Origin of the sequence: Paenibacillus sediminis (assembly GCF_017873765.1) — a bacterium.
Taxonomy (GTDB): domain Bacteria; phylum Bacillota; class Bacilli; order Paenibacillales; family Paenibacillaceae; genus Paenibacillus_AG; species Paenibacillus_AG sediminis.
The window spans coordinates 57,672-115,342 of the sequence record NZ_JAGGKP010000006.1; the positions used below are offsets into that span (position 1 = coordinate 57,672).

Annotated in this window: 51 protein-coding genes and 3 pseudogenes (2 of these 54 cut by a window edge); 8 read left to right on the top strand and 46 right to left on the bottom strand. The window is 42.8% G+C overall.

The window, feature by feature from the left end:
• The 18 genes from J2Z20_RS12330 to J2Z20_RS12415 form a co-directional block, all read right to left on the bottom strand.
• Nucleotides 1–797 carry the 5' portion of an acyclic terpene utilization AtuA family protein gene (locus J2Z20_RS12330; RefSeq protein ID WP_209850500.1) on the bottom strand. 568 nt of this gene lie to the left of the window's left edge, so the window shows 797 of its 1,365 coding nt (coding positions 1–797); the start codon lies at nucleotides 795–797; its stop codon lies off the left edge, out of view.
• A gap of 16 nt (nucleotides 798–813) precedes the next feature.
• Nucleotides 814–4,098 (bottom strand): fused isobutyryl-CoA mutase/GTPase IcmF, encoded by a 3,285-nt coding sequence (gene icmF, locus J2Z20_RS12335; protein ID WP_209850502.1) that lies wholly within the window; start codon nucleotides 4,096–4,098, stop codon nucleotides 814–816.
• Between the two features lie 28 nt (nucleotides 4,099–4,126).
• Entirely contained in the window at nucleotides 4,127–5,263 is a 1,137-nt protein-coding gene (locus J2Z20_RS12340; RefSeq protein ID WP_280921763.1) for an acyl-CoA dehydrogenase, read from the bottom strand.
• Nucleotides 5,264–5,290: 27 nt separating this feature from the next.
• Nucleotides 5,291–6,142, bottom strand: a complete 852-nt coding sequence (locus tag J2Z20_RS12345; protein WP_209850506.1) for a 3-hydroxybutyryl-CoA dehydrogenase — start codon at nucleotides 6,140–6,142, stop codon at nucleotides 5,291–5,293.
• A 50-nt stretch (nucleotides 6,143–6,192) separates the two neighbouring features.
• A complete protein-coding gene (locus tag J2Z20_RS12350; RefSeq protein ID WP_209850508.1) occupies nucleotides 6,193–7,374 on the bottom strand; it encodes an acetyl-CoA C-acetyltransferase in 1,182 nt (393 codons plus the stop codon).
• Nucleotides 7,375–7,402: 28 nt separating this feature from the next.
• Entirely contained in the window at nucleotides 7,403–8,698 is a 1,296-nt protein-coding gene (locus tag J2Z20_RS12355; RefSeq protein WP_209850509.1) for a dihydrolipoamide acetyltransferase family protein, read from the bottom strand.
• A gap of 36 nt (nucleotides 8,699–8,734) precedes the next feature.
• Entirely contained in the window at nucleotides 8,735–9,721 is a 987-nt protein-coding gene (locus tag J2Z20_RS12360) for an alpha-ketoacid dehydrogenase subunit beta (RefSeq protein ID WP_209850511.1), read from the bottom strand.
• A gap of 12 nt (nucleotides 9,722–9,733) precedes the next feature.
• On the bottom strand, nucleotides 9,734–10,735 hold the full coding sequence (locus J2Z20_RS12365; RefSeq protein WP_209850513.1) for a thiamine pyrophosphate-dependent dehydrogenase E1 component subunit alpha: 1,002 nt from the start codon (nucleotides 10,733–10,735) through the stop codon (nucleotides 9,734–9,736).
• A gap of 28 nt (nucleotides 10,736–10,763) precedes the next feature.
• Nucleotides 10,764–12,188, bottom strand: a complete 1,425-nt coding sequence (gene lpdA, locus J2Z20_RS12370; protein WP_209850516.1) for a dihydrolipoyl dehydrogenase — start codon at nucleotides 12,186–12,188, stop codon at nucleotides 10,764–10,766.
• A gap of 329 nt (nucleotides 12,189–12,517) precedes the next feature.
• The gene (locus J2Z20_RS12375; protein ID WP_209850519.1) at nucleotides 12,518–13,423 is read right to left on the bottom strand and encodes a LysR family transcriptional regulator; all 906 of its coding nucleotides are present in this window, start codon (nucleotides 13,421–13,423) and stop codon (nucleotides 12,518–12,520) included.
• A gap of 76 nt (nucleotides 13,424–13,499) precedes the next feature.
• Nucleotides 13,500–14,549, bottom strand: coding sequence for a Leu/Phe/Val dehydrogenase (locus J2Z20_RS12380; RefSeq protein ID WP_209850522.1), 1,050 nt, complete (start codon nucleotides 14,547–14,549; stop codon nucleotides 13,500–13,502).
• 160 nt (nucleotides 14,550–14,709) lie between these two features.
• Entirely contained in the window at nucleotides 14,710–15,486 is a 777-nt protein-coding gene (locus tag J2Z20_RS12385; protein ID WP_209850525.1) for a Cof-type HAD-IIB family hydrolase, read from the bottom strand.
• A gap of 47 nt (nucleotides 15,487–15,533) precedes the next feature.
• Complete coding sequence (locus J2Z20_RS12390; RefSeq protein WP_209850528.1) at nucleotides 15,534–16,181, bottom strand: deoxynucleoside kinase; 648 nt, start codon at nucleotides 16,179–16,181, stop codon at nucleotides 15,534–15,536.
• A complete protein-coding gene (locus J2Z20_RS12395) occupies nucleotides 16,178–16,801 on the bottom strand; it encodes a deoxynucleoside kinase (protein ID WP_209850542.1) in 624 nt (207 codons plus the stop codon). Before J2Z20_RS12395 ends, J2Z20_RS12390 begins: the two co-directional genes overlap by 4 nt.
• A 386-nt stretch (nucleotides 16,802–17,187) precedes the next feature.
• The gene (locus J2Z20_RS18255) at nucleotides 17,188–18,144 is read right to left on the bottom strand and encodes a PDR/VanB family oxidoreductase (protein WP_209850544.1); all 957 of its coding nucleotides are present in this window, start codon (nucleotides 18,142–18,144) and stop codon (nucleotides 17,188–17,190) included.
• Nucleotides 18,145–18,160: 16 nt separating this feature from the next.
• Complete coding sequence (locus J2Z20_RS12405; protein ID WP_209850547.1) at nucleotides 18,161–18,961, bottom strand: hypothetical protein; 801 nt, start codon at nucleotides 18,959–18,961, stop codon at nucleotides 18,161–18,163.
• Between the two features lie 20 nt (nucleotides 18,962–18,981).
• The gene (locus J2Z20_RS12410) at nucleotides 18,982–19,968 is read right to left on the bottom strand and encodes a heme-dependent oxidative N-demethylase family protein (protein WP_209850550.1); all 987 of its coding nucleotides are present in this window, start codon (nucleotides 19,966–19,968) and stop codon (nucleotides 18,982–18,984) included.
• Between the two features lie 32 nt (nucleotides 19,969–20,000).
• Entirely contained in the window at nucleotides 20,001–21,638 is a 1,638-nt protein-coding gene (locus J2Z20_RS12415; RefSeq protein WP_209850553.1) for an amino acid permease, read from the bottom strand.
• Nucleotides 21,639–22,163: 525 nt separating this feature from the next.
• Between J2Z20_RS12415 and J2Z20_RS12420 the strand changes: the two genes are divergently transcribed.
• The 6 genes from J2Z20_RS12420 (at nucleotide 22,164) to J2Z20_RS12445 (ending at nucleotide 28,098) form a co-directional block, all read left to right on the top strand.
• Nucleotides 22,164–23,606: an ethanolamine ammonia-lyase reactivating factor EutA gene (locus tag J2Z20_RS12420; RefSeq protein WP_209850556.1), complete on the top strand. Its 1,443-nt coding sequence runs from the start codon at nucleotides 22,164–22,166 to the stop codon at nucleotides 23,604–23,606.
• A gap of 19 nt (nucleotides 23,607–23,625) precedes the next feature.
• Complete coding sequence (locus tag J2Z20_RS12425) at nucleotides 23,626–24,996, top strand: ethanolamine ammonia-lyase subunit EutB (RefSeq protein ID WP_209850559.1); 1,371 nt, start codon at nucleotides 23,626–23,628, stop codon at nucleotides 24,994–24,996.
• A gap of 20 nt (nucleotides 24,997–25,016) precedes the next feature.
• Nucleotides 25,017–25,730 carry an ethanolamine ammonia-lyase subunit EutC gene (gene eutC / locus J2Z20_RS12430; protein WP_209850561.1) on the top strand — a complete coding sequence of 238 codons (714 nt, stop codon included), beginning with the start codon at nucleotides 25,017–25,019 and terminating at the stop codon, nucleotides 25,728–25,730.
• 227 nt (nucleotides 25,731–25,957) lie between these two features.
• Nucleotides 25,958–26,548, top strand: coding sequence for a DUF1989 domain-containing protein (locus J2Z20_RS12435; RefSeq protein ID WP_209850564.1), 591 nt, complete (start codon nucleotides 25,958–25,960; stop codon nucleotides 26,546–26,548).
• A gap of 74 nt (nucleotides 26,549–26,622) precedes the next feature.
• The gene (locus tag J2Z20_RS12440) at nucleotides 26,623–27,249 is read left to right on the top strand and encodes a LysE family translocator (RefSeq protein ID WP_209850568.1); all 627 of its coding nucleotides are present in this window, start codon (nucleotides 26,623–26,625) and stop codon (nucleotides 27,247–27,249) included.
• 75 nt (nucleotides 27,250–27,324) lie between these two features.
• Nucleotides 27,325–28,098, top strand: coding sequence for a YqcI/YcgG family protein (locus J2Z20_RS12445; protein WP_209850571.1), 774 nt, complete (start codon nucleotides 27,325–27,327; stop codon nucleotides 28,096–28,098).
• A gap of 59 nt (nucleotides 28,099–28,157) precedes the next feature.
• On the opposite strand, the gene J2Z20_RS12450 is transcribed toward J2Z20_RS12445, so the two are convergent.
• From J2Z20_RS12450 to J2Z20_RS12520, 15 genes and pseudogenes are all read right to left on the bottom strand, one after another.
• Entirely contained in the window at nucleotides 28,158–28,793 is a 636-nt protein-coding gene (locus J2Z20_RS12450) for a spore coat protein (RefSeq protein WP_209850573.1), read from the bottom strand.
• 93 nt (nucleotides 28,794–28,886) lie between these two features.
• Entirely contained in the window at nucleotides 28,887–30,632 is a 1,746-nt protein-coding gene (locus J2Z20_RS12455) for an S-layer homology domain-containing protein (protein ID WP_209850576.1), read from the bottom strand.
• A gap of 111 nt (nucleotides 30,633–30,743) precedes the next feature.
• Nucleotides 30,744–31,469, bottom strand: coding sequence for a 7-carboxy-7-deazaguanine synthase QueE (queE, locus tag J2Z20_RS12460; protein WP_209850579.1), 726 nt, complete (start codon nucleotides 31,467–31,469; stop codon nucleotides 30,744–30,746).
• The gene (locus J2Z20_RS12465) at nucleotides 31,470–31,907 is read right to left on the bottom strand and encodes a 6-pyruvoyl trahydropterin synthase family protein (RefSeq protein WP_209850582.1); all 438 of its coding nucleotides are present in this window, start codon (nucleotides 31,905–31,907) and stop codon (nucleotides 31,470–31,472) included.
• 12 nt (nucleotides 31,908–31,919) lie between these two features.
• A complete protein-coding gene (queC, locus tag J2Z20_RS12470; protein ID WP_209850585.1) occupies nucleotides 31,920–32,567 on the bottom strand; it encodes a 7-cyano-7-deazaguanine synthase QueC in 648 nt (215 codons plus the stop codon).
• Between the two features lie 217 nt (nucleotides 32,568–32,784).
• The gene (locus J2Z20_RS12475; RefSeq protein ID WP_209850589.1) at nucleotides 32,785–33,618 is read right to left on the bottom strand and encodes a carbohydrate ABC transporter permease; all 834 of its coding nucleotides are present in this window, start codon (nucleotides 33,616–33,618) and stop codon (nucleotides 32,785–32,787) included.
• Between the two features lie 22 nt (nucleotides 33,619–33,640).
• Nucleotides 33,641–34,528, bottom strand: a complete 888-nt coding sequence (locus J2Z20_RS12480; protein ID WP_209850592.1) for a carbohydrate ABC transporter permease — start codon at nucleotides 34,526–34,528, stop codon at nucleotides 33,641–33,643.
• A 92-nt stretch (nucleotides 34,529–34,620) separates the two neighbouring features.
• Nucleotides 34,621–36,000 carry an ABC transporter substrate-binding protein gene (locus J2Z20_RS12485; protein WP_209850595.1) on the bottom strand — a complete coding sequence of 460 codons (1,380 nt, stop codon included), beginning with the start codon at nucleotides 35,998–36,000 and terminating at the stop codon, nucleotides 34,621–34,623.
• A gap of 439 nt (nucleotides 36,001–36,439) precedes the next feature.
• A complete protein-coding gene (locus J2Z20_RS12490) occupies nucleotides 36,440–36,865 on the bottom strand; it encodes a hypothetical protein (protein ID WP_209850598.1) in 426 nt (141 codons plus the stop codon).
• Between the two features lie 753 nt (nucleotides 36,866–37,618).
• Nucleotides 37,619–38,098, bottom strand: a pseudogene (locus J2Z20_RS12495) (DNA/RNA helicase domain-containing protein); the annotation flags it as partial.
• Nucleotides 38,099–38,193: 95 nt separating this feature from the next.
• Nucleotides 38,194–39,147, bottom strand: coding sequence for an NAD(P)H-dependent flavin oxidoreductase (locus J2Z20_RS12500; RefSeq protein WP_209850601.1), 954 nt, complete (start codon nucleotides 39,145–39,147; stop codon nucleotides 38,194–38,196).
• Between the two features lie 29 nt (nucleotides 39,148–39,176).
• On the bottom strand, nucleotides 39,177–39,929 hold the full coding sequence (locus J2Z20_RS12505) for an energy-coupling factor transporter transmembrane component T family protein (RefSeq protein WP_209850603.1): 753 nt from the start codon (nucleotides 39,927–39,929) through the stop codon (nucleotides 39,177–39,179).
• Nucleotides 39,913–40,716 carry an ATP-binding cassette domain-containing protein gene (locus J2Z20_RS12510; RefSeq protein ID WP_209850607.1) on the bottom strand — a complete coding sequence of 268 codons (804 nt, stop codon included), beginning with the start codon at nucleotides 40,714–40,716 and terminating at the stop codon, nucleotides 39,913–39,915. The genes J2Z20_RS12505 and J2Z20_RS12510 overlap by 17 nt, the downstream gene beginning before the upstream one ends.
• The gene (locus J2Z20_RS12515; protein WP_209850610.1) at nucleotides 40,701–41,456 is read right to left on the bottom strand and encodes an energy-coupling factor ABC transporter ATP-binding protein; all 756 of its coding nucleotides are present in this window, start codon (nucleotides 41,454–41,456) and stop codon (nucleotides 40,701–40,703) included. The genes J2Z20_RS12510 and J2Z20_RS12515 overlap by 16 nt, the downstream gene beginning before the upstream one ends.
• Before the next feature lie 126 nt (nucleotides 41,457–41,582).
• Nucleotides 41,583–42,146: a biotin transporter BioY gene (locus J2Z20_RS12520; protein WP_209850613.1), complete on the bottom strand. Its 564-nt coding sequence runs from the start codon at nucleotides 42,144–42,146 to the stop codon at nucleotides 41,583–41,585.
• A gap of 151 nt (nucleotides 42,147–42,297) precedes the next feature.
• Between J2Z20_RS12520 and J2Z20_RS12525 the strand changes: the two genes are divergently transcribed.
• Nucleotides 42,298–42,720, top strand: coding sequence for a DUF1284 domain-containing protein (locus J2Z20_RS12525; protein ID WP_209850617.1), 423 nt, complete (start codon nucleotides 42,298–42,300; stop codon nucleotides 42,718–42,720).
• A 16-nt stretch (nucleotides 42,721–42,736) separates the two neighbouring features.
• On the opposite strand, the gene J2Z20_RS12530 is transcribed toward J2Z20_RS12525, so the two are convergent.
• Nucleotides 42,737–43,864, bottom strand: a complete 1,128-nt coding sequence (locus tag J2Z20_RS12530) for an NAD(P)/FAD-dependent oxidoreductase (protein WP_209850620.1) — start codon at nucleotides 43,862–43,864, stop codon at nucleotides 42,737–42,739.
• Nucleotides 43,865–44,134: 270 nt separating this feature from the next.
• Here J2Z20_RS12530 and J2Z20_RS12535 point away from each other — a divergent pair, with 270 nt between their 5' ends.
• A complete protein-coding gene (locus tag J2Z20_RS12535; RefSeq protein WP_209850623.1) occupies nucleotides 44,135–44,866 on the top strand; it encodes a nuclease-related domain-containing protein in 732 nt (243 codons plus the stop codon).
• 184 nt (nucleotides 44,867–45,050) lie between these two features.
• Here J2Z20_RS12535 and J2Z20_RS12540 read toward each other — a convergent pair whose 3' ends face one another.
• From J2Z20_RS12540 to J2Z20_RS12595, 12 genes and pseudogenes are all read right to left on the bottom strand, one after another.
• A complete protein-coding gene (locus J2Z20_RS12540; RefSeq protein WP_209850626.1) occupies nucleotides 45,051–45,278 on the bottom strand; it encodes an IS3 family transposase in 228 nt (75 codons plus the stop codon).
• Nucleotides 45,279–46,310: 1,032 nt separating this feature from the next.
• A pseudogene (locus J2Z20_RS12545) lies at nucleotides 46,311–46,772 on the bottom strand (hypothetical protein); the annotation flags it as partial.
• Between the two features lie 41 nt (nucleotides 46,773–46,813).
• A pseudogene (locus tag J2Z20_RS12550) lies at nucleotides 46,814–47,433 on the bottom strand (transposase); the annotation flags it as partial.
• A gap of 91 nt (nucleotides 47,434–47,524) precedes the next feature.
• Nucleotides 47,525–47,695: a hypothetical protein gene (locus tag J2Z20_RS12555; protein ID WP_209850635.1), complete on the bottom strand. Its 171-nt coding sequence runs from the start codon at nucleotides 47,693–47,695 to the stop codon at nucleotides 47,525–47,527.
• 229 nt (nucleotides 47,696–47,924) lie between these two features.
• Nucleotides 47,925–48,485, bottom strand: a complete 561-nt coding sequence (locus J2Z20_RS12560; RefSeq protein ID WP_209850638.1) for a hypothetical protein — start codon at nucleotides 48,483–48,485, stop codon at nucleotides 47,925–47,927.
• A 1-nt stretch (nucleotide 48,486) separates the two neighbouring features.
• Nucleotides 48,487–49,854 carry an RHS repeat domain-containing protein gene (locus tag J2Z20_RS12565; protein ID WP_209850641.1) on the bottom strand — a complete coding sequence of 456 codons (1,368 nt, stop codon included), beginning with the start codon at nucleotides 49,852–49,854 and terminating at the stop codon, nucleotides 48,487–48,489.
• A gap of 574 nt (nucleotides 49,855–50,428) precedes the next feature.
• Complete coding sequence (locus tag J2Z20_RS12570) at nucleotides 50,429–51,697, bottom strand: serine hydrolase domain-containing protein (RefSeq protein ID WP_209850644.1); 1,269 nt, start codon at nucleotides 51,695–51,697, stop codon at nucleotides 50,429–50,431.
• A gap of 770 nt (nucleotides 51,698–52,467) precedes the next feature.
• Nucleotides 52,468–53,025, bottom strand: coding sequence for a DUF4256 domain-containing protein (locus J2Z20_RS12575; protein ID WP_209850830.1), 558 nt, complete (start codon nucleotides 53,023–53,025; stop codon nucleotides 52,468–52,470).
• A gap of 873 nt (nucleotides 53,026–53,898) precedes the next feature.
• Nucleotides 53,899–55,242 carry a DUF445 domain-containing protein gene (locus tag J2Z20_RS12580; protein WP_209850646.1) on the bottom strand — a complete coding sequence of 448 codons (1,344 nt, stop codon included), beginning with the start codon at nucleotides 55,240–55,242 and terminating at the stop codon, nucleotides 53,899–53,901.
• A gap of 6 nt (nucleotides 55,243–55,248) precedes the next feature.
• Nucleotides 55,249–56,517, bottom strand: a complete 1,269-nt coding sequence (locus J2Z20_RS12585; protein ID WP_209850648.1) for a DUF445 domain-containing protein — start codon at nucleotides 56,515–56,517, stop codon at nucleotides 55,249–55,251.
• Between the two features lie 296 nt (nucleotides 56,518–56,813).
• Entirely contained in the window at nucleotides 56,814–57,041 is a 228-nt protein-coding gene (locus J2Z20_RS12590; protein ID WP_209850650.1) for a hypothetical protein, read from the bottom strand.
• A gap of 567 nt (nucleotides 57,042–57,608) precedes the next feature.
• On the bottom strand, nucleotides 57,609–57,671 hold the final stretch of the coding sequence (locus J2Z20_RS12595; RefSeq protein WP_209850652.1) for a hypothetical protein. It continues 606 nt past the right edge of the window; 63 of the gene's 669 nt are visible here — the last part of the coding sequence; its start codon lies beyond the right edge, outside the window; it ends in the stop codon at nucleotides 57,609–57,611.

The window sequence follows — 57,671 nt, forward strand, 5'->3', positions numbered from 1 at the left end:
TGTTCCTTAACCGTGTCGATGGACACAAGACCTCCGGTTCCTTCGGTCTTCGTCAGCACGAACTCCCCATCCTCACTTACTTCTGCTACCGGAAACCCGATCTGATCTAAATCTTCAATCGACTGCCAATCTCCGCTGAAATTGCCTCCCGTCGATTGTCCAGAGCACTCCATTAAATGACCCATGAGTATCCCTTGCGCGAGCCGGTCCCACTCATCCTGTTCCCAGCCAAATTCATAAATAAGAGGAGCTAGGAACAGAGCAGAATCGGTGACTCGTCCTGTAATCACGATGTCAGCTCCTTCGCGCAGCGCTTCCACGATGGGACCACTGCCTAAATATGCATTGGCAAATAAGATCCGATCTTGAATCGATTCAATATCCCTTCCATCTTCCATATGAGCCAGCCATATCCCATCTTGTCGCCATTCCTCTAAACGATCCAGAACATCGTCACCTGTAACTACAGCTACTTTAAGACCCTCGATGCCAAGTTCACGAACGATACGCAGTACCTCCTGCTGAGCTCCAAGTGGATTCATTCCCCCGGCATTCGTCAGAAGCTTAATACCCTTCTCTTTGATGACAGGAAGCAGCTCCCGTATCGTTACGCTAATATCTGCTGTGTATCCCTTACTCGGGTCTTTCTTACGGTCTTTTTGCAAAATAGCCAGCGTGAGCTCAGCAAGACAATCGAAACAGATATACTGTATATTCCCTTTCTGCGCTGTTTCGATTGCAGGTAAAATGGAATCACCATAGAATCCTTGCCCTGCTCCAATCCGTATCTTTTTCATGTTATCCCCCTTAGACCTACATATTTCGGCGGTACTGTCCTCCCACTTCGTATAAAGCCGTCGTAATCTGTCCAAGGGAAGCCACTTTAACGGTCTCCATTAGCTCTTCGAAAATGTTGCCGTCCTGTAAAGCAACCTGTTTCAGCCTAGCAAGGGCAGCCCCGCATTCATCCTGATGCTTCGACCAAAATGCTTGAACATTCGTAATCTGAGTCTGCTTCTCTTCCTCCGTCGATCTTGCCAGCTCAATTTCGTATGCATTCTCGTTCGCATTCGGATTGATGAATGTGTTCACCCCGATAATAGGCAATTCTCCAGAGTGCTTCTTATGCTCATAGTAGAGCGATTCCTCTTGAATTTTTCCGCGTTGGTAGCCCGTCTCCATCGCTCCCAGCACGCCCCCGCGATCGTGAATGCGCTGGAATTCAGCTAATACACTTTCCTCAACCAGGTCGGTCAGCTCATCGATCATGAAGGAGCCTTGAAGCGGATTTTCGTTCTTGGCGAGGCCGAGTTCCTTGTTAATAATCATTTGAATAGCCATGGCTCTACGGACGGAATTTTCTGTCGGAGTCGTAATCGCTTCATCAAAAGCGTTCGTGTGTAAGGAGTTGCAGTTGTCATAAATCGCGATTAATGCCTGCAATGTTGTGCGGATATCGTTGAAGTCCATCTCCTGCGCATGCAAGGAGCGGCCCGAGGTTTGGATATGGTACTTCAGCTTCTGGCTTCGTTCATTTCCGCCGTACTTGTTCTTGATGACGGTAGACCAAATGCGACGTGCCACTCGGCCCATGACGGTATATTCAGGATCTAGACCGTTACTGAAGAAAAAGGAAAGATTGGGTGCAAAATCATCAATATGCATCCCGCGGCTTAAATAGTATTCAACGAACGTAAATCCATTCGCTAAGGTAAAGGCTAATTGGGAGATGGGATTAGCTCCCGCTTCGGCGATATGATAGCCGCTGATGCTGACAGAATAATAGTTGCGAACCTTGTGATCGATAAAATACTGCTGAATATCCCCCATCATTTTCAAGGCGAATTCAGTCGAGAAAATACACGTATTCTGCCCTTGATCCTCCTTGAGAATATCGGCTTGAACCGTGCCGCGCACCGTTTGCAGCGTATAGCATTTGATTTGCTCATATTCGCCCTGATCTAGCTGCCGTCCGCTCTTCTCGATGAACTTCAGGGTCTGCTGATCGATAGCCGTATTCATGAACATGGCTAACATGATCGGCGCAGGACCATTGATGGTCATCGATACACTGGTAGATGGATGGCACAGGTCAAAGCCCGCATACAGCTTCTTCATGTCATCGAGCGAACACACACTTACACCGCTGTTCCCGATTTTCCCATAAATGTCTGGGCGCTCATCCGGGTCATGACCATATAATGTGACACTGTCAAAGGCAGTAGACAGTCGCTTAGCATCATCATTTTGGGACAAGTAATGGAACCTTCGATTCGTTCGATCTGGCGTGCCCTCTCCGGCAAATTGACGTCTCGGCTCTTCATTCGTCCGCTTGAACGGGAACACACCCGCCGTATATGGGAAGGTACCTGGTAAATTCTCTTTCAGCAGCCAGCGTAAAATTTCCCCATCATCCTCAAATGCCGGCACGCTGACACGCGGAATTTTATTGCCAGAGAGCGACTCCGTATACAGTTCAGTAATCATTTCCTTATCACGAACTTTCGTAATGAGCTGATCCTGTTTATATGCTTCGCGGAGCTTTGGCCATGCTTCCAGCATTTTGCGGCAGTCAGGATGCAGCTTGGCTTCATAGCAGGCGGACATTTCGTCTAGCTTAGCAGTAAAATGGTCAGCCTCCTCCTTAGACATGATTGTTCCATCATCCGATAAAATAAGCTGCTTGGTTCCACTTAATTGCGATAGCGTGCGAGCAATCGCCGCTTGTTCTAAGGTAAACTTCTTGTACTCGCGAACAGTCTGTACGATTTCTCCCAAATATCCAGTTCTGCTCGGCGGGATGATCAGGTCTTTCTTCGTCACATTCTGTATGGCCCCATCATAAGAAGTCGGCCAGCTGCCCCCTGTTTTCTGCTCCACCATCTTCATCAAATTGGCGAACAATACATTCGTTCCCGGATCATTAAACTGACTGGCGATCGTCCCGAATACCGGCAATTCCTCATCTGGAACATCGAACAACTGACGGCTGCGTCTAAATTGCTTGCGTACATCGCGCAGCGCATCTTCAGATCCACGGCGGTCGAATTTATTGATTACGATGACGTCCGCGAAATCGATCATATCGATTTTCTCGAGCTGCGTCGCTGCGCCAAATTCACTGGTCATCACGTACATCGCGATATCGCACAGCTCAACAATTTTAGAATCACCCTGACCGATGCCGCTCGTTTCGATAATGGCCAAGTCATAACCGGCCGCTTTAACGATATCGACAGCATCCTTCGTGGCATAGCTCAGCTCCGTCTTCGATCCCCGCGTGGCTAAGCTGCGCATATAGACACGAGGATTGTGAATCGCATTCATTCGGATGCGGTCTCCTAGCAAAGCTCCTCCTGTCTTCATCTTAGAAGGATCGATAGAAATAATAGCAATGAAGCGGTCTGGAAATTGATTGAGATAACGCCGAACTAATTCGTCAGTTAATGAGCTTTTACCCGATCCGCCCGTTCCTGTGATCCCTATGACAGGGATTACTGCCGCTCCCGCTTCTGCTTGCAGCTGCTTCAATAGAGCTGAAATAGGGTCACCCGAGCCAGCCTCAACCACACTTTCTTCCACAAGGGTAATCAGCTGCGAAATAACACCCCAATTTTTGCTCTGAATGACTGCCAATGCATCTTCCATCCGCTGCTTTGGCGTCTCGAAATCCGATTCCCGAATCATATGGTTGATCATCCCTTGAAGTCCCAGCTCGCGTCCATCATCTGGTGAGAAGATCTTGGCAATACCGTATTCATGTAATTCCTTAATTTCAGAGGGAATAATGACGCCTCCGCCGCCGGCGAAGATCTTAATGTGAACCGCTCCCTGTTGCTGAAGCAAATCATACATGTACTTTAAATACTCGACATGGCCGCCTTGATATGTGCTAATGGCGATTCCCTGCACATCCTCTTGAATAGCCGCATTTACAATCTCATCGACAGACCTGTTATGTCCAAGATGTATAACTTCTACGCCAGATGCCTGAAGCATGCGCCTCATCATATTGATCGATACATCATGACCATCGAACAGAGCGGCCGCCGTAACAAAACGTACTTTACAAACTGGACGATAACTTTTCGTCTCCAACATTCATCCCGCCTTTTACAATCGAATACTAATCCTTTAGCAAATGGTTCGAGATCACTAATCTTTGAATTTCATTTGTTCCTTCATAGATTTGCGTCGCTTTCGCATCACGAAACAGCCTCTCTACTGGATATTCTCTTGAGTAGCCGTAGCCGCCATGGATCTGAACTGCCTCAGTGGCTGCATGCATGGCCGTATCGGTACTATAAAGTTTAGCTATAGAAGCTTCTTTCGTGCATTTGATTCCTCTCATTCGCAAATCAGCAGCTTGATAGACAAGAAGCCTTGCCGCTTCCACTTGTGTGGCCATATCGGCCAATTTGAATGCGATCGCCTGATTCGCCGAAATGGGTCTACCGAATTGCTGACGAACCTTCGCATATTGAATGGAATGCTCTAGTGCCGCTTCAGAAATGCCCAGCGCCTGGGCAGCAATTCCGATACGCCCTACGTCAAGGTTGCCAAGAGCAATCTTGAACCCTTCTCCTTCAGCACCAAGTAAATTGTATGCGGGCACTTCAGCATTTTCGAAGATTAACTGCGTTGTGCCAGAGCCATGGAGCCCCATCTTCTTTTCCTTTTTACCTATAGTAAATCCAGGGGTGTCCTTATCTACAATAAAAGCGGAGATCCCTCTTCTTCCTTGGGCTATGTCCGTTACAGCGAACGTAATAAACACATCTGCGTATTCTCCGCTCGTGATAAACATTTTCGAGCCGTTCAGAATGTAGTGATCTCCTCGTCTCACGGCAGATGTACTAATACTGCCTGAATCCGAGCCGGAGTTAGGTTCAGTAAGCGCAAACGCGCCAATGTACTCGCCAGAAGTTAGCTTGGGGATATACTTTTTCTTCTGCTCATCGCTGCCGAAATAAAGGATTGGGTTCGTTCCGAGCGAGGTATGCACTGACAAAATCACGCCAACAGCAGCACTTACTTTAGAAATTTCATGAATCGCGATGATATAAGATATAAAATCGCTGCCTGCCCCTCCCCATTCCTCTGCAATTGGAATACCCATGAGCCCATTCGCACCCATTTTCCGGATGATATCAACAGGGTATTCGTCATTCTCCTCCATCTTTTCAATAAAAGGCGCAATCTCCCGCTCAGCAAAGTCACGTACCATTCTGCGAATCATTTGTTGTTCCTCTGTGAAGTGCAGACTCACCGCGGTTCCTCCTCTCAGCCTTTATTCATAGATGTAGAAGCCGCGTCCGGATTTTCGTCCGAGCCAGCCTGCTTTGACATATTTGCGAAGCAAAGGGCAAGGGCGGTACTTGGAATCACCGAGTCCGTCATGGAGCACTTCCATAATGTAAAGGCATGTGTCGAGACCAATAAAATCCGCCAGCGTTAAAGGCCCCATCGGGTGATTCATCCCGAGCTTCATCACTTCATCCACCGCTTCCGGAGCCGCGACTCCTTCATAAATGCAATAAATGGCCTCATTGATCATCGGCATCAAGACGCGATTCGATACGAAGCCTGGAAAGTCATTGACCTCTACCGGCGTCTTGCCCATTCGTTTCGACAGGTCTTCCACCGCCTTATATGTCTCAGCAGTAGTAGCCAATCCCCTGATGACCTCGATCAACTGCATCACTGGCACGGGATTCATAAAATGCATGCCAATCACTTTGTCAGGTCGCTTCGTGACAGCGGCGATCTCTGTAATTGGCAAAGAGGAAGTGTTGCTCGCCAAGATCGCATGAGGAGGAGTGATCTCATCTAATTTCCTAAACACATCCGATTTCATTTCGATATTTTCGATGACTGCCTCCAAGGCAAAATCGACATCTCTGGCATTCGTCAAATCAGTAGACAAAGTAATCCGGCTGATGATCTCATCCATTTGCTCTTTACTTTTGCGGCCCTTTTCCACGTCGCGAGACAGATTTTTCTTGATGGCTGTGAACCCTTTTTCTACAAATTCAGGTTTAATGTCATTTAGAATAACGTGCAATCCGGCTCCTGCCGCTACCTGAGCTATTCCGCTCCCCATTTGTCCTGCTCCGACAACGATTACCCTTTCAATAGTCACGATTTCCCCTCCCTTTTTGACAATACTCGTCTATGGTTCATATGAATTTGTTAGTTTACTTTAACTAAAATGGCATCCCCTTGCGCAGCCCCGCTGCATATTGCAGCAATTCCGAGTCCACCGCCGCGGCGGCGAAGTTCGTAAATAAGGGTCATCAATATACGAGCGCCGCTCGCTCCGATCGGGTGACCGAGAGCAATAGCCCCGCCGTTGACATTGACCTTTTCGGGATTCCAGCCAATGATTTTGCCGCTCGTCAGCGTGACCGCTGCAAATGCTTCGTTGATTTCGAATAAATCAATATCCTTTATAGAATAGCCCGTTTTCTTGAGTAGCTTTTGGATCGCTAGGCCTGGAGTGACGGCAAGATAAGGAGCTTCCATTCCGACTGAGCAATGTCCGATAACGGCAGCCAGCGGTTCTTTCCCGAGTTCACGTGCCTTATTGTCAGACATGAGCAAGAGTGCGCCTGACCCATCATTTACACCGGGTGCATTCCCTGCTGTAACGGTCCCATTCTGAGTGAAAACAGGAGGCAATTTAGCAAGAGCTGCTAAGCTCGAATCCTTCCTTGGGGCTTCGTCAGTCTCCACAACAACGGGGTCCCCTTTACGCTGCGGGATCATGACGGGTACGATTTCTTCCTTAAATTTACCTTCCTCTGTCGCTCGAATTGCTCTCTCATGACTTCGCAAAGCCCACGTATCCTGATCGGCACGGGAGATTTCATATTCGGCCGCAATGGTGCTGCCATGAACCGCCATATGAACATTCTCGAAGGCACAAGTCAGACCGTCGTGCACCATGAGGTCCTTCATGACGGCATCGCCCATTCGATTACCCCATCTAGCCGAGGGCATAGCGTAAGGGGCATTGCTCATACTTTCCATGCCGCCTGCTACGATCATTTCAGCGTCTCCTGCTCGGATAATTTGGTCAGCCAATGTAACAGCCCTGAGTCCTGAAGCGCATACTTTATTAATCGTCTCTGTTGTGACCTCCCACGGCAGACCTGCGAGGCGTGCAGCTTGGCGAGACGGAATCTGTCCGGCACCCGCTTGCACGACCATTCCCATGATGACTTCGTCTATTTGGGATGAATCAACTCCCGCACGGGCAACCGCCTCACGAATGGCAATCCCTCCTAGCTCGGCTGCCTGCAATTCCTTTAAGGCCCCTCCGAATTTGCCAAAAGGAGTTCTTGCCGCGCTGACAATTATGGTATGAGTCATCATTTCAACCTCCTAATAACGAAGCATTTTAATAGATCCTAGTATCTGCGCCATAGCTCTCGATCTTTTGTTTAACGCTCTGCAGGAACCGACCGCACACAAGGCCGTCCAGAATCCGATGGTCTAAAGAAAGGCAAATATTCATCATATCCCGAATCGCAATCATGTTATGGATGACAACAGGCTGCTTCTGAATCGCTTCAACGCTTAGAATGGCTGCCTGCGGCTGATTAATAATCGGCGCGGAGAGAACAGAACCGAAAGAGCCGGTGTTATTGACCGTGAAGGTTCCTCCCGTCATATCATCCATCGTCAGCTTGCCTTCCCTGCTCTTCTTCGCTAAATAATCCACTGTCTTCGCCAGTCCTAGGATGTTCTTCTGGTCAGCGTCTTTAATGACTGGAACGAAGAGCGCATCATCTGTCGCTACAGCGATCGAGATGTGTATCGCCTTCTTCACGATGATGTGATCGCCTGCCCACTGGGAGTTCATCATCGGAAATTCCTTAATGGCCTCTACAACTGCTTTGATGAAAAAAGGCATATAAGTAAGGTTGATTCCTTCTCTTTTCTTAAAATCGTCCTTTATCTTATTCCGATATTGCACCAAATTCGTTACATCGCACGGGATCATCATCCATGCATGAGGAGCTTCATGTTTGCTTTGAACCATTCGGTTCGCAATGGTCTTCCGAACCGCAGACACTGGAATGATCTGGTCTTCCTGACTTACCTCGAATTGACTTGCCTTGAATGATTTTGCTGGAAGTTTAGGAGCGGTGTCATCCGATTGCGCTGGTATCCTTACCGAAGGCTCTGATACCCTTATCGAAGCCTCTGCTTCTTGCACACTCGCCGTCACAAACTGCCGTCTGCCTTCCACGATGTCCAAAATATCACTTCGGGTAATCCGCCCTCCGGCTCCCGTTCCTTGCACCATAGATAAATCAATGCTGTGGTCTTGTGCCAGCTTTAATACAGCAGGCGAAAACCGCTGCTTAGCTCCGTCAAGGACTGATGCTGAATCTGAGGCTGAGGGGACTGCTGCTTGAACCACCTGCTGAGCAGAGCTTGACAGCTCCTCTCCTTCAGACGCGATATAGCAAATCAAGCTTCCTACAGGAACCGTTTCGCCTTCTTGAACGATGATCTCTGTTATCGTTCCACTGAGCGTAGACGGCACTTCCGCAACTACTTTGTCTGTCGATATTTCACAGATGGGGTCGTACTTTTGTACTCGATCCCCCGCCTTAACCAGCCACTTGGAGAGAGTCCCTTCCGTTACGCTTTCCCCAAGCTGGGGCATGACCATTTGTTCAGCCATGTGTACCTCCTTACAGACTAATTAATATTGGGTTAATTAATATTCGGCTAATTCCTTCATCGCCTCATACACTTTGTCTGGGCTCAGCATGAAGAACTTTTCCATGATTCCGTTATAGGGAATCGCAGGCACGTCAGGGCCGCAAAGGCGTTTGATCGGTGCATCCAGCTCGAACAGACATTCCTCCGCGATAACCGCCGACACCTCAGCGCCAACGCCTCCCTCTTTATTGTCCTCATGTACAATGAGCACTTTGCCAGTCCTCCGTGCCGCTTCCACAATCGACTCTTTATCAAGTGGATAAAGTGTTCGCAAATCTAAAATATGAGCGCTGTACCCGTCCTCTTGCGCAAGCTTTTCAGCTGCTTGCAGAGCAAAATGCAGGGTCAGTCCATAACTGATGACCGTAATGTGTTTTCCTTGGCGTTTGACATCCGCTTTGCCGATCGGAACGACGTATTCTGTATCTGGCACTTCCCCTTTAATTAAGCGGTAGCAGCGCTTATGTTCGAAGAACAGAACAGGATCTTCATCGCGAATCGCTGAAATTAACAATCCTTTTACGTCATACGGAGTCGAAGGCGCAACCACTTTAAGGCCGGGAATATTGCAGAACATCGCTTCCACGCTTTGCGAATGATAGAGCGCGCCATGAATACCGCCGCCATAAGGGGCACGAATGACGAGCGGGCAGTTCCAATCTCCATTTGAGCGGTAGCGCATTTTGGCGGCTTCACTGACAATCTGGTTCACCGCAGGCATAATAAAATCTGCAAACTGAATCTCCGCTACGGGTCTGAACCCATAAGCCGCAGCCCCTACAGCAACACCCGCAATCGCCGACTCCGCAAGCGGTGTATCGAGCACGCGCGCTTCCCCAAACTGTTCATAAAGCCCTTGCGTCGCCTTAAATACCCCGCCTTTGAAGCCTACATCTTCTCCGAGTACAAATACTTTAGAATCCCGTGACATTTCCTCACGGAGAGCTGAATTCACCGCATCAATATATGAAATAACCGCCATTATATTTCCTCCTTATTCCGCATACACGTGCTTTAGCAGATCTTCCGGCGCTGCAGACGGAGCGTTCTCCGCATAGACCATCGCCTCATCCACTTCCTTGGCGATCCAGTCACGAATCTCCTTATCCGCCAATTCATCCAGAACTCCGGCTTCCTTCAAATAATGGCCAAAGAGAAGAATAGGATCTTTCTTCTTGTCTTCCTCTACTTCGCCCTTCGGACGATAAAGCCGATCATCATCATCTGAGGAATGCGGAGTAAACCGGAAACAACGGGCTTCAATTAATGTCGGTCCTTCCCCTCTTCTCGCTCTTTCTACCGCTTCTCTCATGGCCTTATATACTTCCAGCGGATCACCGCCGTCGACACTAATTCCAGGAATCCCGTATGCGGCCGCCCGATCTGCAACGCTTTTAACAGCCACCTGCTTGGAATACGGTACTGAAATGGCATATTTATTATTCTCGCAGAAGAAGATCACGGGCAGCTTGTATACGCTTGCAAAATTAGCCGCTTCATGAAAATCGCCTTGGTTACTCGATCCTTCACCAAATGAGGTGAACACGACAAGATCCTTTCCTTCCATTCTTCCCGCAAGAGCTATCCCAACAGCATGGGGGACTTGGGTCGTTACTGGACTTGATCCCGTTAGAATCCGATATTTCTTACTTCCAAAATGCCCCGGCATCTGCCGCCCGCCGCTGTTCGGATCTTCTGCTCTCGCAAATGCATTCATCATCAAATCCCGAGCTGACATCCCGAACGGAATGACAACCCCCATGTCTCGGTAATAAGGACACAGAAAATCTTTATTTTTATCCAAAGCATACGCAGCCCCTACTTGAGCCGCTTCATGTCCTTGGCAAGAGATAACAAAAGGAATTTTACCCGCACGATTCAGGAGCCACATCCGTTCGTCGATTTTCCTTGCCAGCAACATATCGCGATACATGCCAAGCACCTGCCGCTCCGATAAACCTAAAGTCTCGTGCTTGTTAACTGTTGATTTCCCCATCGCATTAACCTCCTATTTCTTCTTGCATTTATAAATGAATGGCGCCCCCGACCACAGCTCTTGCAGCTTCGCCCATAATTTCCGCTAGAGAAGGATGAGGATGAATCGTCTGAGCGACTTCCCATGGAGATGCGTTCAAATATTTAGCCAGCGCTCCTTCTCCGATTAAATCAGACACATGCGGACCGATCATATGAACACCCAGTACATCATTCGATTTCTCATCGACCACTAACTTCACAAATCCATCGTGCTCACCATAAATAAGTGCCTTGCCTATGGCCTTGAAGGGGAACACCCCTGTATTAACTCCGAACCCTTCATGCCTCGCTTCAGCTTCGGTCAAGCCTATACTTGCAATCTCAGGGCGGCTATACGTTACTTTAGGTACCTTGCTGTAGTCGATCGGAAGAGGATTCAGACCTGACATATGTTCAACAGCCGTTATTCCTTCATGAGAAGCGACATGGGCCAATTGCAGCCTGCCAATCACATCGCCAATCGCATAAATATGACTTTCAGCCGTTTGAAAATGTTCATTCACCTGAATTACGCCGCGCTCCACTTTCACTTCTGTATTCTCGAGTCCAATGTTCTCGACATTCGCCGTACGACCGGTGGATACTAGCATTTTCTCTGCATGAAAGATAGTCCGTTCTCCGTCCTTCTCGGCCTCAATCGTTACTGTACCTCCTTCCTTCACAAGCGTGTCCGGCAATACTTTCGTATGGGTATAGATTTTGATGCCTCTTTTTTGAAGCAATCGCGTCATTTCGCTGCTAACCTGAGCGTCTTCCAGCGGAAGAATGCGATCCGCAAACTCAGCGATTTGCACCTGGGCTCCTAAGTCGTTCAATAAAGAAGCCCACTCAATGCCAATCACCCCGCCTCCAACAATCAGAACCGATTGAGGTAACGATTCCAGCCTTAAAGCTTCGTCACTGGTTATAACATACTCTCCATCCACTTCAAGTCCGGGAAGCATACGCGGTCTGGAACCCGTAGCAATGAGCAAGTGCTTAGGAACGATAATCTCCGATTCTCCATTGCTGCGGGTAACTGCCACCGCTCCTGCCAGCGGGGAAAAGATAGATGGAGCCATGATCCGACCTTCCCCTTGAAAAACCTCAATATTCCCTTTTTTCATCAAATATTGAATGCCTATATACAGTTGATCCACGATGCCTTGTTTGCGTTCCTGCATTTTCAAAAAATTAATGGATAGATCGTTCACTTCAACTCCGAAATCAGAGCTGCGGGATACGGTATGATACACCTCAGCCGAACGAAGAAGGGCTTTGCTCGGAATACATCCTCGGTGAAGGCAAGTACCGCCAAGCTTATCCCGCTCTACAACAGCTACCTTCATCCCTAATTGGCTGGCGCGAATTGCGGCTACATAACCGCCGGTTCCCCCGCCTAACACGACTAAATCGAACTCATCTGATGCCATTTCCTTAAGCTCCTCTCGTTCTATTTCAGCCCTAATCCACTTTGTAAGCGTAACCAAAAATCAATCTTTTAATTTCCAAATAAATACATTTTTATCGTATCACTCAAAAAAAATGATTTGAAATACCCATTTCGTATGCGTCTCATATCTTTTAGGTATGCACCAAAATAAAAAGACCGCTAAATCAAGTCACTTTTGTTACAATGGAAGCGAGATTTATGTGAATTTTTTGAGATGAAAAAGCGGTGAAAACCGAAACAAACAAGCTGCCACGCGGCAGCTTGTTTTAGGATGTTTGTATGAAGAAAGGTTGTATGAGGAATAGTGACTCAACGTTGCTCTATTTCATGCTGGAATGTGTCAATAAAAGCTTGCGCGCTCTTGGAAAGATATCGGTTCTTCAGCCAGACGATACCAACCTCGGATTGAAATGAGGTATCCGGTATATCCAGCATTTTAATCTCCGATATCGGAAATGAAGACATGACAGACTTAGGCAAGATTGTGGCTCCAATACCGGTGACCACGAGGGCAATAATAATCGCTACACTTGAACATTCGCAAATGATATTCGGTTCAAAGCCGAAGCGTCTGCACTCATCTACGATTTTTTCATGAAGCCTTATCGTCTTGTCACTCTTTAATGCTAAAAGCGGCAGATCAGCTAACCCTTTCATCGGAATGGATTGCTGCGACGTTAAAAAATCCCACGTCCTTGGAATAACTGCAACAAAGGGGTCGGAGGGCAGCCGTAAAATCGAATATCTAGACGAATCATAATTCGACTCAAAAGGAAGTCTCGTCACGACCAGTTCAATATTCCGATTCTCCAAATATTCGCCGAGTGTAAAGTGGTCGCCCTCCAAAATTTTAAAAATGACTCGCGGGTGTCTTTCGTGAAAATGACTAATTTTCGGCGGAAGCAGTGAAATGCTAGAAAACACCGAGCCGACAGATAACGTTCCCTGCAGCCCATTCTCAATATCTTTTACTTCTTTGATCGTTTCGTTAAAATAGTCCAGCAAGCTCTCCGCTCTTCTCTTCAAGCTTTCTCCTGCTGGAGTCAGCTTCATTTGCTTCCCTTGACGATCGAATAAAGTTACGCCTAGCTCTTGTTCAAGCAGTTTAAGTTGTCTGCTTAAAGGCGGCTGTTCCATATGCAGCACTTTGGCAGCACGAGTAATTTGTTCTTCTTTGGCAATGACCAGAAAATAGCTCAGCTGCCTGATGTCCATCATAAATCCCCCTTTCAAAGGCATTTAGAAGGAGTGGTATATCAGTGGAGCAACCGTACGTCTGAATAATTTCCTGTTATGCGTTCATTCGTCTTGAACGGATGCGTTCCTCTGCAAGGTGATCTGCTGCTAAATAAGCAGGTATTCCTTCGCGGCGTGAAATATCAAAGACTTGGGAAACAGTGTTGTAAATTTCCTTCACTTTACGATATGCCCGCTCACGGTCATATCCGTTCCATTCCTCAGCAATATTAATGACGCCTCCAGCATTAATGACGTAATCGGGCGCATACACGATGCCCATCTGGTGAATCTGTTCACCGTGCCGCGGTTCCTTCAACTGATTGTTTGCTGAACCGGCGATTACTTTTGCTTTGAGTCGGCCGATTGTATCGTCATTGATTGTGGCGCCCATTGCACAAGGAGCGTATATATCGCACTGAACGTCATAAATATCTTTCGGGTCAACCGCTATAGCACCATATTGTTCTACGGCTCTCCGAACAGCTTCCTGATTAATGTCGGTCACAACCAAGTGCGCACCTTCTTCATGAAGATATTTACACAGATGAAAGGCAACATTCCCCACACCTTGGACTGCTATTGTTCTGCCTGTCAGAGAATCCGTTCCAAAAGCTTCTTTGGACGCTGCCTTCATCCCATGGTAGACACCAAAAGCCGTTGCAGGAGAAGGGTTCCCAGAAGATCCTTTGCCAGATTTACCCGTTACGTACTTCGTTTCTTGATAAATAATATCCATATCCTCAACGGTTGTGCCAACATCCTCGGCCGTAATATAACGTCCTTGTAGCGACTCTACATATCGTCCAAATGCGCGAAGCATGCCTTGATTTTTATCTTTTCTCGGATCACCGATGATGACGCTCTTGCCTCCGCCGAAGTTAAGCGACGATACAGCATGCTTGTAGGTCATCCCTTTAGCAAGCCGCATAGCGTCTTCGATTGCAGCGTCCTCGGACCCATAATTCCACATTCGAAGTCCGCCGAGCGCAGGTCCAAGTGTCGTATCATGTATCGCAATAATCGCCTTCAGTCCCATCTGTTTATCCTGGCAGAATACAAGCTGTTCATAATCATCTTGCATCATCGTTTTGAAGAGTTCCATTTCGATTCCTCCAGTTATTTGTAAGCGATTTCAAAAACATCCACTATCAGTATATCCATTATATCAATAAAGGGAAAGCAAGGAAAGTTTGGCATAATAAGTAAATAAAAAACACCCGTTTTATTCGGATGTTTTTTTGGCATAAAAATATAATCAGCAATTATAGCAAACCTGCTTCAACCAGACCGTTGCGAATGCCTTTCTCGTCGACATGCGTCGTAACAAAGTCAGCGAACGGAAGCAGCTCTTCGTGGGAGTTGCCCATAGCTACCCCAAAGCCAACCAGATCCAGCATCTCTTTGTCGTTCAGACCGTCACCGAAGGCAACTGCATCTGCAGCCGTCAAGCCGAGCTCTCTAAGCAGAGCTTCAATTCCTTGCGCCTTCGAGCCGTCCGTAGGCAGTACGTCCATCGCCTGCGGATGCCAGCGAATCAGCTTCAAACCAGGCAGTTTGGATTCATATAAATGCTCTTCATGACTTTCACAATGGAGGAACACTTGATAAACACTGTCCGTCCGCCAAAAATCTGGATTGTAGCTAGGCAGTTCATCGACCTTGAGCGACTCTACAGAAGCCTTAACGAACGGATGATTCTCCTTGCTCGCAAAGAAGGAATGCTCTCCCTCGAATACAAGTGCGTGATTATGCTGAGCAGCGAGCGTAACAAGCGTCTCCAGATGGCTCTTTGGAATTTCACGCTTGTACAGCGGCTTCCCTTTATATACGACATACGCGCCATTCAAGGTCACGTAAGATTCAATGCCAAGCTTCTCAGCAAGCGGTTTGATGAAGTAAGGCGCTCTGCCTGTGGCGATTACGGGTTCAACGCCCCGCCCTTTCAGTTCACGGATGGCTTTGACCGTATCCGCTGGAATTTCCTTTTTCTCATTGATTAACGTTCCGTCAATGTCAAAAAATACAATCTTGTAGCTCATGTTGTCCATTTCTCCTATCCTATATGTCATCTGTCCTGTTCTATTATTTACTTCACTGCCTTTTGGATCACATTGCTTACTTTCCATAGAATGTCATCCATAGAAGCCGGATCATGAACATCGTATTCGTCAATATTCAGCCGAAGGACAGGACACACTTTAAACTCGTTAATCCAATCCGAATATCTTTTATACATTTGTTCCCAATAGGACGGGTCTGTCTGAATTTCCATCTCACGTCCTCGCTCTTTGATTCGTTTTAGAATCGATGGCAGACTGCCTTCCAAATAGATCAGCACATCTGGATGCGGAAAATACGGCGTCATGACCATAGCTTCGAACAAGCTCGTATACGTCTCGTAATCGGTTTGGGTCATCGTGCCTTGGTCAGCATGCATTTTGGCGAAAATACCGGTATCTTCATAAATGGAGCGGTCCTGAACGAATCCGCCCCCTGCTTCAAAAATTTTCTTCTGCTCCTTAAATCGCTCTGCTAAAAAGTATATTTGTAAATGAAAGCTCCATCTTTCAAAATCGTGATAAAACTTTTCTAAATATGGGTTATGATCGACTTTCTCAAACGATGTTCTAAAACCGAGGTGCCTAGCCAATTCAGCTGTTAAAGTCGATTTACCAACGCCGACTGTACCGGCCACTGTAATCAGTGCATTACTCGGGATTCCGTATTTATTCATCGTATTAACTCCTTTACTTGAGAGGCGATTTGCGCAAAATGTTCTGGGTTCTCAACGAAATCGATCTTAGTCCCGTCAATCGTTATGATCGTCGTGGACGGCTCTCGAGCTGCAATAGACGACATCGCTTCATCATAATCCTCTATCAATTGCTGCAAATAGGCGGTGTCCATATTTTGTTCGAATGACCGTCCGCGTTTCTTAATTCTCTTAAGCAGCGTATCAAGGTCAGCTCTAATATAGAGAATAATGTTCGGTTTCGGGAGATCATCGGTGAGCAAATGATAGATTTGACGGTACTTGTCCCGTTGTACGCCTTTCAGTGTCCGTTCGGCAAAAATGAGATTTTTATAAATATGATAATCAGAAATAACTGGCTTGTTCTTTGCAATATACTGAAGTCCAGTATCCTCTAGTTGTTTGTACCTGTTGCAGAGAAAGAACATTTCGAGCTGAAAGCTCCACTCGTCGATATTCTGATAGAACTTATCCAAAAACGGATTTTCTTCGACAATTTCCTTAACAACCGGAATATGCAGTTCGTTTGAAAGCATAGTAGCGAGCGTCGTTTTCCCAGCTCCGATAGGGCCTTCAACTGCAATAAAAGGGCCTTGTTTCATAACATCCTCCCGTGCGGCATTGTCAGTGACAGACTAATATATTGTACCACAGGATTATCTCTCTCCCACAGTAAAATTTTAGCGAATATATTCCGAAATTTGGTAATTATCTGCAAAAAAAGAAAACCCTTCTACGGGTATAAAAGGGTTGTATATGTCTGATTATAATTAACAAAGGAGAACAAGAGCACCCTCAACACGAGAGACTCTTATACTTTAATCTACTACTTCATTCATTTTCTTCTGATTAGTCATGCAATAGGATTGCAAACGTTTTGTCGCTTCTTCTTCATTCCATTTCCACTTAAATTCGTACATTTCTGCAGAGCCCTAAAGTTTTCTGTGTCTTCTGCATGTCCCAATCCCCCCAGAAGCAAAAATCTTGGTTATAAATCTAAAACAACAATTCCTTTTTGGGCCCGTGAGACACAGGCAATTATCACTTTCTTAGCAACACGTTCCTCATCATTTAAAAACGAGTCGCGATGATCCACTTCTCCATCCACCACATCAATTTGGCAGCTTCCACACCCGCCTATCTTGCAAGCATAGGGAATTTCAACTCCACATGCGAGCAGCGTATTCAAAAGACTTTCATTCTCCGGTACTTCCAGAATTTTGCCGCTTCTACCAAGCTTCACTTGAAAGGCGTTCAATGGTCCAGTATGTTGTGTCTCGAACCATTCGTAGTGAATGTTTTTTGCCGGATATCCATATTTTCTGGCTTCTGCCGCATATTCCTTCATCATTTGAGCAGAACCGCAAAAGTACACATGGGTGCCAATATATTGATTTTCCATGATTTTCGGACTCATCCGGTTCTTCTCACTTGAAAAATAGAAATGAACCTGTCTGGGATACATTGTGATCAGATCTGCAAAAAAGGCACACATTTCTCGAGATGGGGATGCATAGTGCAGTTCAAATGATTTTCCCTGTTTTTTTAATTCCCGCATCATCGCAAGAAATGGCGTTATACCGATACCAGCAGCGAAGAACATATGATGCTTCGCTTCAAAACTAAGCGGAAAGTGACTTCTAGGGTAACTGATTTCGAGTTGGTCTCCCTCTTTCATATAATCATTCCAATACACAGATCCGCCCCTGGATTGCTCACTTCGCTGAACCGCGATTTGATAATATCCATCCGCTTTCGAATCATTGATTAAAGAGTAATGACGTTCGATGAGCCGGTCATTATACATCACATAAGTTGTAATATGAGATCCTCCGCTGAAGCGAGGGAGGAGAGAATCGTCCGCAGACCAGAGTTTAAAGCTTTTTACTGACGGGGATTCATATTTGATGTCTTTCACTATAACTTTGAGTCTACCTGATGTCACTTCACTTCCTCCTCCCTCATATTGCCTTTATATTGCCTAAATAGGCACCTAGTCTCTTGGAATATTGATTTGAAACGTCCAGTATGGTTCTACAGTGTTCGCACTGTACTTGGGTGTTTTGATTCCCTTTGGTCAGTTTGTAACATCGAACACAAAATACATATGGAGTCATTTCACCATAACCTTTAAATTGAAACAACTCATCTGAAAATCCAACATCCTCGGCGATTCTCTTCAAACGATCGACCATAGGCCAGGCTCCTGCCGCAAAAATATGAGTTCCGATCTTTTGCCAGCTTAACAAAAAGTGTACATCTTTATTTTGAAATGAGATCGCCGTCGGCATACTGTCCTGCCACAATTTGTAGTTGATTTGCTTTCCTGTGATCTGAAGTTCATCGGTAACGAGCAGAATCATGTCTATATGAAGATTTGCAAGCATTTCCATTACGGTCAAGCTTTCAAGAAGTGCAATTTCTTCAATAAATAGAAGCACTTTCTGGGTATTCGGCTGTAGCACGAACGATAATGGGGACAAACACTCCAATTGGAAGTCATGAGTTCGAAGCTGGTTGAGAACATTCAACCGTTCCTCGTCTGTCAAAAAGTAGGTATCGATAAAAATCCGGTACATACCGACCTCCTGATATGGGGCCGTAAAGCGAATCGGAAGTGAAAAAGACTGGTGCTTAAATCGAAGCTGTTCAGCGGCGCCATGATAAAAATTGAGGGATCCGGTCAACGTCTTCACTTCCAAAACGTAAATATAATCCGATATTCGTTGTTCTTGTATCAGTTTTAACCTTACGGCTTCCATACGCACTCCCTCCGGTCCTATTATGAAATGGACTCTATCTGTTTGCTCAAATATGCTATCATTTTATCCTTATAAGGAAGATAACCTTTATACTCTGACATATAATCGGGCGCATCAAGCAGTACATGATAAAATTGCTTCGCCCATTTCTGGTTTTGAGTTAATTCTTCAAGCGAAATCAAGTGCGTATGCAGACTAAATAAAATGCCATTACTGCCAGGCAGCCGAAAAAGTCTCTGATCCTCAACCCTTAAATAAACGAGGTTACCTGCATTTTCTGTGGTGACATTTTTCTTTTTCGGCGACCACTCATCAAACGATTCACGAAAGACGGGAAGCATTTTCTCAACGGTCGTGGTCCAGCTCGGCCTTCTAAAAGGCATCCCCGCTTCCATTCTCATTAAAAATCCCAAAACCTTTTCCGCCATACGGCTGCTATAAAATTCAGGAACAGGTTTATGAAATTCCAAAAAAGGCGTTCCTATGTTGAAGCCAATCGACCAGTTATTAGGGAAGCAAAGCTGTCCAGCATCCAAATATAGATTCCCATCCCTTTGTCCCAAATAAAACAAATCCTCCTGCACATGCCGACCTATAAAATCCAGTGGCTCAAAAGGTAATGTGGATGCATCGCCGAAAGTAAAGGATTGCCTCTCCCCCAATAGGAGATTTTCGAACATCCAGTGGTCACCATCTTTTTCGAGGTGGAAATAATGAGGATGCTGCGTTACCATTTCGTGAACGATGAACTCTAAAATTTCCCATTGTCCATTCATTGAATGCGGCATTGACTGATACGCGTGCTCATGCCGATCTTTCAAAATGTTCCGCTTTAATTCAATTTCTTCAAAATATTCAGGCGTAATGTCCAGCAAAACACGCGGTTCAAGCTTGAAAGAATCATTTGAATATCTATAGGAATCCCCTTTAAAAGGAAATGGGAAGCGATCAAGTAATGGCGTATCCGGAATTGCCCTTTTTGTCTGAAGAAGTTCGCGATTTTCCATTCTTATCCCTCCTTATCTAGATTCGGTGACCATTATTCCGTCCCTTGTATCGTCTTCTTCAGCCCCAAATCGGTCTGTTCCAATCCCCTATTTCCTTTACCTCTATTAATCCGATCATGCACAGCTTTATACGCACCTAGATTCGGACCTTTAAAATTTTTCCGTGCCCGCGTCACGTACATAACGGCCAACAATACGAGCAATACGGCGAATACTTTTCCTGTAGCATAGTGCAGCGTAAACTGTTCTGTTATCTTGACATCATTAGGTGCTAGGACAAATAAAATATCGATAAACAGAATCCAAACGACAGCAATCAAATTTACGCCAATACTCCAGTTTCCGAGCGACCAAGGTCCGTCGTCCTTTTTGGTCCAACCCCCTCTATACTGCGCCCTCAGCTTAAGCAGAAGAGGAACTAAGTATGAGGTATGTAATCCGATTACACTTAGAGAGGTCACAACTGCATACACGTTATCGAAAATACTGCAGACAAAAGCCAGAATAGCCGTTAACCAAATGGCGTTTTTAGGTGTGCGGAACTTCTTAGAAATACTTCCCCAAAATTTCGAAATCGGCAGCCCGCCATCACGCGAAAAAGCGAAAATCATTCGTGATGCCGAAGTAACGCCGGAAAGCCCGCAAAACCACATCGCAAACGTAACCATCCATAGGATGATTTTCCCGAAAATTCCCCCCATCGCCTGCTCAATGACGACAATAAATGCATTGGAACCAGCGGCAGCTACGGCTTCCGGATCCTTAATCGACAATGTCACTAGAGCAAGCATAATAAATCCGAAAACACCCGATACAACTACAGATAAGTACACGCCCCAGGGTGCACGTACCTTCGGATCCACCGTTTCTTCACTGGTATGAGCGGAAGCGTCATATCCGGTAATTGTCCATTGCGCTTGCAGAAGCCCAACCAAGAAAGCAAACCAGTAAGAAGTCGTGCTGTTCACTGCAGTCGAGAAGCTTGTGTCGAACAAATAACCAACGTCTTTCGAAGGACCAAAATAAATAAGCGTTCCAATAATAAGACCTGCGCCTAACAAATGATAGATCGCGGAGACACTGTTAAGCTTAGCAACAACCTTGATGCCGACATGATTCAATATGGCATGGCTGATCAAGATGATGGCATAGACGGTCAAGATTTGCGTTTTGCTGGGTTCCTCAAATAATAGAGATGAAGCGAACCCTGCACAACCAAAGTCAATACCTGCCACAACCGTAACTTGACCGATCATATTAAACCAAGCGGAGAACCAGCCCCAAGATTTCCCGCCCAAAATGGATGCCCAATGATAAATCGCACCGGAGGTTGGAATTGCCGAGGTCAACTCCGCGAGTGAAGCCGATAAAAACAGAACGAATAAGGTCACTAGCGGCCAGCCCATCCCCATTACAGCAGGTCCGCCCTGATTAAAGCCAAAACCGTAAAGCGTAACTGCTCCGGTTAGAATTGAAATCACCGAGAATGAGATGGCGAAATTCGAAAAACCTCCCATGTCCCTTAGTAATTCTTGTTTGTACCCAAAGGCATTTAGACCGTCGCTTATTCCACCCTTTTGCCGAGCAAACCGTATCCCTCTACTTGCTTTCATAAATATAGACACCATGACAACAATCGCAACTATAATAATCGTCGGTCCCAAAACCATATCTCCGCCTCCTATGGCAAATCATTTTGTCTTTTAAAAGTAACAACTCGTCTTTTCTACCGCGAAATAGTTTGAAAATACAGTGTTTCTGATTTTCACCTCCGAAATTACGGTTTGCAGCTATGTCCTTCTTCCGTTGTCTTTCTGTAAAACAAAAAGAGCACTTCGAATCCAGCACCGCTTCCCGCAGAACTAATACAAAGCGCCCTTGCTTTACAGACTATAAATTTTTTAATATAACCGCTTGATTCTGCGTCTTGCGACTCATATTAATACACCAAAATCGCGAAGTCAACATTTATGTTAGAAAACATTACATAAAACGTATGATATTTTTTAATTTTTTGGATTTTGTGTTAATTAACATGACACAAACTTGCATCTTTATGTTATAGTGTGTCTATAAATGGATATCGCTTGAAATAGAAGCAAAGGCGCTTTTAGACAATTCCCCTCTGTTGAGAGGGTTCGTGTAAGCGTCTTTATCTCTATAAACACCGTTTTATAGGAAGGGAGGTGAATGGAATGGAACAGTGGATCACCAGTATCGGATTGGATATCGGCACCAGTACGACCAAGTTTATTGTAAGCCGTCTTCTGATAAAGCAGACCAATGACCGTTTCAATCTTCCTGGATGCCGTATCGCAGATCGCAAAGTCGTCTATTCCAGTCCTATTTATACAACTCCTCTAAAGAACGATTATGAAATAGATATGGAATCATTAACCGATCTATTAGTCCACGAATACGAGCAATCTGCTATCGGACTTCAGGATGTAAATGCAGGAGCGGTCATCATTACGGGCGAAACCGCCCGCAAAATAAATGCAGAAAAAATAATTCATTATTTGGCGGAGCGCGCAGGGGATTTCGTAGTCGCTACGGCTGGTGCGGATTTGGAGGGCATATTGGCAGGAAAAGGATCGGGGGCTATGGAACGTTCGCAGCAAATTGAAGGTATCGTAGCCAACGTCGACATCGGCGGGGGTACAGCAAACATCGCTTTATTCCAAAACGGCAAAGCCATTCAGACTTTCACCTTTCATATTGGTGGAAGATTGATTCGCTTGAATGAATCGGGCGAAATCGAATATGTATCCGAGCAGATCCAACCTTGGCTTCAGTCCATCGGCTGTCAACTAACGGCGGATGTAAAGGCAGGATATAACCAACTCTTAGAAATATGCAGCACCATGAGCCACTGCCTGCTGGCTTATATCTCGGGCAATCCCGTGTTTCAAAGTCATTTATTACTCATGGAGGGTGCCCCTGAACAAATACCTGCCATCGAAGAAATCATCTTCTCGGGCGGAGTTGGACGGATGATGCAGCATGAGTCCCCTCGGACGCTGCCAGAAGTGGCAAAGCACAGCGATATCGGTCCACTACTGGCGTATACTTTAACACTCGCTACTCGGTATTATCCCATTCGAGTCAGGCCGGCAATCGAAACCACAAGAGCAACGGTGATCGGCGCAGGAATGCAAAATATCGAAGTGAGCGGGGCAACCATTTATGCGAATCCTGATCATTTACCGATCAAGAACATTCCACTGCTGACGATCCCGGCCACCGAAAAAGGCGAATGGGCCGCCGAAGCCTTTGAACATCGTCTGTTCGAAGCTCTGTACCATGCAGCCCAATTGTATGACATGAAGAACGGTAGCCCCTTGGCACTTGCATTATCGGAAGTTCCCTACTGTACCTACGAGCTGCTGCAAAGCTTAGCCGACTCCATTTGCCGAGCGTATAGCATTTGCATCCCGGAATCATCCCATATCATCTTTATTTGCGAGAACGATATGGCGAAAGCGCTTGGTCAAGCTTTAGCCAAGCGTTGCGGGAGGGGCAAGATCGTCATCTGCCTTGACCAAATTGATTTTACTCACGGAGATTATATTGACATTGGAATGCCCGTATCAGGCGAGGCGGTTTCCATCTCCATTAAAACGCTGGCATTTGCTTAAAAAACGCGAGGTGATCTACATGTATAAAAAAGCTACGGTATTAGGACACACCTATTCCTTCCATCATTTGAAAGAAGTTATGGCCAAGGCCAATGAAGAACGTTCCGGCGACCAGCTGGCGGGAATAAGCGCCGAAAATATGAAAGAGCGCATGGCAGCCAAATCTGTGCTGGCCGATTTGACTTTAGGTGAGATCCGCAATTCCCCTCTTCTACCTCCGGAACAAGACGAAGTTTCCCGAGTGATTGAGGAAAGTGTCAGCACGCCCGTGTATGAGCGTATTAAAAACTGGTCGGTAGCAGAATTGCGCGAATACATTTTGAACGACGAAACAACGGGAAGCGACCTGTTACAACTAAGCGAAGGACTAACGAGTGAAATGATTGCCGCGGCAGCGAAAATTATGTCCAATCTTGACCTCATTCAAGCTGCATCCAAAATCGAGGTGATTACGCACTGCCAAACTAAAATCGGACAAAAGGGTGTGCTCTCTTCCAGAGCCCAGCCTAATCACCCTTCCGATCATTTGCCAGGAATGAGAGTTTCTTTGTATGAGGCGTTAAGCTATGGAATTGGAGATGCGGTCATCGGCATCAACCCCGTGATCGACACGACTGATAATATATACGCCTTATTGGTTGAGACGAAGGACATCATCGACCGGTTTGCGATTCCAACCCAAAACTGCGTATTGTCCCATGTCACCACACAAATGAGAGCCATTGAAAAAGGGGCGCCAGCCGATTTAATATTCCAGAGCCTTGCCGGAACGCAAATGGGTAATGAGTCATTCGGTATCTCGATCCCACTGCTCGAAGAAGCTAATTCGCTCATCTACGACAAAGGTACGGCTACTGGCCCTAACCGTTGGTACTTTGAAACAGGTCAAGGATCGGAACTATCCTCTGAGGCGCATTTTGGTATCGACCAAGTTACACTCGAGTCCAGATGCTATGGATTGGCCAGAAAATTCAATCCGTTTATCGTGAACACCGTGGTCGGCTTTATAGGCCCCGAATACCTGTACGATAGCAAACAGGTCATTCGAGCAGGTCTAGAGGATCATTTTATGGGGAAAATGCATGGTCTTCCAATGGGTGTTGATGTTTGTTATACAAACCATATGAGAGCTGACCAGAACGACATGGATACGCTCAGTACGCTGCTTTCCGCAGCAGGTGTGAATTTTGTCATTGGCGTTCCCATGGCGGATGACTGCATGTTAAATTATCAATCCTTAAGCTTCCACGATATAGCCACGCTGCGCAGTATATTTCATTTAAGTCCCGCTCCCGAATTTGAGAAATGGTTGGAAAGGGCTGGGATCATGAGAAATGGTGCACTAACGAAATCGGCAGGTGATCCTACCTTGTTCATGAACAAGGTGTAACTCGAAGGAGGATAATTCCGATGATCAACAAAGATACAAACGAGCAAATCATACGACTTAAACAGCATACTCCCGCCCGCATCGGGGTAGGACGCACGGGAACCCGACCTTTAACGAAGGGTTACTTATCTTTTCGAATAGATCATGCGGCGGCCGTCGATGCCGTTTTTGGTGAAGTTTCGGAAGACCTGCTCCGGCAGTTTCAGTTATTTACTGTCGAGACTCGTTTCGAAACGAAGGAACATTATTTAAAGCGTCCCGATCATGGACGGATTCTTTCCGAGAAAGCTTGCGAGGTCATCAAGGAGCGCTGCTTTCCCGCTCCTCAAGTGCAAGTGGTCGTTTCGGACGGATTAAGCGCGAATGCTATCGAGGAGAATTTGCCGGATGTGTATCCGGCATTAATGGATTCCATCTCCGCCAACGGATTGCAGACAGGTACACCTTTCTTTGTAAAAGGCGGGCGGGTCGGCTGTATGGACGCCATAGGAGAGCTGCTGAAGCCAGAAGCATTTGTTCTGCTTATTGGAGAACGACCGGGACTCGTATGCGCTCACTCTCTAAGCGCCTATATGTGTTATCGGCCTCGCAAAGGAACCAAAGAGTCCGATCGCATGGTCATTTCTAACATTCACCGAGGAGGCACCCCCCCTGTTGAAGCTGCAGCCCACATCGGGACGATCATCAAAAAGATGCTCGAACAACAAACAAGCGGTGTAAAGCTGATGCTTTGATTAGTCAGACACTGCAGCGGTAATCCATTCCGATAATATCATGCTTAAAGCCATAGTATAACAATCACTAGTAATAGAACTGAATACAGATTTGATAATATCCCCCCTCGTGGTATCTCAACACTGCGGACCGGAGGGGGACTTTTCATTCTTCCCTCTGCATGACTCCCCCTCCCTTAAGCCATACTGTTAAAGTAAAATTTACACAGCACCGCAGGAGGGTACCGATGGTCAATCATAAATGGCGAATTCCAGCTATGCAAGGGCTTGGTTTTAGGCTGGCCAAGGGACAAGTTGTTAGAGTGACTGATGTGGAAGGTGAGCAAGTGGCTGACTTTGCAGCTTATCGTGCGGATGATACGAGTGAGCGCCTCGATCCAAGCGTTACATTGGACGCTCTACGTGCAATAAAAGTCAAGCCAATGGACATTATCTACTCTAATAAATATAGACCGCTGCTTACCGTTATGGCTGATACTGTAGGTAAGCACGATTTTATTAACTCCGCATGTCGTCCTGAAATGTATGAACTGCTGTACAATAAGCAGCACCATGCGAGCTGCTATCATAACCTGAATACAGCACTTGCTCCGTTCGGCATTCCGGCACCTGATCAACACTACTCACTCAACTTATTTATGAACACAGTCATTCATCCTTCCGGACAAATCAGCATAGAAAGGCCGTTATCCAAACCCGGAGACTATATCGAGCTTCGCGCAGAAATGGATCTAATCGTGGGCATATCTGCTTGTCCGTGTGAAGAAAGCGCATGTAACGGCTATAAATGTACACCTATCGATGTGGAAATCTTGTAAGCTACTTCTAATAGATAAATTCCTTGAATACAATGACTTGTACCAAGTCATTCGATATTCAAGGAGTGATCTGAATGAACACGTTTTTGACCTATATGTTTCTCGGCATTTCATTATCGGCGCCAATTGGTCCTATCAATGCCGCCCAGCTCGATAAGGGAGCCCGCTACGGTTTTACTCATGCGTGGCTGGTCGGTCTTGGCGCAATGTGTGCCGATTTATTGTATATGCTCCTAATTTATTTTGGTTTAGTTCATTTCTTAAATACTCCGTTTATGAAAACATTTCTGTGGTTGTTCGGCTGCTTTGTGCTGGTCTATACAGGGATAGATTCGCTCCGAAATATGAAACAAACGCCCGAGATCGGTACCCGAAAAGTGCAGTCAGTTGCGAGCTCTTTCCGCTCCGGATTTCTGATGGCGCTCATGAACCCTCTTAACATTTTATTCTGGCTTGGTATTTACGGCTCCATTCTGGCGAAAAGTGTGCAGAGCGATGGCAACACTCATGTGCTTTGGCACAGCTTAGGCATTTTTGCCGGCATTTTGTTATGGGATATTGCCATGGCAATGCTGGCGAGCACCTTCCACAAGTTCGGGAATCGCACTACCCTGAAGATCATCTCAGCCTCGGCTGGCATCTCCCTTATTGGCTTTGGCATCTATTTTGGTTATCAGGCTGTAGTACAGCTAATCAATTGACGCTTATCCATGGGCATTCACCCAATAATCCTCCTTCGCATAGTATGCTTCGTACTGATGAAGGAGGTTTTTTGCATGGCTCAATTGCACACCAAAGACTGGCTCGATCATCATCTAGACGATCTGCCGAATTGGCAACGGGATGCATTTCGTGAGTTCGGCCATATGATTGCTGATCCCGGAAATACGTACCCTTGCGTACCTGGACGTCAAGGCTTCCTTACCAATAACTTACGGTTCGCATTCATACCCGATCCAACATCCGAACAAGCCATTATAGACGTCGCGAATCTCTTGCAGCAGTATGGCCAATGTTCACGTGAGACAGGCAAATATGCATCACTCGTTATTTTCTTCAACACACCTCAAGAGATGTTGAATTCCTTCTCAATAGAAGATTACGAGCAGTTGTTTTGGTCGGTCCTAAACCAAGTTAGTGCTAAAGATCATACTCCATGGCCGGAACATATTTCGATGGATCCAACTCATCATTCATGGGAGTTCTGCTATGACGGACATCCGTATTTCGCCTTTTGCGGAACACCTGCACATGAAATTCGGAAGAGCCGCCATTCCCCTTATTTTCTCATCGCATTTCAGCCAAGGTGGGTATTCGAAGAAATCAACGATTCGACCTCTTTTGGACGTAATATAAAGAAAATTATTCGTAAAAAATTAATGGATTACGACGGCGTTCCGGCACATCCTTCTCTGAAATGGTACGGACAAGAGGATAATCAAGAGTGGAAACAATATTTTCTGCGGGATGATGATAGCGTTCCATCTAAATGCCCTTTTACTTATATGAAAAATAAATTTAAAGCGATAGGCGTCAGCTTTCATAAATAGAGTCAAAACAATAAAAAACCTAGCACAGCCTTTCAGCATATGCTAGGTTCTTGCCGTTATTAGTGTAGAGCAGCTGATTTATTATTAAGCGGCATTTGCGGCATTCCGGTTGCTGGAACGAACGCGCTTAACATTTGCTGCATATCTGAGGATTGCAATTGAGGTACTTGGTAGTAGCCTTTTTGGTTTTGGTACAAGAAAATTTCATACGCCATTTCGATAAAATTCTGTACTTGAGAAGCCAGTACACGTCGCACAACCGGGTTCGTCACTTCGACAGCACTCATCGTTAGAAGCGAAGCATGCGTTTTGATCAATCCCAACATATGTCCGCTAATCCCTGCATCCTTGATATCAGCCAGTGATTGATTTGGTTTCTTCGGCTGACTTGGCTTCAACCCATATGTCGGTGCTGTCATTTCTTTGATCATGTACGTAGACGTTTCTTGGCTCGGCTTCTGCCCCGTTGTGAAACATTCTACCGTTACATTATACTGTGAAAGCATGAAATTGTATTGACGGTCCAAAATATCCAGAAGCTTGTTATCTTGTACGTACTGTCTGAAGATCATGTATTGATCGAGCACATTGATTGCACCAGATAACACCTCATGCATATCAAAAAGCTCATGACCCCCATGATTCATTTGCGGCGTAACTGGTGTCTGGTTGGTCGTTTGGGGTTGCTGCTGCATGTTGAAGTCTCCTTTGATGTATAAATGGGATAACAACGATAATATGGGTTATATTATGGAATTTTATGCTCTGCGCAGCGAATGTAAGTAAGTTTATTTAGATTGCTCATACATCCAGTCAATAGCTTCTTGGGTTTTGTAGGCAGGCACCCATGAGAAATGCGCCATTGGGGCAAGAGGCATCGCGACATAGCCTGGTGCATATTCTGTATATTTCACTTTGGTACTGCCTAGTTCTTTCAGTGCAGCGACCATATCTCTCGTACCATGAATCATAAATTCAGGCATATACAGATCCATCTCTCCTGTAACTTTAACGACAGGATCATCTGCTGCATGGAACGCCCAGATTGGTTTATCTTTGATCGCTTCAACCTTCGTTAAATCACCACCGCCGCACACCGGCATCGCTGCCGCAAACAAATCAGGATTTCTCTCTAAAAAGCCCCACGTTCCGAATCCGCCCATTGAGAGGCCCGTAATGTAAATACGATTCGTATCCACTTGGGGATTGCTTACAGCGAAATGGACTAATTCAAGCGTTGTTTCATAAACACTCTTCTCTAACCATAATCCGCTGGCTATCAAAGGATTTTGTGGAGCTAGCACAAAGCTTGGATGTTTGGCTTGGTTGTCCTTCGACGCCCATACTGTCGCCCCCATATTGGCAAGCAATGGCGCGGCATTATTTACGCCTCGCTCCCCATTGCCGTGAAGGAAAATGATGAGCGGGTACTTCTTGCCGGCCTCTAACTTAGGTTCATATAGACGGTAGTCAATTTTATTCCCCGTTTCACTTATAAAGGTGAGCGCTTCGAAGCTGTCTACTACTGCGTTAACCTCGTTGCCGCTTTTTTGCTTAGCACCTGAAGCGATCTTCGTTCCATCCGCTGCAGTAATATCTGTTTTTTGCGTCACATAGTAGATCAGTTTATAAAGTATATTCTTACCAAGTACCGAATCATAGTACATCGTTCCTGCATTCGTATCTTTGGCAGTATCCAATTCAATAATGACATACTCACCCGTTTTACTTGTTGCAGCTACAGCAGGCGAGTCATTCGTATATACCTTTGTAATCGTTCTAGGTGCCGTAACTTCTCCTAATGCAGCTTCTACCGTAAAGTCAGTTGTTTTGAACATGGAGCCAACGACCGCTTTGTTATATTTAATCGCCACCGCATATACAACTTCGCCTAAAGGTGTCGTTTCTTTTAAAAGAGTAATATTTTTGTTCGCCGCTAAGCCGTCCGACATATCCGCCAAATACCCAATGCGACTCGCTTGATCAATGATCTTCACAATCTCTGCACGGGATATCGGAGATAATGGTCTAAATGTTCCATCGGGAAATCCATTAAACAGATCCTTTTTGTACAACGTGTTTACCGCGTCTGCTGCATAGCTATGTATAGATGCGCTGTCTTTAAACGGCGTCCATGCTCCTTCTTGAGCTTCAAATCCAAGCACCTTAAAAAGCAACGCTAGTGCATCTTCTCTTGTTACGTTCTGGTCTGGCATTGTCAAAATATGGATAGGGACATCCGCAACATCAGCAACGTTTTTCCCTTGAGAGGCTAATAAATGATTTGCAAGCGCTGTCAATTCAGCGCCCGTTATAGGCTGATTAGGACGAAAAGTCCCGTCACCGTAACCAGCTATTGTCCCATTGCCCGCCCATTTCTCGATCGCATTCTCAGCCCAGTGGCCTTTAATATCTTTCAAGAGCTGTTCACCTCCTGCAGCTGGGGCTGAGGCTCCTGCTGAAATCCCTTCCATGGAAATAAACATGAAGAGTGCGACGAAAATGGCTGTTAATTTATTGGATACTTTATTCATGAATACACTCCTTTCGAAAATAACATATTTAGAGGTTAAGGCTTCTGATATGTTATATGACTGGAATTAAAAAAAAAGAAAGTCTTTTTCAAGACTCTCTTTAAAATGTCGTCATACCCCTCTTTTATTTCCCCATATCCAAGCATGCAGCTGGGGCAGCACTCTCACTTGTTTGAGGTCACTAGACTTCATAACCGTCTCTATCAACCATTCATAACGTTTGAGAAGTCTGGCTAGAAGCCGTTCGTTATTATTTTCCTTGAGATCATCATTGCCAGACTGCAGGTACATCGCGATGTTAGGATATCGTTTATGCACTTGAACTGCATATTCCAAGTCAGTTTCATCAAACACAACCACTTTGAGACTAAATGTTCGGCGATGTGCAGCTAGCTTCTCAACAATTTCATCTAAAACTGCCCAATTGGTATTCATTTGTGAGCTTGGAGGCTTGGGTGATAAAGTTAAATCATCGATCTTCAAAAACCAATCCTGCCATCTGCTTCCTTGTGTTTCCAAAGCAACTTGTATTCCATTAGCATGTAATAAATCAATAAGTTCATCCAGCTGTTTAAGCAGCGCTGGATTACCACCGGAAATGGTTACGTGCTCAAATGTATCTTTCCCGATTTCTTTGAGTTCTTTGAATATATCTTCACACGTCATTAACCGAATCTCGTCCTTAGCAGTTCCATCCCAAGTAAAGGCCGAATCACACCAAGCGCACGAGTAATCACAGCCAGCTGTCCTTACAAACATCGTTTTTTGTCCGATGACCATCCCTTCACCTTGGACAGTTGGACCAAAGATTTCGATCACGGGAATTTGTTGACTCATTTACATCACACCATCTTTCGGGCGATACACGACATAGCTTGTCGGTGTTTCCCTTAAGAACACTTGAAGACATTTCGGTTTATTGGGCTGCCTGTCAAGATGGGACTGAACAATCTCCGCTATCGTTCGAGCTACAACTTCTGTTGTTGGGAAACGTTCCGGTTCCTTGTCGTTAAAGTTAGCTGTATCGTTATTTAATAAAGTATGATCGAAGCGATCATGAATTAATTTCTTGATCACTGCAAAGTTCACTAGAAATCCGCTATGATCCAGTTCGTCCCCTGCTATCGTTATATTTGCGAAATAAGTGTGCCCATGTACGTACTGACACTTCCCGGCATCATCACTTGGAACATAATGCGCCGCGGCAAAATGGAAGTCTTTATTGAGCTCATAACGATATGGATGCTGAACGGATGGATAAATTTGGTGGATCACAACTATCAACCCCTACTTTCTTCTTTTGAGGTAATCATTTAGGCCTTTTGCTCTTAATTTACAAGCAGGGCACTCCCCGCACCCGTCTGCTACGATGCCGTTATAGCATGTTAGCGTCTTATTTCTTACAAAATCGAATGCGCCAAGCTGATCTGCAAGCTCCCAAGTCTCCTCTTTACTCAGCCACATCAGTGGAGTATCGATGACAAACGTATAATCCATGGCTAGGTTCAACGTAACATTTAGAGATTTTACAAATACATCCCGGCAATCTGGATATCCGCTGAAATCTGTCTCACATACACCTGTTACAATGTGCTTAGCCCCAATTTGTTTCGCTAGTACGGCTGCAAAGGATAGGAATAGCAGGTTTCGGCCATCTACGAATGTAGTCGGTAACTTACCATCCTCTGCAACTATATCTATATCATCTCTAGTTAAAGCATTTGGAGCGAGCTGATTCAATAATGACATGTCCAAGACATGATGTTTGATCGATAGTTCCTTTGCAATATTGGCAGCACATTCGAGTTCCAATTTATGACGTTGCCCGTAATTAAACGTAACTGCCTCTACCTCATCGAATTGTTTCATTGCCCAAAACAAACAAGTCGTACTGTCTTGACCACCGCTAAAAACAACTACAGCTTTTTTCTTCATCGTCTCTCATCCCATACTATTTATTTAATCGAACAGTCATGTCGAATATTGTAGAAAGAAATACATATAATAATATATCATTTCAGCTCTATGAAACAACTGTCCAATGACTGGATTTTATCCATCGAATGGTTTGAAAAAAAAGAATACGCCTGTCGGCGCATTCTTGTTTAACTGTTATTGTCCAATGCGATGCGCTCTCCCCATACGAGTCAGATCAGCCTTTCGTTCCGCCTTGCAGCCCAAATCCTTTGGACATGAACTGCTGCGAGAGGATATACATGACAACCGAAGGAATTGCATATAGCACCGAGAACGCCGCTAATTTACCATAGTCGACCATACCGTATTGTCCAAAAAACTGATACAGCTTCAATGAAGCAGGGAAATTCTCCGGTCTTTGTAAAAGGATGTACGGGACAAAGAAATTACCCCAACTCCCGGAGAACGTGAAAATGGCTACCGTGCAAATGCCTGGAATCATTAAAGGCGCGACCACTTTCCGAATGCCGACGAAGACAGAGGCCCCATCGACCCATGCCGCTTCTTCCAAGTCACTTGGCACCGAATCCATAAAGTTCTTCAGCATCCAAATCCCATATGGCATCGATGATGCGACATAGAACAGAATGACTCCGAAAATATTGTCATATAATTTGATGCTCAAGAACAATTGATAGACAGGTACCATAACGGCTGTTATCGGCAAGGAAGTCATAAATAAAATCGTCAGCATGAACGACTTCTTATATTTCAATTGGTAGCGTGACAAAGGATAGGCCGCAAGCAATCCCAATATCACGACAAGTATTGCTTGACCACCGGACATGATCAGACCGATGAGGAATGCGCGCTGATTTCCATGATTCCTGATGACATCAACATAGTTGGCTTCTGTTAGACGATGCGGTAAATTGAGCGATTGCATGGCATTGGAATCGATCGACGCAACAAGAACCCATAGAAGAGGCAGTATGAAACAGATTCCGATCAAGGTAAGAATGGTATACGGCATGATTCGATATATCACTTTACGTTGTTTCGCATTCATACGAAGTCTCCTTGTAAACGTACTATTTCATCGAACGAACATAGAACAGGCTCAGTACAATACCAATAACCAGCAGTAATAAGGAGATCGCTGTTCCATATCCAAGCTGATAATTCACAAAGGCTTGATTATACATAAAGATAGGCAAAGTTGTTGTTGAATTTCCCGGCCCTCCGCCGGTCATCGCATAGATAAGTCCGAATACCCCAAGCGTCTGCAAAGTAACCAGCATCATATTCGTTGTAATGGTATCTTTAATATAAGGAATGATAATTCTGCTCAAAACTTGCCATCTCGATGCCCCATCCACAACCGCCGCTTCTTCAATCTCACTCGGCACATCATCTAGCGCCGCTTGAAACACAAGCATAGAGAATGCCGTACCATGCCAAATGTTCGCAAGTATGATGGTGAGCATAGGAACGGTATACAGCCATGTGACTTCTTGAATACCGAGGAATGCCAGAATGCTATTTAGTGTACCTTCATCCCCGAAAAAGCTGTATAGACATAAAGCGCACACAATTTCAGGGGTTACCCAACCTGCTAACACAATCGTACCGATCACGCGCCTGAACGCCCTCTTTTTATGCTTCATTAACAGTGCGATAATAAATCCTAACACTTGTTGACCAATAACAGCAGAACCAAATAAAAAAATGAGTGTATTCCATATGCTGACTTTGACCGCTGGGTCTTTAAACATATGAATATAGTTGTCAAGCCCGATGAATTTCAGTTCCTTGGCGGATTCCCCAGTTAACGCTAAATTCGTGAAGGAATAGAAGAAGGTTAATAAAATCGGATATATAAAAAACACGAGCATAATCGCTATCGAAGGAAATAAAAAATAAAACCACGTGTATGATTTTCTCTTTTTATGGAGTGCATTAACCGCCAAACTGCTCATGCATCGTTCTCCTCCCGCACGCTGAAAATAAGAAAAACCGCTTGCCCAAGCTCTCCTAATCTCTAGGTTGTGCTTGAGCAAGCTTTTTCCCGTTATTTTTCCATTACATGATCTTCCCCAACAATTCTAGTTACATCCTGCGCGTATTTATTCATGGCATCTGCAGGAGAAGTTCCCGTTGCAACGGATTCAACCATCGTCTGTATTTGGGTAGACACTTCAGGGTACTTATCCTGTGCAGGTCTAAATTCAGCATGCTGCAAATATTCCGTTGCAATTCCATTGAACGGCATTTGCGTATATCCTGGATCCTTCGCAACGTCTGACCGAACCGTTAGATTTCCTGATGCGATAACAAGCTTCTCGGTATTCTCTTTATTCAGGGCATACTTGATGAAGTCCCACGCTTCGTCTTTATGCTTCGCATTGCTTGGAATGGATAACGCCCAGCCTCCGGCCAAGGTGATCGATCCCGGATCCTGCCCCTTACTTGTCGGCATTGGAGCAAAACCAAGCACGTCCTTATATTCCGGCCAAGGTGCTGCGCCAGTATCTATATAATTGCCTGTAATCCATGAACCATCTAATGAAATTGCAAGCTTTCCTTGCGGTAAATATTCACGCGTAGCCGTATTCCCTGCCTGACCGTTCAATACTTTAGACAGCGGCGGACCAAGCTTCTCTTTATTCACGGTCTCAATAAAGCTCAGCGCATCCGAAATTCCCTGACTCTTAATGATCCATTTTCCGCTCGCATTATCATAGAGTCTCTCCCCTGTTCCGTAGAGCAGCATTTCGTAGGTCTGCATGGATGTCGCTTCTCCTGTAGCCTTACCCATGTTCATCCAAATCGGAACAACGTCGGGTGCTTTTTCCTTGATCGTTCTCGCTGCACTTAAAACATCATCCCAAGTTTTCGGCTTCCAATCTTCCGGCAGACCTGCTTGCTTGAAAATCTCCTTGTTATACCACAGTCCTCTGGAATCTGTACTGTAAGGTACGCCGTATACTTTGCCGTCACTCGCAGTAACGCCTTTCTTCATCGCTTCTATAAAAGAACCATTGGTCCAATCTTCCCAGCCTTTCACTTTGTCATCCAGAGGTGTAAGAAATCCTGCGCTTGCGTCCGAATTCAAAATAAAAGTATCTTCCGTGACAATATCAGGCGCCGTATCCTTCGATTTCAGCGCTAAAGCAATCTTGGCAAAATAATCTCCCTCCGACGCTTGAATAGGAGTCGGCTTAATCTCTACATTTTTATTCGGATAGCTGGCCGAAACCTCCTTAATCCATTTATAGAGCACTCCCTTTTCCCCTATGCCATCATCTCTATAGGTAATCGTTATCGTTGTCTTTGCAGAATTTGAAGTATCCGTCTTACTCTCCCCTGACTTGCTCGAACAACCGAATAACAAAGAAGCGCTCAAAATAACCGATGTTATGAGCATAAATTTTCTGTTGCTAGGTTTCATATTGTTCCCTCCCCTTTTGTTTGCTGCTGCCTTCAAACCAGTTTATGTATGCGTTTACCCAAAGTGTGAACATATAATAAACATATTTGGGTAGGGGGTTATTTATTCGGGATTTGGGGGCAGTGTCAAACTTGATTCCCACTCCATTCGTTTCCTTTGAGTCTCTACAACGAAAAAGGAGGTACCCACAGGTACCACCCTTTTCTTACAACTCGCTTATCCAATATTCAAATTCACTTATTAAGCATACACCTTCGCTGAAACCTTTGCCTGTCCATTACAAAGGAATACCCATCGATTATTAAGTGCTGAAACATGGTGTTACGTTTTACTGTTGTACTGCTGGTGCGGCTTCCGCTAATCGAAGCTGAATTTCAATGCTGTTATATAACAAAGTTTCATTGATTCCGACGACTAATTGAAATTAACCCCAATAATCTCAGGTTGTTTTTTCCACAACAACGAATCGTCCATTATGCCACAGATAAATCAGGGAAAATTCGTTACTATCATCCATGATAAGAAATTCATTCTCATACCTATCCTGGAAGATCCGATAAAGCTGATACGGTGTAATCCCGCATTCTTCCATTTCATCGTCGAAAGTTGGCAACCAATGCGTTGCTTCCTCTATGCTTTGAACTGCCCTACAAATATAGCCTTTTGGTTCAATTCTGAATTGTTTTAGTTCGTTATCAGATAAGGATCCCCTAATCCTCTTTTCCTTCATATACTTCGCAATTGCTCTCACATTGTATCGCGGCAGACACTTCGGACTTGGTATTGCAAATATACCTTTTGGAAATGCATCATCAAACTCGTCGTCATCAATTTCCTTCAATAGCTTCTCGTCATCTTTTTCCATGTAAGCCCCCCCTGCTCATCCGCTTTTCGTGAGCAAAATAATATCGTTCAAGAGTATAATTGTCAACCAATATTTGGATACAGTTGCGTTGTGAACAATATTGCGAAACAAGGAATATGTTTACAGGGCTCGGGTTGTATTACGGCATTAGCCTCTGTTGGGTGTCAGGGGACGCGACCAAGGAACGTTGGCATCATTACATGGCTGATAAGCGTTCGTATATAGATAATTGGTCGAATAGTGTTTGACCCCGAGGGGAGTACTCAACTTTTTCCAATAAAATAACATTAAATAAAACCAAAAAACAAGACAAACCCAGTATCCATAAGGGCTACTGGGTTTGCAATAACGTCGCAATCTAATTTGCAATGGCTACTTTTGGGCTACAATTTAATGGCATAGAAAAGCCCAGCCCTCATGCGGACTGGCTTTTCATGGTGGAGGCGAGGGGAATCGAACTCCTGTCCTCAGTAATCAATATTCCGACATTTGAGTAGACTATTATTTATTCATCGGAGTTTTTTATAAATAGAAAACACCCAATTTCAAACATCAGGTGTTCTCCTATCTAAATCTATGAATTTCATCAACAATCAGGCAATCAGGCAACTCTATTATTTCCAACCCGCTCAACTATTGCAATCCCAGTGATCTTTACTATCTCTCACCAATAAGGATACCTATTCCGTGTATGGGCTACATAAAATAGACAGACTTGATGTGGCATTATTCGCTTAATGGTATTTAATCCACTCATTCTGGTAGGGATAGTCTCTCCAATCTCTTTCTAAGGTACCCCTCTAGCCCTTTATCTGTACAATAGACGAAACAGCCTTTGAGGCCTCGAGTCATTAATATACGATAGGTATTCCGAATGATTTCATCAGCCATTCTCTCGCCTTTCAACTTATCTGCCTTTATTAGCTTAGAAATCCCTTTTAATGATTGGTCTGTTTTTGCCCTCTTTGTATAATCGGTAATGAGTTGCCCGTCAATGTACCTAATATCATCACCTATAATTACACCTACATAATCAAATTCAAGACCCTGACATGTGTGGATGCAACCAGCCTCTTGAACCGAGTCACTATCGATTGCCCATGTGGAGGTGTTATTGAGATTCCAACTCATTCCAAAATTATGGTCTGGTATAATAATATCGTGATAGTTGGGATCATTTCGATGCTCGCTAGACCAATTCCAGCAATATCCTGCAACAATTCTAGATTTATTTTTTCCCCCGGGTCATTAATAGAGCTTTTTACACGAAGATAAGCCAAAAGCACAGTACATAGAGTCTGTTGAGCGTCATCATTCTCGATAGTCTTTTATGTTTCACACCATTTTTTCGTTATTTGTACGTATTGCTCCATGATACGCTCCATGAGCTCGGATACAGTCGGAACATCTTCAATGAGACCAATCACCTGTCCAGCAAAAGCAAAGCCATCTGGTTGTCCTTCATGAACAAGACGACGATTTACTTCCCCGCTAATATAAGATTTAAGTGCTTCGTACGTTGGTGTTTTTTGCTCAACCTTTAAAATTTCATCTGCATAATCGTTATGCAACACACGAGCAGGCGCTCCGATTGAGCGCTTCACTACTACCGTGTCCATTTCAGAGCCTTGTACAATAAGTTGTTTATAATAATCCGATGCCTCTACACATTCTTTCGTCGCAATAAATCGAGTACCCATTTCAATCCCTTCGGCTCCTAAAGCTAAAGCAGCTGCTAAGCCTCTTCCATCAGCAATGCCCCCTGATGCGACGACTGGAATCGATACAGAATCAACGACGCGAGGTGTTAATACGATGGTCCCTAAATCATCTCTCCCTAAATGTCCTCCACCTTCTTGTCCGACAACAATGACCCCATCTGCGCCTAACTGCTCCGCTTTTTGTGCTTGGCGAACACCTGCAACAAGGACAAGTGTTTTAATCGATGTGCCTTTTAATAACTCAAACATCGGTGCGGGATTCCCGCCTGTAATGGATATAACAGGAACGTTCTCCTCAATAGCAACTTGAGCAAACGGTTCATAGCCCATACCGTGCATACCGAAAGCAAAATTTACACCAAAAGGCTTATCTGTTAATGTACGTGTTCTTCGAATTTCCTCTCGAAGAGCTTCAGGTGTTGGTAAGCTAAGCGCTGTCACTTGCCCTAATCCCCCAGCATTGGAGACAGCTGCTGTAAGATCGGCATAAGCTAAATAAGCGAGTCCTCCTTGGATTATGGGTTTTTCGATATTCAATAATTCGGTAATACGTGTATTCATGTATGGATGCCTCCGTTTCTATCGATCACCTAAACGACGAATAAAATGATGAAGGAGATCGAAATTGGGAATAAAAAGTACAAATATTCTCTTTTTTTAATAGAGAGTGTATGAAAATGAGTGCGATTTTGGCCTTTTCCAAAAGCTCTTGCTTCTATGGCCATCGTCAAATGATCAGCACGGGTCACAAGGGATAACAGGAGGGGTACAATCATTTTCATTGAGAGCATCATTTTCTGTGTTAATGAATGCGGTACGATACCGCGAGCTTGTTGACTTACTTGAATTCGTTTCCACTCTTCCATAATAAGTGGTAGAAAACGGAGAGCAATCGTAATCATTAATGACCATTGTGCTACAGGTATACGCAGTTTCTCCAATGGACGTAACATCGTTTCCAGCCCGAGGGCAAGAATCATCGGTTTTGTCGTAGCTGTTAACATGACCGCTAAAACAACCATACAAAGAATACGAACCACATATCGCAGTCCTATGAATAAACCTTCAAGAGAAAAATAAGTAGCTCCCGAAAAAATAAAGTGGTACAAAAAGGTAAATAATAAAATAATGATCACGGGACGAATCGCTTTCAATAGGTATAACCACGGCAATTTCGCTAATGTCCCGATCATAACGATCGATACAATCGCGACAACAAAGCCTGCCCACGTATTCAATTGGATATAGCTAATTAACATGAACATAACAGACAGCAATTTTATTCTAGGATCCAGACGATGAATAAAGGAATCTTTAGTTACATAGTCAGTCGAGAATTCCATTTATCTTCATTCCCTCTACGATACTTCGTAATAGTTTATCATTTGTCCGTGCTGGGTTTAATGGCGTTTGTAAACGATTCTGCACATCATGAAAACAAGCAACACTAGGCGGTAACGCAAGCCCTGCTTCCAAAAGACTGTCGGGTGATTTAAAAAAGCATTCCTCGACCGTTTTCATTTGATGATCACCCGTCTTTTTCATCATATAAACGTCATCCCCATAAGCAAGTACTTCTTCCATCTCATGTGTAATACAAATCAGTGTATTTCCTTGTAGTTGCCATTTTTTCAAAACATCCAGCATCATTTTCTTCTGCATTGGATCTAAGCCTGCAGTTGGTTCATCTACTAAAAGAACGGTTGGTTGAAGGATTAAAATAACGGCTAGTGCTAACCTTTTCTTTTGCCCACCACTTAATTGATACGGCGATTTTACTAAAACAGAAGCATCTAACTGAACCATTTCTAATACTTCTGCTATACCTTGCTGTATTTTTTCTTTGGACCAACCAAAATGAAGTGGCGCAAACTGTAGTTCTTTTTCAACAGTCGGTTCAAAAAATTGCGCATCCGCATGTTGAAATAAATAACCGATGTTGTCAGGAGCCGTTACTGTTCCTGATTTCGGTTTATATAATTTCTTCACGACTTCCAGTAAAGTGGATTTTCCAACACCATTTTGTCCAACAACGGCTGTCCAGCGTTTCTCACGAAATGTAACCGAAAGATTTTGAAAAACAGTGTATTGCTCTTTCTCTACTGTAATGCTGTCTAATTGGATGTCCATAAAGAATCAATACACTCCTTCCATGTGCTAGCTTTAACATTTAATCCGAAGGTTCTTTGAAGTTCAACCGTAAAGGGCATCGGCAGCTGTGTTGAAGATGCTAACTGTTCTAAATCCCCATCAAATACAAGTTCGCCATGATCCAGCATCAGAAACCGATCGGCCATTAAATATTCCTCTACTAAATGGGTCGTATACATAATGGTCCAGCCTTTTTGTTTTAAATGAAGTATGATTTGTTGGAAATGTTCACGCGCTACTGGATCCAGCATCGATGTCACTTCATCTAATAACAAAACGTCTGGTTCCATCGCTAAAATAGCAGCTAAGGCAACGCGTTGTTTCTCTCCGCCAGATAATTGCATCGGATGTTTCTCTAATGCCCATCTCATCCCCACTTGGTCTAAAGCAGCAAGCGCTCTTTCAAGCATTTCTTCCCGTGGAATACCTATGTTTTCAAGTCCAAAAACCATCTCATCCAAAACAGAAGTCGTAATGAATTGATTATCTGGATGTTGAAAGACAATACCGACTTTTGGGGGACGAACAGCCTCTCCTTCCCATTCTATGGATCCTTCTTGAGGATTAATCAATCCTGCCATTGCATGCAATAATGTTGACTTTCCGCTTCCATTTAAGCCAATTAAGGCAACACATTCGCCTTTTTCAATGTTTAATGAAATATTGAAAATGCCATCTGTTTCGTTGTATCGGTAAGTCACTTGTTCGCATTTGAGCACGTTTCCCACTCCTTAAAAAGCTGTCCTTTCGAACCGAACATTCCTGCCGTTGATGTCATCGCTTTCGTGTAAAAGAAAAGCATCCGCTGTTACACGGAAGCTTTCTATCCACGAATTCTCTTTTCTTTACCGATGAGCAGTGTTAAAACGAACAGAGTTGATCGGACTTACTGTTTTTAATTGAATCGCAATAATCGCGGCTACAATAGCTTTGATCGTATCGCCAGGTATGAAGATCAGACCACTTGTAACGCCACCTACAATAGATGTGTGTGTAATCATCGCCATCACTACAGCACCAATCGCATCGACGAATAAAGCACCAAATACGAAATTAATAATCATTATTTTCCATACTTTAGCCTCAAACCAAACTTTTTCTGTAAAATAACCAATTAAAAATGCAGCGATTGGCCAAGACCAAATATAACCAGCAGCAGGTCCAATTAATGGTGCGATACCACCTCGTCCACCTGACAACAGCGGCAAGCCGATGGCTACTAATACGATAAATAGAATCATACTCATTGCGCCTGTTTTTTTACCTAAAAAGCAACCTGCAAGGATAACCCCTAATGTCTGTAATGTAATCGGTACAGGAATAAATCCTAGTGGGATAGCTGGAACCAGCCCCATTACACCAACTAATGCCGCAAATAAAGCAGCTAATACCATTTCTTTCGTTTTCATGAGTTACACCTCTTTCTTAAATTCTTTTTAATCATACATAGAACGCTTTTTATTGTAAACCTTTTTTATGAGTTAGGTTAACAATCACATTGAATTTCTCCAATATTTTTGTTAACTTAAAACAAAATAAGCGAACTAAAGGTGATATATCATGTTTCACTTACGGGGACATCATATTTTTTGTTTATTAGGCTATCGTGGGATGGGATATTCGGAGGAATATGCGGAAAATATGACCGCTGTTCATACAGCTTTACGTGAGCAGCCGGAAACACTTGTTCAAATCATAGCGGGACCTGATCAACTTTGCGCAAAGTATCCTGAAGATAAAGAATATCACTGTCAGGACAAAGATATCTATGAGCGAGATGCTGAAATATTATCACGCCTTGGGGTACATATTGGTGATATCCTCCCCTGGTCGGAAGTAGAGAATCGCATTCGTGCTCATGTCGTCCCAGAGGACATCGGAGTTGTTTGTGAAACTTGCTCATGGCGATCTTACGGCTATTGTCAGCAAGGTGTTGAGCGTATTATTGGTCACAAAGGCTTATGGAACGTTGAACACAAATAAGCCCGGTAGTAACGAATCAACTTTCACCCATAGCATTGTTAATATCATAATCATTTATATCGATGTCCAAAGACATACCAAGTGCCATTTTTGCCAGCTGATTCCCAATGAAGGGACCCATTGTCAAGCCGGAAGCTCCGAGTCCATTTGCTGCTATCAGACCATCCCAGCCAGGAACGGCGCCAATTACAGGAAGAAAACCAGGTGTAAAAGGACGAAAACCCACTCTTACCTCCTGAAAAGTACTGTTCGATAGACCGGGGGCAATTTCCAAGCCTTTATTCAGGATTTCCTGTATACCTCCTGCTGTTACTCTTGTATCGTAGCCTTCTATTTCATTTTCATGAGTCGCCCCTATAACAATCCTCTGTTTGTCAAATGCCAACAGATATTGATCAGAAGGCGGCATGATAACCGGCCAGGTCCCTGTGTCTTGAAAATCAGGAACCTGCAAATGCAAAATCTGCGCTTTTTGAAAGCTAACCTTAAAATGAATTCCTAATGGTTGCAGTAGTTCATCTGCCCACGCACCCGCACATACAATGACCTCGTCAGCCGAGAAACTTCTTGCTCCGACAGCTACTCCTGTTACACGGTTCGAATGATACTGAAGTACTGCATCCCCGTTTACTAAGACGGCCCCGTTTCTTTGTGCCGATCGGATTAATGCATCGCGCAGCGCTCGACCATCCACACGGGCACCTCCGCTAATGTGAAGCGAATGATAACGTTCATCAAGCAGAGGAAACAGTTCTTGGGATTCTTTATTATCTAGACGGGTCATTTCACCGATTTCTGGTGCATCCGCTTTTCGTTTGTGCGCACGTTCTTCCATTTTTTTGATTTTTTCCAAATCATCATGAATACTAAGCACACCTACTCGAGCATAGCCTGTTTCTGTTTCGCCCTCGCTTTTAAGTTCTTCAATCAATCCAGGATAAAAGCGCGCACCGGCCTTTGCCAGTTGATACCAAGCTTTATTGCGCCGCTGTGATAACCAGGGGCAGATAATGCCTGCAGCGGCATCAGTAGCCTGTCCCTTATCCTTACGGTCAACAATGAGGACCTCTGCACCCATTTTTGCTAACTGATATGCAGTCGATGCCCCAAGAATTCCTGCTCCTATTACAATGACTTTCTTCATGTCTCTACCCTTTCCTGAATCACTGTGTCTAATCAAGAGAAATATGCCAATTGATAGCGCGTGATTGGTAATATATCTAATATAGTATACATTTGTGGTCAATAGAAACGAAGGCGGTCTGTGTTTCTGTCTTGGCTGCCACGCCCGAATAAAAAAGCAGATCGTCTTATAGGCAATATGAGTTGCTTTAAAGAAAGTAGCTATTCAAATGGTCTATTTATGTCGATATAAATATATAGAAGTTTATTTCCAGTAGGAATGAGGCAAATTATGTTTCTAAATTTTTTATTTAAGAATAAAAAGAACAACAACTCTAATAAAGATATGAAACAAACTCCAAGCACTATAAAAAAGACACACAATGATGTAACAAGAATAAAGAATGAACAAATTGCAGTTAGAAAAGGCGAACTCGGAGAATACAAAATTGACATTCAACTATCCCAAATGCCAAAAGAGTATATGTACTTGAATGATTTATTAGTTAAAAACCCTAAATCGTCAACAGGATACTCCCAAATAGACCACGTTATCATTACTCCTTATGGATTATTTGTAATTGAAACAAAGAATTATCAGGGAACTATTTATGGAGGAAAAGATAGAAAAACTTGGTTGATTAATGGCAAGTTTAAAATGATGAATCCATTGATGCAGAACTATGGCCATATTCAAGCACTTAAAAACTTTATTGATTTAAAATACCACCAATACTTTATTTCCATGGTATCCTTTACAAAAAGATGTACTTTTAAAATTGATGAAGAGTTACGAAAGATTAATTCCAGCGAATTGGTAGTCTATGATATTGAGCTAACTGAGTTTATTAATCGAAAAGTTGCTGTCCTTAAATTACATTACAAAAATCCCGTTTTAATGAAGGATGCTGTTGAGGAGATATATACTTCCTTTTTGAATTCCAATATTGTAGATGAATCAATTAGAAAACAACATGTGGATAGCATACAAAGAAAGCAGAACAACGATGATAAAAAAGACTGAAAACGAGGTTTAGTATGTCACAACTTTATTATTTTTAAATAAAGTCATGCTAAAAGGACAGGAATTAGTTGAGAGCGACCAGGATTTTCTCCTGCTTTTTTTCATGCTTTTGGGGTTCGTAGAACCCTTCCCACTTTTCTTTAGACATCAGGTTTGGACAGTCAACAGTAAATCAGACAACTTTTTAAAGGGATGCAGCTTTGTACTGAACTGGCGTCATGTATCCTAATGTGCCTTGAATACGATGCTTGTTGGACCAGTTCACATAATCATATAATTCCAACTTTAGATGGTAAAGGCTTTGAAAATTCATCTGGTTTACGAATTCTGTTTTCATCACTTTGTAGGTGGCTTCAGCAACGATTAAGTCGTGGCTAAGAAAAAGAAATGGAAAGGATTTTCCAAGTGTCAATAATTATACCTCTGCTTACGATTACTATAGCTGCATTTCTCATTATATGGTGTGTGGTATACTTAGTTTTAAAGCATTCTACAGATTCACCACGTATAGGAGCATATATAATTCTAGGTATTGTTGTTGTTGAAGTGCTTGCGATTTTTTCTCAATACTACTTGTATCGTGATAATCGTTCCTTAAATTATACAATTCTGTTGATATTGTTTGTTACTGCAATTTCGTCCATTTCCTATTTAAATTCAAAAAAATAAGGTATCAGATGACAAGCTTTTTAGGAAACATATTGTTAGCTACAGACTGAGGGTTATGAACGCCGCTGTAATGGTTAAGACTCTGTAGTCTAACTCATTCTAGAGTGGGCATATCATCTCAGTTATTAAGATCAAGACATTGATAAAAATCTCCTAATTTCATCGGTCAGCTTTATTTTCGCCAGTTGGTTATGAGCGAGAAGAAGCTGGCTTTTTTTCTGTTGTATATAAGTTTCACTTTTATTGACTTATTAAAGGTCATGATTAGCTAAATTTGCTTGGCCTCGTTACAACCCAGCCAATGTACAAGCGGTGCATGGTGCGCTAGGGAGGCGGTCGTCTAAATACACAAATAAAAAACCACAATGGATAAACAGCATTCCAATTGTTAGACACGACCTAACAATTGGAGTTGAGTTCACGAGAGGTTAGTCTCGTTTGTGGTCTAAATCATTATTGCATAAATTTCCTTACCATCAATTCACTGATAAAATACGAAACCCCATACACTACACCGAAAATGACCAATCTCCAATCGAAACCTAAACATAATAATCCGCCTAAAGCCACACAAAGGTATACCACAAAATTTAGTTTACTACTGTATCTAGATGTCAACTGACTTAATAGTAATTGGATTAATCCAAGGACAATACATGCAATCAGGTTTAGCGCAGGAAGCCCATACAATGTCTCGGAAAAAAAGAATACTGCCAAGATAACACTAGAAAACATAAAACCTATGACCAACGTTAATATAACACGCTTCATATCCTCACCTTTTGGGAGGGAGTAACAGCTCCCTCCTCCTTAATTTCATTATGGTTGATAATTTAGTGTATTGACATAAGTACCACGAGTGTACTCCCCAAACAGATTTACCTCCATTTATACTGATATATCCTTCATATGCAGGGAATTTATCAAGACTTAGTGTGGTCTTTACCTCACTTTTGTTAGTAATTTCAACAGTAGCCAAATAATCAATATCTGGTGCACCTGGAACCAGAGGATTATTCCAAGCCGTATGAGCTCCTATCTTTGTATAGTTAATTCCACCATTATTTGATAAGTTGTACTCACTGAAGTACATATCATCATTATCTTCTCGACCAGTCCTAATCACTTTGCCCGTATCTTGATCAATTTGATGAGTAGTTCCAACATAATTTAATCCTACTATTGAATTATAATCTAGGTTTACAACACCATATTGCAAGGTTCTAACTGCCATGTCATTGACACCAAATTGTCTGTCAGCTCCATCCCCCTAAACAAGGGCATACCGAACGTTTTTACCACGTAATAATACGTACTACGAGGGATATCTGCTAGCTGCAGAAGTGCTTTCACCGAGAATTCGTTCCTCAGTTCATAGACTACTTGCGCTTTGTCTTGTTTGGTGATTTGTCCTTGTTTTGTACTAAGGCATTCAACTTTTTTAAATACGCATTCTCCATATGCAAACGTTCTACCTCTGCTTGTAAAGCCTCAACAGACCCTTCTATTAACATTTGATTCTTCTGTTCTTTTGAATCCTTATTCATGGAGGGACGCCCCTTTTTCTTTGGTTGTAGGGCGCCTGTTCCATGTAATTCTAAGCTTCTTTGCCAGCTTAAAATGGTACTATGACTGGCAATATTAAATACCGCAGCCGTTTCTCTAACAGACGTCCCATGTTCGTTCATATATTTAAGTACGTCTAGTTTATCCTGTGCGGAATATGATGTATAGCCTTTTATAAATGCTTGTTCACCATGATGCTCAAATTGTCTAATCCAATTTATTAAGACAGAATGATGGAGCTTTAGAGAACTCGCAATTGTTTTCAAGATTTCTGATCCATGTTGATAACGTATAACTGCTTGTAACTTTTCATCTGCACTAAACTTAGCCATAGAAAAACTGCATCCCTAATGTTAGATGGTGTCTAACATTAGGAATGCAGTTCAGAGTTGTACACTCGCATGCGGCTTCTATTAATTGCAATTATTCCATATTCTTTTTTCTACTGAATCTTGATATCCATCCATCTTCCGTAAATAATTCACCCTTTAATCCATCACTTATCTCTTTTATAGAAATTGTCTCTCCACTTCCATTATCAAATGTTATGTCCACTGAATCCTCTTCTTCTAAAAACCATAAAAATTGACTCATTGCAATATCTATACTTCTAATCATTATCGCATTATTTCATCATGAGAGCATCCAAATTCTATTCTGACTAACCACATTAAAATAATATGGTAAACTATTAACCATCACATTAAAGTGACAAAGCGTCATTCTCATTCATCAAGAAGCTATGCTAATGACATAATCCTCTGCATTATAAAAAAAGAAACCTTGATTAGCACTAAGCCAATCAAGGTTCAAACATACTATGTTACTTTTTGTTTTCAATAAACGAGTTCTTAATAGGAGGGCTTGGTTCCCAACTAATTAATTTGATATGGTACTTTTCAAATAACTGATCTTCTTCGAGATAATCTTCCCCGCTTACATCACCCTTCTCATTCTTAACAAGCCATGCATTAGGAAAACTCGAGTTATTTTCCTTATACCATTCTGAATCATTCATATAGTAATCTGCACTACCTGGATAAAAGCCAATTTTCTCAAGTTCATTTAGTTTCTCTAAGATAACAAAATCCCCACTCACATTACCACTCGCTAATCGTTGTTTCCACTTGCGATATTTCCCACGCCCTTCATCTGCACCAAAACCATCAAATTCACATATTAAAGTATCCTGAATCACCTTTCGCTCTCCTTTAATTTCATACTCCAAACGAAACGGAAATTCTCCATATGTGATTTCAGGGCGTGGAGGATTTGGTTGTGATTGAATACCTATGAATATGAGAATCCAAGGCAAAGAAAAAAACGCTACGATAGCAATTACCAACAATAGCGGAATACCAAGTACTAGCAACCGTGTCTTCATTTTATTTATACCTCTTCTCCTTCAAAGCACTTATTACCGAATCCATCGAGTGATTAGCTATTGCCACTTTCGATTTTTCCTTCGCTTTATCATATAGTACCCACCATTGATTATACCCCTTATTTTCTCTAACATTATTCTCATCAAAGAAAACCTGCTGTTTTAAATAAACCGTTGTCCCAGTTGGTACTTCACCAAAAATTCCGTTTAAAGCTTCACCCGTAACAACATAATTCGTTACACTTGCGGTATAGTCCAGATCACTTAAACCATATCCGCGTAAATTTGGTATTGCGGGATTAAATGTAATAGCATTTTTATTATTGGCAACTGCATTTGCAACCGCCTCAGCTCCCCCTTTTGAATGCCCTACCATCGTTATTTCAGCATTCTTATGGTTAGCCACAAAATACTCGGATGTGAAAATCGAGCCTTTCATGTCGTTTGAGTCACCAAATGGTTGTTGGAAATTGTTGATCCAATCACTTACATTTTTACCACTTCCTTTATTAACCAGAGCATACTCGAATTTACCGTCACTTGTCATCCTTGAATATATCCCCATTTTCAGCCCTGGCCCTTCAGTATTACCTTTTACATCAATGAGTTTCCAACCATCAATTATATCTTTATTCTTATCGTTTGCTAACGTCGCTCCATAAATATGTTTCGCCATCACCGCTGCTTCCATTACTGTCGGAATATGTCCACTAGGGTCAGTGTAAATCAGTGGGTTATTATACACATACGTATATCGGTTCAAACTTAATGGTTCATGAATTAACCCTTCATATGTATCCTCTGTAATAAACCTTCCCGCATTCGGATTGTACCAGCGAGCATTGTAGTCCATCAGCCCCGTCTTCGGATCGATGTTCTGATTTGTGTAGCCTAGGGTGTTATACTCGGGTGTGAATGGCGTCATCATGCTGCCGAAGGCGTCATATCGGTACTGTTCCAGCGTCTCGCCTGTGCGGTCCGTGATATGTGTCACTGAGCCTAGCGAGTCGTTTAGGTAGTAGATCATATCGCCGCGAAGCATACCGTGAACCTGTGGGTTACTTGGTTTGTTTAGCTCTATGTCGATGTTATCGCGACCAGTGTATGTGAATGCTCTGCGAGAGATGATTTGACCATTGGCTTCGTAGTACTGAGCGACTGGATCCAGGTTTTCGTCGTATTCCTTCATGACGTTCAGACCATCGTTCAAATAGTACATCTGCTGCGTAGACAAATCTAACTCACCTGTTGCATTAGGTTGTTGTTGACGAGGATTGACATAGGATTCGGTGCGCGCCATCTTTTGCATGAAGGCATCGTAAGCGTACTCGACTTTCGATTGATCGTCGAACTTCGCGCAGTTACCCATTGCAATCCATCCCAACCTAGCAGATCAAATTGTTTTGGGTTCATGTCCAGCTTTTCTGTTGGGTAAATCGCGAATTTTGCTACTTGCTTGGCATCGCCAAATTCATACCAGACACGCTGTGGTACGCTTCCGCGATGCTCTCATCGCGTGTGGAAACAAAAATTCGGTCATGCTTTCTAGTTCAAGCCAGTAATTGAGGAACACGGGAAATCCATAAATGCAAATCGCGACCATAGCGAGTATCTTAAGAAAAATCAGTAACAATAAATCTGATAGGCATCATTCTAGATGGACAGAACTCCATATAATTGTACTTGAATTTATAACTACTGTTTGAAAACTTGCTTGCTTGCAGACTATATTTGAAATAAAGTGGTGGCTAACCATTTATCATTCTCAAGTGTTGCAACACTTTTAATTCTTTGAATGCCGGTTTGATTTCATTTGGAAGTTGATACATCCATATTGAAATCGCCGTTTATCCAGTACATCATGCACTTAAGCCGATTTTCGCTCTGCGAAAGTTGAGTTAATAACATATCCCTTTAGTTATTTTTTATCTTTAAAATATGTATTATGAATTTTTCTTATATTCATATAACCATATGTCACTTCCCTCTCTCCTAAATTCATGAGTCATATCTATCCAGTTGACGGGTCGAAAACAATGGTTTGATATAGGATAAACCTCAAATTTTGGATTGCTGTTCCATTTAAAATAATACCTATCATTTTCTTTACTGAATGTAAAAGTTCTTTCCAATTTCCCCGACATACTTTTATATTCACCAAGAAGCTCATATAGAGTCTTTTCATCCACCTGAACCTTTTGGGGCTTATAGGGTAATCTATAGTCTCCCCCAAACAATATTGACTCAATATCTTGTAACCAATCAATCTCAGCATCAATATTGCTTAAATAAATAATCGAATGCTTCGTTTCTGGATATCGTATAATCCGACTTCTATATCCTTCTACCCTTCCACTATGAAAAAATCTGGTTTTATTATTTCGTGTATCTATAAACCATCCATACCCATACTTGTCCAGATATTTTCTAAACATCAATTGTAGACTAGACTTAGATAATAATCTCTCTTCATATAATGCATTATCCCATTTAAGTAAATCAGCTGTTGTTGAGTATATCCCACCCGAGCAACTTAATTTGCCCATATCATAAAAAGGTGCGCATTTTAATATATCCCCTTCAACAACATAACCGTTTGCCTTAAATGGAATTATTGACCTATATATATCATATCCCGTGTCTGTCATTTCAAGCGGGTCAAATATCCGGTTATGCATACATTCTTCAAATGGTTGATCGGTTATTTTTTCTAAAATCATGCCTAAGAGGTGCCATCCAGAATTACTATATTTCCAATTGTTACCTACCTCAAAATCAAGTGGCTTGTTTTTATAAAGTTCTAGAAATTCATCATTTGTATAAGGGATTTTATCGTGGTATTTCTCAAAATCTATCACGCACTCGTAATAATCCGGTATCCCGGAAGAATGCGTTAAAAGATGATGTATATTGATGGTTTGGTATGAACGAGGTAGAAGGGGCATATATTTTCTAACACTTTCACAAAGACTTATCTTACCTTCCTCATACAGTATTAAAGTCAATGCTGCTGCAAATTGTTTTGATATAGAACCGATATAGAATTTAGTTTTCAATGTATTATCCACATTATTCTCAAAATTAGCCTTGCCGAAACTTTTCTTGAATAAAACGGTACCGCCTTGACTTATAAGTATATTTCCACTCAATGACCAAATTTCATTATATTTTTCAATGTATTGTACTAAGTTAAAAGGAACCGAATCATTCATGGAAATCCCTCATTTCTCCATTTCTTATTTAAATCCTCTTACTCGTAAGTTTATGTTTAAGATTACCGATCTCAGCACTTGGATCGATATCTTGGGCTGAATGGAATCATAAGCTGCGCTATTTTCGGGTAATTTTCGTTTCGGGATCCACAGGTCCGGCTTCGGGTTTATCGAATATTCACCTTTAAAATAGTTGATATAGTATTAATTGATAATGTTCGTCGATTTCCTTCTTTTACCTCCCCCTTTCAAATTTTTTTTAGATTGGTTATTCGCGTTTATCTTCATATTTCGCTAAATCCGGCAGCCTAAATTTAGTGACCAACAGCATGAAGAGACACAGCAACTTTATAATAGTTCTGTCAGAGTTTAACAAAGATATAGCGCTTTAATAAGATTCAAAGAATAATTCCATTTGATGAGACGCACCGCTGACTATGATTTTATTGACGTGTGATTAGCAAACAAAGCTTGGGAAACCTATATACTTCTATCAGATTAGCTAGTTAATAAAAAAACACCTGATTGCGGCATCAGGTGTTACTTAATATTAATCTATTTATTTCGTCAACAATCAGTCAATTCTACTATTTTCTAGCCTCTATTCCTCAGTCCTATCCCATCTGTACTACTCCCCAAACCTGCTCCACCACGGCATTTCTCAGCCCTCTGTATCATTCCTTATCAACAAAGCCACCGATTCTGCGTGAACCGTATGCGGGAACAGGATATCCCAGGATTATATGCAGGATTCCGCGAAATCCTTGATCTTAGACCTTTAGCGAGCCACGGAACCCCCTAGCAGCATAGTAGGATTCTGCTCCATTGTGGTATACAAAAACCGTGTCGTAGCGGCGATCGCAAAATAGAGCCCCGCCGAGCCTTCGAATACGGGCAGGCGTTTGAACCCAACTCGATGTTTTCATATCGAAATTTCCATGTTGTTGCAGTTCCCGGTATTGTTCTTCTGTTAAAAGCTCAATCCCCATGTCAGCTGCCATATCCATTGCATTATTATCCGGTTTATGTTCTTTCCTTGACTCCAACGCTTCACGGTCGTAACAAACGCTTCTGCGACCTTTAGGACTTTCCGCCGAACAATCATAGAAAATGTATTCGCCCGTCTTATTATCATAACCAACAACATCCGGTTCGCCGCCGGTTCTTTCCATTTCGTTGAGCGACCACAGTTTTGCTGTATTCGCTTCTAGCCTGGCTTGTAATTCGGCCCATTCAAGACCTTTGTGGCGGTTCAAGTTTTTCTCAAAGCGGGCTTTCAATGTTCGGAGCAGTTCTTCGCGTTGTTCAGATGACAATTCCATTGACATGTTCGTATTCCTCCCTTCAATGATCGCGGCATGACCACGGTACCGCATAAAGAAAGCCGAAGCATTGTTCACGGCAGGCAATGTTATCGGTAAACGCTGCATTAAAGGCTACTTCTTAATGAGCAGCACACAGCACTCCACGTGAACCGTATGCGGGTCAAAAAACGAGTTTTGTAGAGACTGTTATAGTCCGCTAAAGCCTTGATTTTACTGGTTTTTAGATGTTTGCATTATGTTCGATTAGGCTCATTTTGTTAGTTTAGGAGAGGTTTTCTCACCAATTTCACATCAACTATTCGCCAGTTTTAACACCAAATTTCACACCAGTTTTTACACCAGTTTGTCTGTTAAAAGTACATATACCCAGTTGAATTTTTCTGGGTACATGTTGAGTTAAAATACATGTACTGATCGAGAAACATATACTTTCTAATTTATTTAAAAGTTACATTCATCAATTTTATTGTTTAACTCAGCCCATCGTGCAGTTAGTAACTTTGCATAATCCAAAGAAAATAATCCTTAGTGTCCTAACGCATACCAATCATTGACTTCAATTAATAACTGAAGTTTTTAACATTCTTATCCCGCAAGACTTCATCTGTTTGAACTCGGATATTTTATATGAATATTGCCACTGCGCGAGAAAGAAATAAATCCAGATAATTTCCTATCCAGACGAGATTGGATATGATTTATAACTTTTAGTTTCTGGCTCAACATTAAAATTACAGCCAGGAAGTTAAGTTCAGCATCCTTTTTAGCCTTCATATGGTATTCATTCTCCTCCGAGTAAGAGAAGTCCATTTTCTTAAATATCGGGTTAACGAAATAATATAATTCTTTGAAGTAACTCTATAACTTTGTAATTTTCTAAGAATTGAATAGATTTAGTAAAGGTTTATATACTCCTTGAAGCACAATAAAAAATAACGCTCCTAAAGCAGCACCAATGAATGCACCGTTTACTCGAATACGTTGTAAATCGATTTCTACTTTACTCTCAATAAAATGAACTAACTTCTGTTCTGTAAAGTTACTCAACGTTTTCCGAACAATTTGACCGATTAAACTATGTTCAGAATCAATGATGCTATATGTAAACTCTTTTAAATATTTTTCTAACCAATCTTTCATACTCTCATTCGATTTGAACCATTCCCAATAGGTTTGCATAAAACTACTGATCCACTCTCTTATGTCACTGCTATTTACATTGTTCTTTTCTAGAATGAAATATTTAGAATCCGTACTATACATTAGTATATCCTTGAATTTTATTAACAGAGCTTCGATCGATGGAAGTAGGGATATCCTCTCAATAACTTCGTCCTTCCAAGAATTCACTGCCTTAGATACATCCGATCGATTTTGCAGGTTTGAAGCAAGCTTGTACACCATCTCTTCAATTAGTACACGAAGCTCATGTCTGGGATTGCTTAATTCACGAAGAAAATTTTGCAAATCATCATATAGAGCATCCGCTGCTTCTTCAAGGTTAAGGGAATCGGTTGACTCCGCAATTTTTACCACTGTTTTCTTAAAAAACTTTTTAAGTGAGTTCCCTTCATTTATATATTTGCTTTTTTCCTTTTCTAATAGTTTTTTAATAGCTCGTTTTACTTCATACCCCGATGCTCGGCTTGAAGCAGATTGTACAATCTTATCCAGCCATCCTTGGAAATCACCTTTTTCTAATGTCCATAGAATAGCCTTCCCCGCATAAGGCGCTACGTTAGTATTACTTAGTCCCTTTCGAGATTGAACGTCTATTAGCTGTGCTATTTCCTTTAAATCAAGTTTCGTCAAAAATCCCGATAAGAGGTTCCAGCCTTGCTCGGCTACTTGCCCTCCTGACGATCTACGCTCAATCCAGGAAATAACCTCTTCTACAATATGAATTTGCTCAACTTTTTCTTTAAGCATCTGTTTACTTAAAATCTCATTTTCCACCATATTTACAACGCCATCTACAAGCTTATTCCTGTTTTTAGGGATAATCGCGGTATGTGGGACCCACTTCCAACCAAAGGGGTGTCTAAATAAAACGGTGATAGCGAATAAATCAGCCAGCGCCCCCACCAATCCGGCTTCAAATGTGTACTGTAACATTCGCGGCCACCACTGTCCCGGATACAAATAAACAAAGCCGACTGATATTATAAATAAAAACGAGAGTAATGCTAGACTAAGGTTCGCTTTTTTCTTCATTGTCATTTGTATTTATGCCCCAATCCAAAATGTTGTTAGATACAAGATTGTGCCTACCAAAGCGCCAACCCCTATGCCGTTAAGTCGAATATATTGAAGGTCATTTCCTGCCCTCTCTTTAACTAGATTTATTAATTCCTGCTCGTTATAGTTGTTCAATTTTTCAAATACTACATCACCGATTGTATGATGTTTAGTTTCAATCCAGATTAATAAAACGGACTTAACATATTCATCTAAACGGGCAAGAGTTTCTTCATTACGTTCAATTTTCATAATTCCTTGTTGGATCTTATCTCCTATCCATGGGAATGGAACTGTATCTCCTTCAAAACTCATAGCAGCAGCTGTTTGACGATAGGATTCCAGAGCTTCTTGTATATATATATCGATATAGACTTGTTTTTTTAGTGTTTCTAAAAGTTGTTTCTTACCTTCTTCAATCCTGTTTCGTAATTCATAATCGGTTCTGAGCTTAATTACAAAATTCTCTACTATTTTTTTTAGTTCAATTCGGTAGGGATGAGAGGGTGATATCATCTCCTTTAATAACTTTTCTAAGAAATCTTGAACTTTGCTGCTAATGGCAGCTGGCTTTAAACCGCCAAGAGAATTAAAAATTTTCCTGCCGAACTTACCATTTTCATAAGAACTAATTGCCGAAGCAGTTAATTTCTCAAGTACAGAATGGAATTCATTTGTTTTAACTAATTTAATTAATTCTTGGATGATAAATTCGGTTATTTTTTCATCATATCCATTACTTATCGTCCAATCCCCAACGTCTGCAACTATCTCTGCAACTTGTACAGCATCCGAATGATCCAGTAAGAAGGATTGTAATGTTTTAGATAAGTCACGAATATCAACCTTTGTGATAATATCTCCTACCAGCTGCTGTAATATTTCATTTAGATCTTCTTTTCCTCCGTGTTCTTTCAGATAGTTCAAAATTACATTCGAAATGTTGTATTCACTAAAAATAGATTTTATATTATTAATTGTGAGTAAGTCATTTTGAACCATATGAATAAGCTCATCTATTAAACGGTTTTTATTTTTTGAAATAATATTTGTTCCTATCCACTTAGGCCATTTGATATTAAGCGGATTTCCAAATAAGGCACTCACGGCAAATGAATCCGCCAAGCCCCCTATTGCTGCAGCACTACATGTTGAAAATAATAACCCTGCAGGAAATGAATCATGAAAAGGAAACGCAGAAATAACTCCAATTATGGAAACCGCTAAGGCAGAGTCGGCGATTTTTTTGATGTTCATTCGATTGCTCCTCGTTCTCTAGAATGTAGCATTAAAGTAAAACATTATTTAATTCAACAAAATTCCACACCAGCATGCAGTACCCATTAAGGCAAGTGGTTCCGATAATTCCTCGCGTAAACGAGCGACCTCTTTACGATGCGATTCATTCACGTCTTTCAACAATTCTGACTAACTATCTAGGACAAGATCTAATCTTTTCTTCCGATCTACTCTAAATAAAACAAAAAGGAGCGTTAACTGCTCCTTGTAATAATTTTATACATTCTATCACACAGGTCTTTATTCCTGCTTAATCATGCGATTTTTGTAAAATAGTAGCGAATAGACCTAAGGAGTCCGTAAAGATCACTATCAATGATAATGACCTCACCTTCACTTTCCTCCTGCGTTCTAGCTGATGCCGTCTTCTTAATACTGCGATCATCCCAGAAGCCCTTCACCTCAATGTTATAGGCTTGATCATTCGCTGTCACATTGAAATCGGGAATGTAGGCTCCGTGATACACGTATTTGCCGCACAAAAGGATCGATCCTATTCTAGATCTTCCGTGTGCTTATGTGCATTTGTCAAAAAGTCGTGTTACGCACCATCCCCCACCAATTCGCCGCAAACCCTTTCTACTCCTGCATTTTCTCCAATTTCCCTCTTCTCCTCCAAAAATGCCTGAGTAAATAAAGTCGTCCTGCAAATCGGAGTAAAATCGGAGGCAAAGCAGAGAAAATCGTTGATAAAAAGGTAAATAAAGTCGAGTTGAAAAACAGGGGCAAAGCAGGGTAAAAGAAAGGGACTAGGGGAAGGGCATCGGAGAAGAGATCGGAGTGAAAATCGAGGAAAAGCTTGATTCATTAGGGGATTCGAGGCGTTTAAGATCTCCCCTTCTCCCTAATCCGCTTCCCTGAAATATGAAAAGAGCCGAGGAAAACAGGAGTGGATACCTGAGTTTCACTCGGCTTTTTGATACGACTTTATAGGCTCTGAGAGAACTTTATAAGCTTTGGGAGAGCTTTAATTTGCTTCTACACATCCTCACCAACACCGCTACCGATTTCACATGTGTTGAGACCGTGAAAGGAATATATTCAATAGGTTACTTACCAGATACACGTCCACCATTATAAATCGTTGGTCGTACTCCTCTATGCTTGTCACA

What these genes read in the sequence shown, in the direction of transcription:
- J2Z20_RS12350 (WP_209850508.1), bottom strand. Translation starts at nt 7,374, where the DNA reads ATGACTCATACCATAATTGTCAGCGCGGCAAGAACTCCTTTTGGCAAA.
- J2Z20_RS12355 (WP_209850509.1), bottom strand. Translation starts at nt 8,698, where the DNA reads ATGGCTGAACAAATGGTCATGCCCCAGCTTGGGGAAAGCGTAACGGAA.
- J2Z20_RS12360 (WP_209850511.1), bottom strand. Translation starts at nt 9,721, where the DNA reads ATGGCGGTTATTTCATATATTGATGCGGTGAATTCAGCTCTCCGTGAG.
- J2Z20_RS12365 (WP_209850513.1), bottom strand. Translation starts at nt 10,735, where the DNA reads ATGGGGAAATCAACAGTTAACAAGCACGAGACTTTAGGTTTATCGGAG.
- lpdA (WP_209850516.1), bottom strand. Translation starts at nt 12,188, where the DNA reads ATGGCATCAGATGAGTTCGATTTAGTCGTGTTAGGCGGGGGAACCGGC.
- J2Z20_RS12375 (WP_209850519.1), bottom strand. Translation starts at nt 13,423, where the DNA reads ATGGACATCAGGCAGCTGAGCTATTTTCTGGTCATTGCCAAAGAAGAA.
- J2Z20_RS12380 (WP_209850522.1), bottom strand. Translation starts at nt 14,549, where the DNA reads ATGGAACTCTTCAAAACGATGATGCAAGATGATTATGAACAGCTTGTA.
- J2Z20_RS12385 (WP_209850525.1), bottom strand. Translation starts at nt 15,486, where the DNA reads ATGAGCTACAAGATTGTATTTTTTGACATTGACGGAACGTTAATCAAT.
- J2Z20_RS12390 (WP_209850528.1), bottom strand. Translation starts at nt 16,181, where the DNA reads ATGAATAAATACGGAATCCCGAGTAATGCACTGATTACAGTGGCCGGT.
- J2Z20_RS12395 (WP_209850542.1), bottom strand. Translation starts at nt 16,801, where the DNA reads ATGAAACAAGGCCCTTTTATTGCAGTTGAAGGCCCTATCGGAGCTGGG.
- J2Z20_RS12405 (WP_209850547.1), bottom strand. Translation starts at nt 18,961, where the DNA reads ATGGAAGCCGTAAGGTTAAAACTGATACAAGAACAACGAATATCGGAT.
- J2Z20_RS12410 (WP_209850550.1), bottom strand. Translation starts at nt 19,968, where the DNA reads ATGGAAAATCGCGAACTTCTTCAGACAAAAAGGGCAATTCCGGATACG.
- J2Z20_RS12415 (WP_209850553.1), bottom strand. Translation starts at nt 21,638, where the DNA reads ATGGTTTTGGGACCGACGATTATTATAGTTGCGATTGTTGTCATGGTG.
- J2Z20_RS12420 (WP_209850556.1), top strand. Translation starts at nt 22,164, where the DNA reads ATGGAACAGTGGATCACCAGTATCGGATTGGATATCGGCACCAGTACG.
- J2Z20_RS12425 (WP_209850559.1), top strand. Translation starts at nt 23,626, where the DNA reads ATGTATAAAAAAGCTACGGTATTAGGACACACCTATTCCTTCCATCAT.
- eutC (WP_209850561.1), top strand. Translation starts at nt 25,017, where the DNA reads ATGATCAACAAAGATACAAACGAGCAAATCATACGACTTAAACAGCAT.
- J2Z20_RS12435 (WP_209850564.1), top strand. Translation starts at nt 25,958, where the DNA reads ATGGTCAATCATAAATGGCGAATTCCAGCTATGCAAGGGCTTGGTTTT.
- J2Z20_RS12440 (WP_209850568.1), top strand. Translation starts at nt 26,623, where the DNA reads ATGAACACGTTTTTGACCTATATGTTTCTCGGCATTTCATTATCGGCG.
- J2Z20_RS12445 (WP_209850571.1), top strand. Translation starts at nt 27,325, where the DNA reads ATGGCTCAATTGCACACCAAAGACTGGCTCGATCATCATCTAGACGAT.
- J2Z20_RS12450 (WP_209850573.1), bottom strand. Translation starts at nt 28,793, where the DNA reads ATGCAGCAGCAACCCCAAACGACCAACCAGACACCAGTTACGCCGCAA.
- J2Z20_RS12455 (WP_209850576.1), bottom strand. Translation starts at nt 30,632, where the DNA reads ATGAATAAAGTATCCAATAAATTAACAGCCATTTTCGTCGCACTCTTC.
- queE (WP_209850579.1), bottom strand. Translation starts at nt 31,469, where the DNA reads ATGAGTCAACAAATTCCCGTGATCGAAATCTTTGGTCCAACTGTCCAA.
- queC (WP_209850585.1), bottom strand. Translation starts at nt 32,567, where the DNA reads ATGAAGAAAAAAGCTGTAGTTGTTTTTAGCGGTGGTCAAGACAGTACG.
- J2Z20_RS12475 (WP_209850589.1), bottom strand. Translation starts at nt 33,618, where the DNA reads ATGAATGCGAAACAACGTAAAGTGATATATCGAATCATGCCGTATACC.
- J2Z20_RS12480 (WP_209850592.1), bottom strand. Translation starts at nt 34,528, where the DNA reads ATGAGCAGTTTGGCGGTTAATGCACTCCATAAAAAGAGAAAATCATAC.
- J2Z20_RS12485 (WP_209850595.1), bottom strand. Translation starts at nt 36,000, where the DNA reads ATGAAACCTAGCAACAGAAAATTTATGCTCATAACATCGGTTATTTTG.
- J2Z20_RS12490 (WP_209850598.1), bottom strand. Translation starts at nt 36,865, where the DNA reads ATGGAAAAAGATGACGAGAAGCTATTGAAGGAAATTGATGACGACGAG.
- J2Z20_RS12500 (WP_209850601.1), bottom strand. Translation starts at nt 39,147, where the DNA reads ATGAATACACGTATTACCGAATTATTGAATATCGAAAAACCCATAATC.
- J2Z20_RS12505 (WP_209850603.1), bottom strand. Translation starts at nt 39,929, where the DNA reads ATGGAATTCTCGACTGACTATGTAACTAAAGATTCCTTTATTCATCGT.
- J2Z20_RS12510 (WP_209850607.1), bottom strand. Translation starts at nt 40,716, where the DNA reads ATGGACATCCAATTAGACAGCATTACAGTAGAGAAAGAGCAATACACT.
- J2Z20_RS12520 (WP_209850613.1), bottom strand. Translation starts at nt 42,146, where the DNA reads ATGAAAACGAAAGAAATGGTATTAGCTGCTTTATTTGCGGCATTAGTT.
- J2Z20_RS12525 (WP_209850617.1), top strand. Translation starts at nt 42,298, where the DNA reads ATGTTTCACTTACGGGGACATCATATTTTTTGTTTATTAGGCTATCGT.
- J2Z20_RS12530 (WP_209850620.1), bottom strand. Translation starts at nt 43,864, where the DNA reads ATGAAGAAAGTCATTGTAATAGGAGCAGGAATTCTTGGGGCATCGACT.
- J2Z20_RS12535 (WP_209850623.1), top strand. Translation starts at nt 44,135, where the DNA reads ATGTTTCTAAATTTTTTATTTAAGAATAAAAAGAACAACAACTCTAAT.
- J2Z20_RS12555 (WP_209850635.1), bottom strand. Translation starts at nt 47,695, where the DNA reads ATGAGTCAATTTTTATGGTTTTTAGAAGAAGAGGATTCAGTGGACATA.
- J2Z20_RS12560 (WP_209850638.1), bottom strand. Translation starts at nt 48,485, where the DNA reads ATGAAGACACGGTTGCTAGTACTTGGTATTCCGCTATTGTTGGTAATT.
- J2Z20_RS12565 (WP_209850641.1), bottom strand. Translation starts at nt 49,854, where the DNA reads ATGGGTAACTGCGCGAAGTTCGACGATCAATCGAAAGTCGAGTACGCT.
- J2Z20_RS12570 (WP_209850644.1), bottom strand. Translation starts at nt 51,697, where the DNA reads ATGAATGATTCGGTTCCTTTTAACTTAGTACAATACATTGAAAAATAT.
- J2Z20_RS12575 (WP_209850830.1), bottom strand. Translation starts at nt 53,025, where the DNA reads ATGTCAATGGAATTGTCATCTGAACAACGCGAAGAACTGCTCCGAACA.
- J2Z20_RS12580 (WP_209850646.1), bottom strand. Translation starts at nt 55,242, where the DNA reads ATGACAATGAAGAAAAAAGCGAACCTTAGTCTAGCATTACTCTCGTTT.
- J2Z20_RS12585 (WP_209850648.1), bottom strand. Translation starts at nt 56,517, where the DNA reads ATGAACATCAAAAAAATCGCCGACTCTGCCTTAGCGGTTTCCATAATT.